51 protein-coding genes and 1 pseudogene (1 of these 52 only partly in view) are annotated in these 56268 nt (G+C 72.1%); 31 read left to right on the forward strand and 21 right to left on the reverse strand.

From position 1 onward, the window contains the following. Positions 1-24: 24 nt before the first annotated feature. Positions 25-936 (reverse strand): SDR family oxidoreductase, encoded by a 912-nt coding sequence (locus ABZW18_RS17375; protein ID WP_356188151.1) that lies wholly within the window; start codon positions 934-936, stop codon positions 25-27. Positions 937-953: 17 nt separating this feature from the next. Then, positions 954-1748 carry an SDR family oxidoreductase gene (locus tag ABZW18_RS17380; protein WP_356188153.1) on the reverse strand — a complete coding sequence of 265 codons (795 nt, stop codon included), beginning with the start codon at positions 1746-1748 and terminating at the stop codon, positions 954-956. 79 nt (positions 1749-1827) lie between these two features. Between ABZW18_RS17380 and ABZW18_RS17385 the strand changes: the two genes are divergently transcribed. From ABZW18_RS17385 to ABZW18_RS17400, 4 genes are read left to right on the forward strand one after another with little or no spacing between them, the layout of a single operon-like run. Then, positions 1828-2577 (forward strand): enoyl-CoA hydratase family protein, encoded by a 750-nt coding sequence (locus tag ABZW18_RS17385; protein ID WP_356188155.1) that lies wholly within the window; start codon positions 1828-1830, stop codon positions 2575-2577. 20 nt (positions 2578-2597) lie between these two features. After that, positions 2598-3485 (forward strand): CoA-transferase, encoded by an 888-nt coding sequence (locus ABZW18_RS17390; protein ID WP_356188269.1) that lies wholly within the window; start codon positions 2598-2600, stop codon positions 3483-3485. Further along, positions 3482-4249, forward strand: coding sequence for a CoA-transferase (locus tag ABZW18_RS17395; protein ID WP_356188157.1), 768 nt, complete (start codon positions 3482-3484; stop codon positions 4247-4249). Before ABZW18_RS17390 ends, ABZW18_RS17395 begins: the two co-directional genes overlap by 4 nt. A 26-nt stretch (positions 4250-4275) precedes the next feature. After that, positions 4276-5325 carry a nitronate monooxygenase gene (locus ABZW18_RS17400; RefSeq protein WP_356188271.1) on the forward strand — a complete coding sequence of 350 codons (1050 nt, stop codon included), beginning with the start codon at positions 4276-4278 and terminating at the stop codon, positions 5323-5325. Positions 5326-5441: 116 nt separating this feature from the next. Here ABZW18_RS17400 and ABZW18_RS17405 read toward each other — a convergent pair whose 3' ends face one another. Further along, positions 5442-6839, reverse strand: a complete 1398-nt coding sequence (locus ABZW18_RS17405) for a sporulation protein (protein ID WP_356188159.1) — start codon at positions 6837-6839, stop codon at positions 5442-5444. A gap of 397 nt (positions 6840-7236) precedes the next feature. On the opposite strand from ABZW18_RS17405, the gene ABZW18_RS17410 reads away from it, so the two are divergent. The 3 genes from ABZW18_RS17410 to ABZW18_RS17420 all read left to right on the forward strand — a co-directional run bounded on the left by ABZW18_RS17410 (position 7237) and on the right by ABZW18_RS17420 (position 10797). Continuing rightward, entirely contained in the window at positions 7237-8940 is a 1704-nt protein-coding gene (locus ABZW18_RS17410) for an asparagine synthase-related protein (protein ID WP_356188161.1), read from the forward strand. Between the two features lie 28 nt (positions 8941-8968). Further along, on the forward strand, positions 8969-9406 hold the full coding sequence (locus ABZW18_RS17415; RefSeq protein WP_356188163.1) for an NUDIX domain-containing protein: 438 nt from the start codon (positions 8969-8971) through the stop codon (positions 9404-9406). A 71-nt stretch (positions 9407-9477) separates the two neighbouring features. After that, positions 9478-10797, forward strand: coding sequence for a UDP-glucose/GDP-mannose dehydrogenase family protein (locus ABZW18_RS17420; protein ID WP_356188165.1), 1320 nt, complete (start codon positions 9478-9480; stop codon positions 10795-10797). A gap of 70 nt (positions 10798-10867) precedes the next feature. Here ABZW18_RS17420 and ABZW18_RS17425 read toward each other — a convergent pair whose 3' ends face one another. From ABZW18_RS17425 to ABZW18_RS17435, 3 genes are all read right to left on the reverse strand, one after another. Continuing rightward, complete coding sequence (locus tag ABZW18_RS17425; protein WP_356188167.1) at positions 10868-12025, reverse strand: acetyl-CoA C-acetyltransferase; 1158 nt, start codon at positions 12023-12025, stop codon at positions 10868-10870. A 35-nt stretch (positions 12026-12060) separates the two neighbouring features. Beyond that, positions 12061-12648 (reverse strand): TetR/AcrR family transcriptional regulator, encoded by a 588-nt coding sequence (locus tag ABZW18_RS17430; RefSeq protein ID WP_356188169.1) that lies wholly within the window; start codon positions 12646-12648, stop codon positions 12061-12063. A gap of 108 nt (positions 12649-12756) precedes the next feature. Further along, positions 12757-13542 (reverse strand): SDR family oxidoreductase, encoded by a 786-nt coding sequence (locus ABZW18_RS17435; protein ID WP_356188273.1) that lies wholly within the window; start codon positions 13540-13542, stop codon positions 12757-12759. Between the two features lie 46 nt (positions 13543-13588). On the opposite strand from ABZW18_RS17435, the gene ABZW18_RS17440 reads away from it, so the two are divergent. From ABZW18_RS17440 to egtD, 8 genes and pseudogenes are all read left to right on the forward strand, one after another. Continuing rightward, the gene (locus ABZW18_RS17440; protein WP_356188171.1) at positions 13589-14770 is read left to right on the forward strand and encodes an acyl-CoA dehydrogenase family protein; all 1182 of its coding nucleotides are present in this window, start codon (positions 13589-13591) and stop codon (positions 14768-14770) included. Beyond that, positions 14767-15765, forward strand: a complete 999-nt coding sequence (locus tag ABZW18_RS17445) for an acyl-CoA dehydrogenase family protein (RefSeq protein WP_356188172.1) — start codon at positions 14767-14769, stop codon at positions 15763-15765. The genes ABZW18_RS17440 and ABZW18_RS17445 overlap by 4 nt, the downstream gene beginning before the upstream one ends. Positions 15766-16011: 246 nt before the next feature. Continuing rightward, positions 16012-16332, forward strand: a pseudogene (locus ABZW18_RS17450) (VOC family protein); the annotation flags it as partial. A gap of 112 nt (positions 16333-16444) precedes the next feature. Then, the gene (locus ABZW18_RS17455) at positions 16445-17893 is read left to right on the forward strand and encodes an amidase (RefSeq protein WP_356188174.1); all 1449 of its coding nucleotides are present in this window, start codon (positions 16445-16447) and stop codon (positions 17891-17893) included. A 506-nt stretch (positions 17894-18399) separates the two neighbouring features. Next, positions 18400-19683 carry an ergothioneine biosynthesis glutamate--cysteine ligase EgtA gene (gene egtA / locus ABZW18_RS17460; protein WP_356188176.1) on the forward strand — a complete coding sequence of 428 codons (1284 nt, stop codon included), beginning with the start codon at positions 18400-18402 and terminating at the stop codon, positions 19681-19683. Beyond that, positions 19680-21038: an ergothioneine biosynthesis protein EgtB gene (egtB, locus tag ABZW18_RS17465; protein WP_356188178.1), complete on the forward strand. Its 1359-nt coding sequence runs from the start codon at positions 19680-19682 to the stop codon at positions 21036-21038. Before egtA ends, egtB begins: the two co-directional genes overlap by 4 nt. Continuing rightward, positions 21038-21796: an ergothioneine biosynthesis protein EgtC gene (gene egtC, locus ABZW18_RS17470; protein ID WP_356188180.1), complete on the forward strand. Its 759-nt coding sequence runs from the start codon at positions 21038-21040 to the stop codon at positions 21794-21796. Before egtB ends, egtC begins: the two co-directional genes overlap by 1 nt. Beyond that, complete coding sequence (gene egtD, locus ABZW18_RS17475; RefSeq protein ID WP_356188182.1) at positions 21793-22761, forward strand: L-histidine N(alpha)-methyltransferase; 969 nt, start codon at positions 21793-21795, stop codon at positions 22759-22761. Before egtC ends, egtD begins: the two co-directional genes overlap by 4 nt. A gap of 1 nt (position 22762) precedes the next feature. On the opposite strand, the gene ABZW18_RS17480 is transcribed toward egtD, so the two are convergent. The 3 genes from ABZW18_RS17480 to ABZW18_RS17490 all read right to left on the reverse strand — a co-directional run bounded on the left by ABZW18_RS17480 (position 22763) and on the right by ABZW18_RS17490 (position 24929). After that, positions 22763-23116, reverse strand: coding sequence for a DUF427 domain-containing protein (locus tag ABZW18_RS17480; protein WP_356188184.1), 354 nt, complete (start codon positions 23114-23116; stop codon positions 22763-22765). Positions 23117-23127: 11 nt separating this feature from the next. Next, the gene (locus ABZW18_RS17485) at positions 23128-24051 is read right to left on the reverse strand and encodes a lysophospholipid acyltransferase family protein (RefSeq protein WP_356188275.1); all 924 of its coding nucleotides are present in this window, start codon (positions 24049-24051) and stop codon (positions 23128-23130) included. Positions 24052-24152: 101 nt separating this feature from the next. Beyond that, positions 24153-24929, reverse strand: coding sequence for a GNAT family N-acyltransferase (locus ABZW18_RS17490; protein ID WP_356188186.1), 777 nt, complete (start codon positions 24927-24929; stop codon positions 24153-24155). A gap of 159 nt (positions 24930-25088) precedes the next feature. Between ABZW18_RS17490 and ABZW18_RS17495 the strand changes: the two genes are divergently transcribed. Both ABZW18_RS17495 and ABZW18_RS17500 read left to right on the forward strand, forming a co-directional pair. Continuing rightward, positions 25089-25316, forward strand: coding sequence for a dodecin (locus ABZW18_RS17495; RefSeq protein WP_356188188.1), 228 nt, complete (start codon positions 25089-25091; stop codon positions 25314-25316). Positions 25317-25464: 148 nt separating this feature from the next. After that, on the forward strand, positions 25465-26493 hold the full coding sequence (locus tag ABZW18_RS17500; RefSeq protein WP_356188190.1) for a rod shape-determining protein: 1029 nt from the start codon (positions 25465-25467) through the stop codon (positions 26491-26493). 418 nt (positions 26494-26911) lie between these two features. On the opposite strand, the gene ABZW18_RS17505 is transcribed toward ABZW18_RS17500, so the two are convergent. Together ABZW18_RS17505 and ABZW18_RS17510 are read right to left on the reverse strand one after the other, a co-directional pair. Next, the gene (locus ABZW18_RS17505) at positions 26912-29086 is read right to left on the reverse strand and encodes an EAL domain-containing protein (protein WP_356188192.1); all 2175 of its coding nucleotides are present in this window, start codon (positions 29084-29086) and stop codon (positions 26912-26914) included. Beyond that, a complete protein-coding gene (locus ABZW18_RS17510) occupies positions 29083-29895 on the reverse strand; it encodes an SAM-dependent methyltransferase (protein ID WP_356188194.1) in 813 nt (270 codons plus the stop codon). Before ABZW18_RS17510 ends, ABZW18_RS17505 begins: the two co-directional genes overlap by 4 nt. A 375-nt stretch (positions 29896-30270) precedes the next feature. Between ABZW18_RS17510 and ABZW18_RS17515 the strand changes: the two genes are divergently transcribed. Next, on the forward strand, positions 30271-30723 hold the full coding sequence (locus ABZW18_RS17515; RefSeq protein ID WP_356188196.1) for a type II toxin-antitoxin system PemK/MazF family toxin: 453 nt from the start codon (positions 30271-30273) through the stop codon (positions 30721-30723). Positions 30724-30967: 244 nt separating this feature from the next. Here the strand turns inward: ABZW18_RS17515 and ABZW18_RS17520 are convergent, their stop codons facing one another. Further along, positions 30968-31672: a hypothetical protein gene (locus ABZW18_RS17520; protein ID WP_356188198.1), complete on the reverse strand. Its 705-nt coding sequence runs from the start codon at positions 31670-31672 to the stop codon at positions 30968-30970. Between the two features lie 14 nt (positions 31673-31686). Here ABZW18_RS17520 and ABZW18_RS17525 point away from each other — a divergent pair, with 14 nt between their 5' ends. From ABZW18_RS17525 to ABZW18_RS17540, 4 genes are all read left to right on the forward strand, one after another. Beyond that, positions 31687-32454 carry a hypothetical protein gene (locus tag ABZW18_RS17525; protein WP_356188200.1) on the forward strand — a complete coding sequence of 256 codons (768 nt, stop codon included), beginning with the start codon at positions 31687-31689 and terminating at the stop codon, positions 32452-32454. A 139-nt stretch (positions 32455-32593) separates the two neighbouring features. Continuing rightward, positions 32594-33307: a hypothetical protein gene (locus ABZW18_RS17530; protein WP_356188202.1), complete on the forward strand. Its 714-nt coding sequence runs from the start codon at positions 32594-32596 to the stop codon at positions 33305-33307. A gap of 45 nt (positions 33308-33352) precedes the next feature. After that, positions 33353-33991, forward strand: a complete 639-nt coding sequence (locus ABZW18_RS17535) for a class F sortase (protein WP_356188204.1) — start codon at positions 33353-33355, stop codon at positions 33989-33991. Between the two features lie 10 nt (positions 33992-34001). Next, positions 34002-34463, forward strand: coding sequence for a universal stress protein (locus tag ABZW18_RS17540; RefSeq protein ID WP_356188206.1), 462 nt, complete (start codon positions 34002-34004; stop codon positions 34461-34463). Between the two features lie 58 nt (positions 34464-34521). Here ABZW18_RS17540 and ABZW18_RS17545 read toward each other — a convergent pair whose 3' ends face one another. Next, positions 34522-35109, reverse strand: coding sequence for a hypothetical protein (locus ABZW18_RS17545; RefSeq protein ID WP_356188207.1), 588 nt, complete (start codon positions 35107-35109; stop codon positions 34522-34524). 36 nt (positions 35110-35145) lie between these two features. Between ABZW18_RS17545 and ABZW18_RS17550 the strand changes: the two genes are divergently transcribed. Both ABZW18_RS17550 and ABZW18_RS17555 read left to right on the forward strand, forming a co-directional pair. Further along, the gene (locus ABZW18_RS17550; RefSeq protein ID WP_356188209.1) at positions 35146-35904 is read left to right on the forward strand and encodes a response regulator transcription factor; all 759 of its coding nucleotides are present in this window, start codon (positions 35146-35148) and stop codon (positions 35902-35904) included. Then, on the forward strand, positions 35901-37307 hold the full coding sequence (locus tag ABZW18_RS17555) for a HAMP domain-containing sensor histidine kinase (RefSeq protein WP_356188211.1): 1407 nt from the start codon (positions 35901-35903) through the stop codon (positions 37305-37307). The genes ABZW18_RS17550 and ABZW18_RS17555 overlap by 4 nt, the downstream gene beginning before the upstream one ends. Before the next feature lie 107 nt (positions 37308-37414). On the opposite strand, the gene ABZW18_RS17560 is transcribed toward ABZW18_RS17555, so the two are convergent. From ABZW18_RS17560 to ABZW18_RS17570, 3 genes are all read right to left on the reverse strand, one after another. Next, positions 37415-38218, reverse strand: coding sequence for a CAP domain-containing protein (locus ABZW18_RS17560; RefSeq protein WP_356188213.1), 804 nt, complete (start codon positions 38216-38218; stop codon positions 37415-37417). A gap of 363 nt (positions 38219-38581) precedes the next feature. Beyond that, positions 38582-39448: a DNA-formamidopyrimidine glycosylase family protein gene (locus ABZW18_RS17565; protein WP_356188215.1), complete on the reverse strand. Its 867-nt coding sequence runs from the start codon at positions 39446-39448 to the stop codon at positions 38582-38584. Between the two features lie 55 nt (positions 39449-39503). Further along, the gene (locus ABZW18_RS17570; protein WP_356188217.1) at positions 39504-40814 is read right to left on the reverse strand and encodes an NAD(P)/FAD-dependent oxidoreductase; all 1311 of its coding nucleotides are present in this window, start codon (positions 40812-40814) and stop codon (positions 39504-39506) included. A gap of 294 nt (positions 40815-41108) precedes the next feature. Here ABZW18_RS17570 and ABZW18_RS17575 point away from each other — a divergent pair, with 294 nt between their 5' ends. Further along, positions 41109-43496, forward strand: coding sequence for a GH92 family glycosyl hydrolase (locus ABZW18_RS17575; protein ID WP_356188219.1), 2388 nt, complete (start codon positions 41109-41111; stop codon positions 43494-43496). A gap of 32 nt (positions 43497-43528) precedes the next feature. On the opposite strand, the gene ABZW18_RS17580 is transcribed toward ABZW18_RS17575, so the two are convergent. The 3 genes from ABZW18_RS17580 to ABZW18_RS17590 form a co-directional block, all read right to left on the reverse strand. Next, the gene (locus tag ABZW18_RS17580) at positions 43529-44707 is read right to left on the reverse strand and encodes a CapA family protein (RefSeq protein ID WP_356188221.1); all 1179 of its coding nucleotides are present in this window, start codon (positions 44705-44707) and stop codon (positions 43529-43531) included. After that, positions 44704-46947, reverse strand: a complete 2244-nt coding sequence (locus tag ABZW18_RS17585; protein ID WP_356188223.1) for a PI-PLC domain-containing protein — start codon at positions 46945-46947, stop codon at positions 44704-44706. The genes ABZW18_RS17580 and ABZW18_RS17585 overlap by 4 nt, the downstream gene beginning before the upstream one ends. A 159-nt stretch (positions 46948-47106) precedes the next feature. Beyond that, positions 47107-48942 carry a transketolase gene (locus tag ABZW18_RS17590; protein ID WP_356188225.1) on the reverse strand — a complete coding sequence of 612 codons (1836 nt, stop codon included), beginning with the start codon at positions 48940-48942 and terminating at the stop codon, positions 47107-47109. A 379-nt stretch (positions 48943-49321) separates the two neighbouring features. Between ABZW18_RS17590 and ABZW18_RS17595 the strand changes: the two genes are divergently transcribed. From ABZW18_RS17595 to ABZW18_RS17615, 5 genes are read left to right on the forward strand one after another with little or no spacing between them, the layout of a single operon-like run. Next, entirely contained in the window at positions 49322-50923 is a 1602-nt protein-coding gene (locus ABZW18_RS17595; protein WP_356188227.1) for an ATP-binding protein, read from the forward strand. A gap of 42 nt (positions 50924-50965) precedes the next feature. Then, positions 50966-51418 (forward strand): roadblock/LC7 domain-containing protein, encoded by a 453-nt coding sequence (locus tag ABZW18_RS17600; protein WP_356188229.1) that lies wholly within the window; start codon positions 50966-50968, stop codon positions 51416-51418. Positions 51419-51420: 2 nt separating this feature from the next. Then, positions 51421-51798 (forward strand): DUF742 domain-containing protein, encoded by a 378-nt coding sequence (locus ABZW18_RS17605; RefSeq protein WP_356188231.1) that lies wholly within the window; start codon positions 51421-51423, stop codon positions 51796-51798. Further along, positions 51776-52375, forward strand: a complete 600-nt coding sequence (locus ABZW18_RS17610; RefSeq protein WP_356188233.1) for an ATP/GTP-binding protein — start codon at positions 51776-51778, stop codon at positions 52373-52375. The genes ABZW18_RS17605 and ABZW18_RS17610 overlap by 23 nt, the downstream gene beginning before the upstream one ends. A gap of 44 nt (positions 52376-52419) precedes the next feature. Next, positions 52420-53007, forward strand: a complete 588-nt coding sequence (locus ABZW18_RS17615) for a GAF domain-containing protein (protein ID WP_356188235.1) — start codon at positions 52420-52422, stop codon at positions 53005-53007. Between the two features lie 158 nt (positions 53008-53165). Here the strand turns inward: ABZW18_RS17615 and ABZW18_RS17620 are convergent, their stop codons facing one another. Next, a complete protein-coding gene (locus ABZW18_RS17620; protein ID WP_356188237.1) occupies positions 53166-54371 on the reverse strand; it encodes an acyl-CoA dehydrogenase family protein in 1206 nt (401 codons plus the stop codon). Positions 54372-55296: 925 nt separating this feature from the next. Here ABZW18_RS17620 and ABZW18_RS17625 point away from each other — a divergent pair. Beyond that, positions 55297-55788, forward strand: a complete 492-nt coding sequence (locus tag ABZW18_RS17625; protein ID WP_356188239.1) for a DUF6328 family protein — start codon at positions 55297-55299, stop codon at positions 55786-55788. 23 nt (positions 55789-55811) lie between these two features. Here the strand turns inward: ABZW18_RS17625 and ABZW18_RS17630 are convergent, their stop codons facing one another. Then, positions 55812-56268 carry the end of an ABC transporter ATP-binding protein gene (locus ABZW18_RS17630; RefSeq protein ID WP_356188241.1) on the reverse strand. Its footprint extends 1535 nt past the window's final position, so the window shows 457 of its 1992 coding nt (coding positions 1536-1992); its start codon lies beyond the right edge, outside the window — the gene reads right to left on this strand; the stop codon is at positions 55812-55814.

The raw sequence follows: 56268 nt of genomic DNA on the forward strand, positions 1-56268 counted from the left end.
CTGACCCGCGCCCCCGGCCGTGGGTCAGCGCGCCCCGTACACCGCCCCTGGTGGCTCCGAGCCGGCGAGCAGCCCGAGCGCGGCGGCGCCCGCTTCGGACGGGGTCCGGCGGGTGCCCGCGTCGGCGGTGGGGCCGGGGCGCCAGCCCTCCATCACGGTGATACGTCCCGCCTCGGCCTCGAAGACGCGGCCGGTCACACCGGCGCAGGCGGTGGACCCGAGCCAGACGACCAGCGGCGACACGTTCTCCGGTGCCATGCCGTCGAAGGCCCCCTCGCCCGGCGCGGCCATGGAGCCGGCGAAGATCCGCTCGGTCATACGGGTCCGGGCGGCCGGGGCGATGGCGTTGACCTGAACGCCGTAGCGGCCCAGCTCTGCCGCCGCGACGAGCGTGAGGCCGACGATCCCGGCCTTGGCGGCGGCGTAGTTGCCCTGGCCGACGCTGCCGAGCAGGCCCGCGCCCGAACTGGTGTTGATCACCCGCGCTCGCGGCGTACGTCCCGCCCTGTCCTCTGCCCGCCAGTGCGCCGCGGCGTGCTTGAGCGGTAGGAAGTGGCCCTTGAGGTGGACGCGTATGACGGCGTCCCAGTCGTCCTCCTCGAGGTTGACGAGCATCCGGTCGCGGAGGAAGCCCGCGTTGTTGACGAGGGTGTCGAGGCGGCCGAAGGCATCGAGGGCGGTGGCGACGACGGAGGCCGCTCCGCTGGTGGTTGCGATGTCGCCGCCGTCGGCCACGGCCTGGCCGCCGAGCGCGCGGATCTCCTCCACGACCTGCTGGGCGGGCCCGGCCGCGCTGCCGGCGCCGTCGGGCCCGACGCCCAGGTCGTTCACCACGACCCTGGCTCCCTCGGCGGCGAAGGCCAGGGCGTGCGCGCGCCCCAGCCCCCGTCCCGCTCCCGTGACGACGACGACCCGCTCGCTGCACATTCCGGACATATCAAGCTCCTTGAGGGTCATGTGGTGGCGGTGCCGCTCTTGTTGGCGGTCGCGGCGTCGAGGAAGGCGGGACGCTCGCCTCCCCCGTGGACGAGAAGGCCGGCTCCGGTGATGTACGCCGCCCGGCCCGAGGCGAGGAAGACCGCCGCGTCGCCGACCTCGGCGGGCTCGGCGAGCCGCCCGAGCGGCACGGTCCTGCCGACGGCCGCGACCCCGGCCTCGTCCCCGTAGTGCAGCGCGGAGAGTTCGGTGCGGACCATCCCGAGGACGAGGGTGTTGACCCGTACGGCCGGCGCCCACTCCACAGCCATGGAGCGGGCGAGATTCTCCAGCCCCGCCTTGGCGGCGCCGTAGGCGGCCGTACCCGGCGAGGGGCGGGACCCGCTCACGCTGCCGATCATGATGATCGAGCCACCGCTCCGCTGCTTCCGCATCGTCTCGTACGCGGCGAGCGAGGCGGTCAGCGGCGCGACGAGGTTGAGTCCCAGCACCCGGGCGTGGCAGGCGGCGCCGCCCTCGCCGAGCACCCGGTAAGGCGTCCCTCCGGCGTTGTTGACCAGGACGTCGAGGCGGCCGCGCCCCGCGGCGACCTGCCCGAAGAAACCGCTCACCGCGTCCGCGTCGCGCAGATCGACCGAGACGAACTCGGCCCGGCGGCCGTCCGCTTCCACCGGCCGCTCCGGCGGCCTGCGCGCACAGACGACCACGTCCGCCCCGGCCTGCAGCAACGCGCGGGCGATCCCCGCACCGACGCCGCGCGTGCCGCCCGTGACCACGGCGACCCGCCCGTCCAGATCCAGCGTGATGCTCAACTCGCACCTCCCGCAGCGCCCGGACCGCTGCTACCGTCCCACCTAACAAATGTTTGGTGGAAAGGTAGCTGATCCGCTCATGGGTGTCTCCACCTCGGACCCTGCGCAGGGCATCTCCGTCGTCACCGTCGACTACCCGCCGGTCAACGCCCTCCCCGTACAGGGCTGGTACGACCTGGCCGACGCCGTACGCGCCGCGGGCCGCGATCCCCGGGTGCGCTGCGTGGTGCTGACGGCCGCCGGCCGCGGCTTCAACGCGGGCGTCGACATCAAGGAGATCCGGCGTGGCGAGAACCATGAGGCGCTGATCGGCGCCAACCGCGGCTGTTTCGAGGCCTTCGCCGCCGTCTACGAGTGCGAGGTCCCGGTGGTCGCGGCCGTGCAGGGCTTCTGCCTGGGCGGCGGCATCGGGCTGGTGGGGAACGCCGATGCGATCGTGGCGAGCGACGAGGCGACCTTCGGGCTGCCGGAGCTGGACCGCGGCGCACTCGGCGCGGCCACTCATCTCGCCCGGCTGGTCCCGCAGCACCTGATGCGCGCGTTGTACTACACCTCCCGCACCGCCACCGCCGGGGAGCTGTACCGGCACGGTTCGGTGTGGCGGGTCGTCCCCCGCGACCAACTGGCCGAGGCCGCGCTGGAACTGGCGCGCGAGATCGCGGCCAAGGACGGTTATCTGCTGCGGCTGGCCAAGGCCGCCATCAACGGCATCGACCCGGTCGATGTGCGCCGCAGCTACCGCTTCGAGCAGGGCTTCACCTTCGAAGCCGGCCTCAGCCCGGTCGCCGACCGCCTCCGGAACGCCTTCGGCAGCAGGGAGTCGCTGTGAGCGAGGAGAGCAAGGAGTGCATGGAGGGCAAGGACAGCGAAGACATCAGGGAGAAGCGGATGACCGCCGAGGAGGTCGCCGGACGTCTGGAGAGCGGAATGACGATCGGCATCGGAGGCTGGGGTTCACGGCGCAAACCGATGGCGCTGGTGCGGGCGCTGCTGCGCTCACCGGTCACCGACCTGACCGTTGTCTCCTACGGCGGCCCGGACATCGGGCTGCTGGCCGCCGCCGGGAAGATCCGCAAGGTGGTCACGGCGTTCGCCACGCTCGACTCGATCCCCCTCGAGCCGCACTTCCGGGCGGCGCGGCAGCGCGGCTCCCTCGAACTGATGGAGCTGGACGAGGCGATGTTCATGTGGGGACTGACCGCGGCGGCCCACCGGCTGCCGTTTCTGCCGGTACGGGCCGGGCTGGGGTCGGACGTGATGCGGGTCAACCCCGGTCTGCGTACCGTCATCTCGCCGTACGAGGACGGCGAGGAGCTCGTGGCCGTGCCCGCGCTTCAGCTGGACGCCGCGCTGGTCCACCTCAACCGGGCCGACCCCCGCGGCAACGGCCAGTACCTGGGCCTGGACCCGTACTTCGACGACCTCTTCTGCGAGGCGGCCGCCGCTGCCTACCTCTCCTGCGAGCGCGTCGTCGACAGCGCAAAGCTGCTGGAGGCGGGCGGCCCGCAGACACTGCTGGTCAACCGGGCGTGTGTGACCGGCGTGATCGAGGCCCCGAACGGCGCGCACTTCACCTCGTGCGCCCCCGACTATGACCGCGACGAGCCGTTCCAGCAGGCGTACGCGACCGCGGCCGCCGACCCCGCGGCCTGGCAGGCCTTCACCGACCGCTTCCTGTCGGGAAACGAACCCGACTACCAGTCCGCCGTGGCGGCGTGGCACGAGGAGCAGCGATGACCGCCGGCACGAACTCCGCGACACGCGCCGAGTACTGCGTCGTCGCCTGCGCCGAGGCCTGGCGCGGCGACGGGGAGATCCTCGCGAGCCCGATGGGTACGGTCCCCACGATCGGCGCCCGGCTGGCGCGGCTCACGTTCGCCCCCGAGCTGCTGCTCACGGACGGCGAGGCGCTGCTCCTCGGAGATGTCCCGGCGCTGGGCGGCCGAACGGAGGTGGTGGAGGGCTGGCTGCCCTACCGCCGGCATCTGGCGATGGTCACCGGCGGGCGGCGGCACGTGATGATGGGCGCCGGCCAGCTCGACCGGTACGGCAACCAGAACATCTCCTGCATCGGTGACTGGGCCACGCCCACCCGGCAGCTGCTGGGTGTCCGCGGCGCCCCGGTCAACACCCTCAACAACCCGACGAGTTACTGGGTGCCCCGGCATACGCGGCGGGTCCTCGTCGAGCGGGTCGACATGGTCTGCGGCGTGGGCTACGACCGCGCGGCCGCGGCCGGGCCGTCGGCAACCCGCTTCCACCGCATCCCGCGCGTTGTCACGGATCTGGCCGTACTGGACTTCGAGACCCCCGACCACCGTATGCGCCTCGCGTCCCTGCACCCCGGCGTCTCTGTCGAACAGGTGCTCGACGCAACGGACTTCCCCCTCGCCCTCCCGGACCCGGTCCCCCGCACCCGGGAGCCGACCGCCGACGAGCTGCGGCTGATCCGCGAGGTCATCGACCCGCGGCGGCTGCGCGACCGGGAGGTCCGGTCATGACCGACCCCACTGGGGAATGCCTCGACATCACGACGCCCCTGACCGAACTGACCGGCGTCAGACACCCGATCGTCCAGACCGGCATGGGCTGGGTCGCCGGCCCGCGCCTGGTCTCCGCCTCCGCGCAGGCGGGCGCGCTGGGCATCCTCGCCTCCGCCACCATGGCTCCCGACCGGCTGCGAGCCGCCGTACGGGAGGTCAAGTCCCGTACGGACGCGCCGTTCGGCGTCAATCTGCGGGCGGACGCCGGCGACGCCCGGACACGGGTGCGCGTCATCATCGACGAGGGCGTACGCGTCGCCTCGTTCGCCCTCGCCCCCTCCCGGGAGCTGATCGCCGAGCTCAAGGACGCGGGTGTCGTCGTCATCCCGTCCGTCGGCGCCCGGCGGCACGCCGAAAAGGTGGCTGCCTGGGGGGCGGACGCGGTGCTGGTGCAGGGCGGCGAGGGCGGCGGCCACACCGGCGAGGTCGCCACCACGGTGCTGCTCCCGCAGGTCGTCGACGCGGTGGACATCCCGGTGATCGCGGCGGGCGGTTTCTTCGACGGCCGCGGGCTGGTGGCCGCGCTCGCGTACGGGGCCGCCGGGGTGGCGATGGGCACCCGCTTCCTGCTGACCTCGGACAGCACGGTCCCGGCCGCCGTACAGGCCCGCTATCTGGAGGCCTCCGTCCGGGACATCACGGTGACAACGAAGGTCGACGGCCTTCCGCACCGGATGCTGCGCAGCGAGCTCGTCGACTCGCTGGAGAACTCCGGCCGCGCCGCCGCCCTGCTGCGCGCCGTCCGGCACGCCGCGTCATACCGGAAGCTCTCCGGCCTGAGTTGGGCCCGGTTGGTCCGGGACGGGCTGGCCATGAAGCACGGCAGGGACCTCGGCTGGGGCCAGGTCCTGCTGGCCGCCAACACCCCCATGCTGCTCAAGGCGTCGATGGTGGACGGCCGCACCGATCTCGGGGTGATGGCCGCGGGCCAGGTCGCCGGGCTCATCGACGATCTGCCGTCGTGCGCGGAGCTGGTCGACCGGGTGATGGACGAGGCGCGGCATACGTTGCGCTCGCTGTCGGCGGTCACGTGAGCCTCGTCGACGCTGCGATGTGTTCCCAATGAATCTTCGTGTCGGCAGCAGTACGTGTTGTGAGCGGAGCGGAGAGGTGCGTGCGAATCGGGCAGGTCGAGGTGGATGGGCGAGGGTCAGGCGGCGACGCCGAGTTCGGAGCGGGTGCGGTGGACGAACGTGCGGACGGCCGGCTCGCGTCGCCACGGGGCGAGGGCGGTGTTGAATTCGCGGACATAGTCCAGGGCCCGGCTGGACTGGACACGGGCCAGGATGTCCACGGCGCGGTTGCCGAGTTCGAGGCCGTGGTCGAGATCGCGGGCCTGCAAGTGGGCGGTCCCCACGATCGCGAGCCGCATGCCGACGGAGCGGGTGAACACCCCTGGAGCCATGGCGGCGGCCTGCCGGTTCCAGGCGAGGGCGGCCTTGGGGTTCTTCAGATCGCGGAAGACCTCGGCGGCGTCAGCCGAGAGGCGGGCATGGCCATAGAAGTCGATCCAGGCGGGCTCGTCGCCGTTATCCGCCTTCGCCTGGCCCAGGAGGTCCTCGGAGGCTGCCAGGGACCGTGACGCGGCCCTGGGGTCGTTCTCACGGGCATGGGCCCTGGCCTCGATGAGCTTGGTAAAGGCCAGAACCCGCGGCACGGTGTCGTGCTTGGCGCGTTCGAAGGCGCCCTGGGCCATGTCCACGGCCTCGCTCGCGAAGCCTCGCATCAGGGCTTGCATGGCCATGGTGGTCAAGACATAGCAGCCCAGCTGGACGTCGCCGCCCGCCCGGGCCAGACGAAGGGCCTGGATGAAGTGGCGCTGGGCGGCATCGTGCTGGCCGACGTCGAAGGCGGTCCACCCGGCAAGCCTGGAAAGCTCGGCGGTCACGGAGAACAGTTCGCGGCCCACCTCGTCGGAGAAGGTGCCCTGCAGCAGAGGGGCGGCCCGGCATTCGAGGCAATCGGTGACGGAGTTGGCCTTCCAGTTCCCGCCGCCATACTTCGAGTCCCAGCGGCGGGCATCGTCGGCGGCGTCACGCAGTTCGTCCAGGTCCGGGCGGCCGACCTGCTGACCGCCCTGGTGGTCGGCAGTTTCGTCGGCGGGGGTGACCAGCCAGCGGGTAACGGGGGTGGTGAACGCGGATGCGGCGAAACCGGATCCAGCCTGGGTGAGGAAGTCGCGGCGGTTCACGGAGCTCCAGAACGAGGTGGCGACGCGGACGGCGTCGGCGGGATCTCGCGGGAAATCCAACCCCATGTTCGTGTCTGTTGTCTCTGCCTCGCCCATACCGATCTCGGTGGGATGGACGGGCCGTCCCAGTCGTTCCCCGATGGCCTGGGCCAGCAGGCGGGGCACGACCCCCTTAGGCACCATCCCGCGCCGGCACCAGTTCGCCACCGAGGTATGCGAGTAGTCGGTCTCTATTCCGGCTTGGTGGGCGAGTTGGTTGACGCGCAGAGCCAGCGATTTGTGGCTCGCACCGGAGGCTTCGATGAGCCGGGCCAGGTCCGCGTTGGGCGGACGGGGCCGGCGGACGGTCGATGCCACGACGTCCCCCTTGACCGGGTACTGGAGCGTTGCGCGCACGAGGCGTACATGGCTGGGCACAGAAGTGGTACGCGAACGAACTGAGCACTTTCAGTCGTACGCGAATCCCTGCTGGGCACGGAGAGCCGTACGCCTCACGCGCGTTGGGTCACCGAGGGTATTGCCTTCGGGGCCCGCGGTGAACCGCGCCCGCGAGTTGTGAGCCCCCCTGCGAGCCCTGCCCGCGACGTGTCCCGACCGCTGTGATGAAGGCGCAGGTCGCTGCCGGGACTGGGTGAACTCCTTCCGGCAGCGGCCGCTGCCAAGGCACCACTCACACTCGGGGGTGAACCAGATGTGCGGAATCGCAGGGCTGGCCGGACCGGATGCCAGCTGGCACCAGAGGACCGTCGAAGCGATGGGCCGCTCTCAGCACTACCGCGGTCCGGACGGCACGATGCACGCCGCCGCTTCGGACGGGCGGGCGGTGCTGGCGATGAACACGCTGCTGATCGTCGACCCGCTCGCCCACCCCGGCCCTTACCTCGACCGCGAGAGCGGGGTGCTGCTGGCCTTCAACGGTGAGATCTACAACTTTCGCCAGCAGTCGCAGGCTTGGGGTATCCCGCTCGTGGAGCGGGAGTCGGACGCGCACTTCGTGCTGCGGGCCTGGGCGAAGCTCGGGCCGTCTTGCCTGGACGGACTGGACGGCATGTTCGCCCTCGCCGTCTATGACCCGCGCGTCGGCAGGCTGTTCCTGGCCCGGGACCGGCTCGGTGAGAAGCCGCTCTACTGGCGCCTGGACGGCGGCCGGCTCGCGTTCGCCTCCGAGGTCACCACCCTGACGGGCTACGGCAGTGCCCCGCTGGTCCTCCGCCCCGAGATGCTGGCGATCGAGACGCCGGTCGGCGTCGACACTCCCTTCCAGGGCATCCAGCTGCTGGCCCCGGCCATCCTGCTGTCCTTCGACGTCTCTACCGGATCTCTCGAGCAGCACACCTGGTGGAGGCTGGAGGACCGGCAGCCCTTCGACGGCGACTACACGGCCGCACTCGCGGACTACTCGACCGTGCTCGCCGAGAAGGTGCCGCTGAGGGCTCCGGCCTGCGACTTCGCGCTGCTGTTGTCCGGCGGGCTGGACTCCTCGGTGCTGGCCTACTTGATGCGGCCGCCGGTCTGCGTCACCGTCCGCTACCGGGGCCAGGACCGTCTGGACGAGTCGAAGGTCGCGGCCGTCATCGCGCGGGATATCGGGGCCGAGCTGGTCGTGGTCGAGCCGGACCACCTCGACTTCACCACGCTCCTGCCGCACATGATGTCCGCCCTGGACTACCCGATGGGCAATGCGTCGACGTTCTCCGAGCACATGGCCTACCGGAAGGTCTCCGATCTGGGTCTCAAGGTCGCCATCGGCGGGCTGGGGCCGGATGAGTTCCTGATGGGCTATGTCCGTCATGCCTTGGTCCTGTTCGGCCCGGATGCCGTTCTGGGGGCGGGCCTGGAGGCATACCGGCCGCTGGCCGCGAAGCTGCTGCACGCCGCAGGCCAGTACCTCGATCCGGCCGAGGCGGTCAACCGGCTCGCCTTGCGCGGCCCCGATCCCGAGGGCCGGATCCGGGGCCTGGTCTCGGACGCGATGAGCCGGTCCGGCGGTGACCTGGCCCGCGCTCTCACCCTCGCTGACCTGGCGACGGCGTGGCGGCCGCTGGTGATGACTAGCGACAAACTCGCCTCCGCCTACGCGTTGGAACGCCGATCCCCCTACCTGGCCCGGGAGCTGGTGGAGCTGTCCTACCGCCTCCCCGTCGAGCACAAGATCGCCGACCCGGCGGCCGGGAAGCGGATCCTGCGGGACGCCGCCAAGGCCCTGGGCCTGCCGAGGGAGGTCTGGGGCAGCCGCGACAAGCTCGGCTTCGCCAGCCCGGTCCCCGCATGGCTGAACGGGCCGCTCGCGGCCTGGGCCGATGCCCAGATCCACACCGCGCTCGCCGAGGCCCCGGCCTCGTTTCGGCCGCTGCTGGAAGGCGGGCTGAAGTCCGGCGGCCGGTTCGACCGCACCCGAATGCAGGCTTTGCTGGCAGCGGCCTGGTTCTCGGACCAGATGGTGAGGGCTGCGGCATGATCCCCAAGTCCCTTACTACGGTGTCTCCATGCACTTCGACACCCCCAGCCCCGAGGAGCCGGTCCCCGCCCGCGGGGCGGTCGCGATCATCGCCAACCGGCGCGGAGACCTCCTCATGCATCTGCGCGATGACCGGCCGCACATTGCCTGGCCCGCCCACTGGAGCCTGTTGGGCGGCGGCACCGACGACGGCGAGACCTCCGCCGAGGCGATCGTCCGCGAACTCGATGAAGAAGCTGGGCTCGCTGTCGAGGACCCGATCGAGCTCTTCGAGATCCGTGACGAACACGGCTCCGGGCAGCTGATCACGTTCTTCGCAGGCACCTGGGACGGCGACGAGGCGACGTTGCCGCTGACCGAGGGCGTCAAGCTCCAGTTCTTCGCCCCCGAACACCTGGACATCCTCATGATCCCGCCGTTCATCCGGGACGGGATCCACCGCTATCTGGCCGCCGGGCCTGCCTGACCTCCCCGCCCTTCCGGGCGGAGGTGGGTTGGGGCCGCCGCTGGCGGCACCAACCGAAGGGACATCCGCTCGTGAAGCTCACCGTGATTGGCTGCGGTTACCTCGGCGCCACCCACGCGGCCTGCATGGCCGAACTCGGTCACCAGGTCCTCGGCATGGATGCCGACATGGACAAGGTCGCCACGCTGAACTCGGGCAAGGCCCCGTTCTTCGAACGCGACTTGGACCAGCTGCTGGCCAAGCACACCCAGAGCGGCCGGCTGAAGTTCACCGCCTCCTACGCCCAAGCCGCCCAGTTCGCCGACCTGCACTTCATCGGGGTGGGCACCCCGCAGCAGCCAGGCCAGGACACCTACGACCTCACCCACCTGTTCGGTGCGATCCGCCAGCTCGCCCCCCGTCTGAGCGGTCCGGCCGTAGTCGCCGTCAAGTCCACCGTCCCGGTCGGCACCGCACCCAGCGTCGCCGAGTTCCTGCACGAGTTCGCCCCGGCCGGCGACGCGGTCGAGGTCGCCTGGAACCCGGAGTTCCTGCGCGAGTCGTTCGCCGTCGAGGACACCCTCCGTCCCGACCGGCTCGTCCTCGGCTTCCGGAACGAGCGCTCCTGGGCCGAAGCCGTGCTGCGGCAGTGCTTCGAGAAGATCATTGAAGCGGGGACGCCGACGATCGTCACCGACTGGGCCACCGCCGAACTCGCGAAGGGCTCCGCGAACGTCTTTCTCGCCACGAAGATTTCGTTCATCAACGCGATGGCCGAGGTCTGTGAAGCCTCCGGTGCCGACGTCCAACAGCTCGCCGAGGTCCTCGGCCACGACATTCGCATCGGGCGTCGCGGCATGCGGCCCGGCCTCGGCTTCGGCGGCGGCTGCCTGCCCAAGGACATCCGAGGCTTCATCGCCCGCGCCGGCGAGCTCGGCGCCGACCGGGCCGTCGCGATCCTCCGCGCGGCTGACGCGGTCAACGCCCGGCGTCGCGACCGCATGGTCGACCTGGCCCGCGAACAGTGCGACGGCGACTTCATGGGCAAGCGGATCACCGTCTGGGGCGCTGCCTTCAAGCCCGAGACCGACGACATCCGCGACTCGCCCGCCCTCGCCGTCGCCCACAAACTCCACGAGCTCGGTGCGACCGTCACCGTCACTGATCCCAAGGCCCTCGACAACGCCCGCAAGCTCTACCCCGAACTCGACTACACCGACGACCCGATCGCCGCCGCCGAGGACGCGGACCTGCTGCTGCACCTAACCGAGTGGCCCCAATTCAGCCATGTCGATCCCCACCGGCTCGTCACCCGCGTCGCGAGCCCGAACGTCATCGACGGCCGCGGCACGCTCAGTGCCGACCGCTGGCGCAACGCCGGCTGGACGGTTCGGGCCCTGGGCCGCCGCTGAATCTCTCGCCTGCGCGAGCACCCGGCCAACCTTGGTGGCCGGGTGCTCGGCTGTTCCAGGGACGGAACGGTCAGAGGCGCTCGATGATGGTGACGTTCGCCTGGCCGCCGCCCTCGCACATCGTCTGGAGGCCGTAGCGGCCACCGGTGCGCTCCAGTTCGTGCAGCAGCGTGGTCATCAGCTTCACACCGGTCGCACCCAACGGGTGGCCGAGGGCGATCGCCCCGCCGTTGACGTTGACCTTGTCCGGGTCGGCGCCGGTCTCCTGGATCCAGGCGAGCACCACGGGCGCGAAGGCCTCGTTGATCTCCACCAGATCGATGTCGTCCAGCCGCATCCCGGATTTCTTCAGGGCGAAAGCCGTCGCCGGGATCGGCGCGGAGAGCATCCGGATGGGGTCCTCGCCGCGTACGGACAGATGGTGGATCCGGGCGCGCGGGGTGAGGCCGTGCTCCCGTACCGCCCGTTCACTGGCGATCAGCGCCGCGGAGGCGCCGTCGGAGACCTGGGAGGAGACCGCGGCCGTCAGCCGTCCGCCCTCGACCAGTGGCTTCAGGCCCGCCATCTTCTCCAGCGAGGTGTCCCGCCGCGGTCCCTCGTCCGCCGTCACACCGGCGTACGGCACCAGCTCGCGGTCGAACCGGCCCTCGTCGGCGGCCCGTACCGCACGCCGGTGCGAGCGCAGTGCGAACTCCTCCATGTCCTGCCGCGAGATGCCCCATTTCTCGGCGATCAGCTCGGCGCCGTAGAACTGGCTGACGGGCCGGTCGCCGTAGCGGGCCCGCCAGCCCTCGGAGCCGGCGAACGGGCCCCCGGTCAGGCCCAGTGGCTCGACGGCCCGGCCGCTCGCGAAGGCGATCGGCACCTGCGACATGTTCTGCACACCGCCCGCGACCACCAGGTCCTGGGTGCCGGACAGGACGCCCTGGGCGGCGAAGTGCAGCGCCTGCTGCGAGGAGCCGCACTGCCGGTCGACCGTGACGCCGGGCACCTCCTCGGGGAGGCCGGCCGCCAGCCAGCACGTCCGCGCGATGTCTCCCGACTGCGGCCCGACCGTGTCGAGGCAGCCGAAGACGACGTCCTCGACGGCCGCGGGGTCGGCGCCTGTACGCTCCATCAGCGCCTTCAGCACGTGCGCGCCCAGGTCGGCCGGGTGGACCGCGGACAGCCCGCCTCCGCGCCTGCCGACCGGCGTCCGTACGGCTTCGACGATGTAGGCCTCGGCCATGGCTGCTGCTCCTTCATCGGACGGCTGTATCCATGTCAGTCCCGCAGGGCGATCCCGTCCAGCACCATCGACAGATACTGGCGGGCGATCTCCTCGGGACTGTGCTGCCCGCCCGGCCGGTACCAGGACGCGGCGACCCATACGGTGTCGCGTACGAAGCGGTAGGTGAGCCGGACGTCGAGATCGGCGCGGAAGACCTTGGCCCTGACCCCGCGCTCCAGCGTGCCCAGCCACGCCTTCTCGAACTTCTGCTGCGAGTCGGCGAGGTAGCCGAAGCGCGGCTGGGCGGACAGGGCTCTGGACTCCTTCTGGTAGATCGCGACCGCCGGGCGGTGCCGGTCGATCTCCCGGAAGGACTCGGTGACCAGTGCCTCGATGGTCTCCCTGGGGCCGAGCCCGGCCGCGAGCACGGCGTCGTACCCGGCCCAGAGCTCGTCCAGGAAGCCGGAGAGGATCTCGTCGAGCATCGACTCCTTGGAGTCGAAGTGGTAGTACAGGCTGCCCGCGAGGATCCCCGCCTCGTCGGCGATCCTGCGGACGGTGGTGGCGTTGTAGCCCTGGGCGGCGAACACCTCGGCGGCGGTGGCGAGCAGTTCGTCGCGCCGCTCTGGAGAGGCGGTCATCGCGGGCTTCTTCCGGCTGTTGTTTTGCACATCCCCATTGTCGTCACTGCTGTCTCACGCATGTCGTCGTCACTGCTGTCCCACGCCTGCTGTCCCACGCCTGCTGTCTCACGCGTGCTGGCTGCTCACCGACACCGTCTCACCCGTCATGTACGAGGAGTAGCCGCTCGCCAGGAAGACGATCACGTTGGCGACCTCCCAGGGCTCCGCGTAGCGGCCGAACGCCTCGCGCGCGGTGAGGTCCTCGAGCAGTTCCGGGGTGGTGGCCTTCACCAGATGCGGGTGCACCGCCAGGCTCGGGGCCACGGCGTTGACCCGCACTCCGTACGCGGCGGCCTCCACCGCCGCACACCGGGTCAGCGACATCACCCCGGCCTTGGCGGCGGCGTAGTGCGCCTGTCCGGCCTGGGCGCGCCAGCCGAGGACCGAGGAGTTGTTGACGATCACACCGCCCCGTCCTGCGGCCCTCATGCCGCGCAGCGCGGCGCGCAGGCAGCGGAAGGTGCCGTTCAAGGTCACATCCAGCACCGTGCTCCACTGCTCGTCGGTCATGTCCACGAGCTCCGCCGTACCGCCGAGGCCGGCGTTGTTCACCACGATGTCCAGGCGGCCGTGCAGGGTCTCCGCGCGCGTGAAGAAGGCCTGGACCTGGGCCTCTTCCGTGACGTCGCAGGGCAGTGCGGCGACCCTGTCCGCGCCGTACTCGGCGGCCAGAGCCTTCTCGGTCTCCTCCAGCCGGCGCGTATGGGCATCGCCGACCAGAACGCTCGCGCCCTCCTCGAGGAACCTGCGGGCCGTGGCTCCGCCGATCCCCGTGCCCGCGGCGGCGGTGATCACGGCGGTCCGCCCGGAGAGCAGACCGTGCCCGGGGACGTACCGGGCCTTGTTGTCCATCACAGCAGCACGTTAACCTACCAAACACTTGTTAGGGAAGGTGCCCATGGACCTGGACCACACCCCCGAAGAGGACGCATTCCGGGCGGAGGCACGGGCCTGGCTGGCCGGCCGGGTGCCCCGCACGCCGCTTCCCTCGCTGGAGACCGAGGAGGGCTTCGCCGCCCATCGCGCTTGGGAGCACACCCTGTTCGCGGACCGCTGGTCGGTGGTGTCCTGGCCCGAGGAGTACGGCGGCCGGGGCGCGTCGGTCCTTCAGTGGCTGATCTTCGAGGAGGAGTACTACGCGGCCGGGGCCCCCGGACGGGTCGGCCAGAACGGCATCAGCCTCCTCGCCCCCACCCTCTTCGAACACGGCACCGAAGAACAGCGCGCCCGTATCCTGCCGTCCATGGCGGGCGGTGAGGTGATCTGGGCCCAGGCCTGGTCCGAGCCGGAGGCCGGCTCGGACCTCGCCGCCCTGCGCTCCACGGCGGTGCGGGCCGACGGCGGCTGGCTGCTGAACGGCCAGAAGACCTGGTCGTCGCGGGCGGCCTTCGCCGACCGCGCGTTCGGCCTGTTCCGCAGCGACCCCGGGGCGGACCGGCCGCACCGCGGGCTGACGTATCTGATGTTCCCGCTGGACGCGCCGGGGGTGACCGTACGTCCCATCGGCCGCCTGGACGGCAAGCCCGCCTTCGCCGAACTCTTCCTCGACGACGTCTTCGTACCCGACGCGGACGTCATCGGCGAGCCCGGCCAGGGCTGGCGGGTCGCGATGAGCACGGCGGGGAACGAGCGCGGGCTGACGCTGCGCAGCCCCGGCCGCTTCACCGCTGCCGCCGCCCGGCTCGTCGAGCTGTGGCGCGAGCGGGGCGACCCCGCCGGCACCGCGCTGCGCGACCGTGTCGCCGATGCGGTCATCGGCGCCCGCGCCTACCACCTGTTCACCTGCGCGGGCGCCTCACGGCTGGCCGAGGGAGCCTCGATCGGCGCCGAGTCGAGCCTCAACAAGGTCTTCTGGTCCGAGCTCGACATCGCGCTCCACGAAACGGCCCTGGACCTGCTCGGGCCGTACGGGGAGCTGTCCGGCGACACGGCGGGCGAGGCCGGTGAACCGCCCGCGCACGGCAATTGGGCCGAGGGCTATGTCTTCTCCCTCGCCGGGCCGATCTACGCCGGCACCAACGAGATCCAGCGGGACATCATCGCCGAGCGGCTGCTCGGCCTGCCGAAGGGACGACGGTGAGGTTCCTCCTCGACGACGAGCAGACCGCGTTCGACCGCTCCCTGGACCGGATGCTGGCCGCGGCCGGAACGCCTGCCGCGGTGCGGGCCTGGTCGGCGGGCGATCAGGCGGCCGGCCGGGCGCTGTGGGCACGGCTCGCCGGGGCCGGGGTGTTCGCGCTCGCCGTCCCCGAGGCGTATGACGGCCCGGGCCCGCTGCCGGTGGAACTGGCCGTCGCCTTTGTGCAGTTGGGCAGGTACGCGGTGCCGGGTCCGGTGGTGGAGACCGCCGCGGTCGCCGTACTCCTGGACCGCCTGGCCGGGGGCGGTGAGGGAGCCCCGGCCAAGGAGTGGCTTCCGCGCATCGCCTCGGGTCAGGTGGTCACGACGTACTGCGCTGCCGCCGGCGGGCCGTACGCGCTGGACGCCGACGCCGCCGACGCCGTGTTCGCCGTCCAGGGCGAGGAGTTGCGGCTGCCGACTGGTCCCGGCAGCGTCCAGCGGTCCCTCGATCCGGCCCGTCGGCTCGTCCGTCCCCGCGGCGGGGGCGAGTTGCTGGCGAGCGGGCCGGCCGTACGGGAAGCCGCCGCGCACGCTGCCGACTGGGCCGCTTTCGCCACGGCCGGCCAGGCACTCGGCACCGGTCTCGCGCTCGTCGAGAAGACCGTCGCGTACGCGAAACAGCGCACTCAGTTCGGCGTCCCCATCGGCTCCTTCCAGGCGGTCAAGCACCAGCTGGCGGACGCGCTCCTCGGGCTGGAGTTCGCCCGGCCGCTGCTGTACGGGGCGGCGGTGGCGCTGGCCGCGCGGGCACCGGGGGCGGGGGCGGACGTCGCGGCCGCGAAGGTCGCCGCGTGCGAGGCCGCGTACGCCGCCGCGAGGACCGCGCTCCAACTGCACGGCGCGATCGGCTACACCGCGGAGCACGACCTGTCGCTGTGGATCCGCAAGGCGCGGGCGTTGCGCTCGGCATGGGGCAGCCCGTCGCACTGCCGCGGCCGCGTCCTGGCGGGCTGAACGGACAGCGCAGAGCGGGCAGCAGGGAGCGGCGTACGGCTCGATGGATACCGCTGCCCGCCGCCCGGGGCGGCCTGGCCGTGCCCGCCGATCGGTTCCGGCGGACCACCGTGTCGGCGTGCCCGGCCCGCGCGCCCCGGCCGGCCATGGCTACCGTCCGGACCCTCTCAGCACGCCGCGTGTCCGACGAAGGGACGCCATGGCCGGCCCGTCCTCCCCCGACTCCGTCCGGGGGACCCCATCGAGATCCGCGCGGGAGACGTCGAGCGTGTGCGCTCGTTCTACGCCTCGGTCCTCGGCCGGCCGATCGACCGCTGGGGCGACCAGCCGTACTGGATGGTCGGACAGGCGAGGCAACTCCCCGAATCGACGGCGGCCTGCTGCCGCGCCAGGGACCGCCGCCTTCGGAAAACGGGCCCGGTGACCGCGTTCGCGCTGACCCTGCAGGTGGACGCGCTCGATGACACGATCGAAGCGGTGGAGCGGCACGGTGGCCGGAGCGCCGTGCCCAGGAGGGCCGTACCGACCATCGGCCGGCTGGTCCGTTGCAAGGACCCGGACGCCAATCTCTGGGGCTTCGGCATGCTCCAGGAAGACCCGCGCTCTGACACGACCACGACAGCCCGTCGGCCGCTATGTTCGTTCGAACGATATAGCGTTGGAGACGAGGTGTCGCCCGGTGTCCCGTTCACTGTCCCCAGGTCTGGTGGAGCAAGCTCGTGCGCTCGCGGAGGGCACGGTGTCCTCCCGCGAGTTGGTCGAACAGTGCCTCGCCCGGATCGAGGCGGCACAGCCCACGCTGAATGCCTTCCGCAGGATCCGCGCCGAGGCCGCCGTCGCGGAAGCCGACGCGGCCGACCGGAGGCTGGCGGCCGGTGAACGCGCTCCGCTGCTGGGCGTGCCGGTCGCGGTGAAGGACGACATGGATGTGGCGGGCGAGCCGACGGCCTTCGGCTGCCCCGGCGAATTCCCGGTGAAGACGGAGGACGGGGAGGCCGTACGGCGTATCCGGAAGGCCGGAGCGGTTGTCGTCGGGAAGACGAACACGCCGGAGCTGGGCCAGTGGCCGTTCACCGAGGGACCTGCGTTCGGCGAGACCCGCAACCCGTGGCACCCCGGCCACACGCCCGGCGGGTCCTCGGGCGGGGCCGCGGCCGCGGTCGCCGCCGGGCTGGTGCCCGCGGCGCTGGGCTCGGACGGCGCGGGCTCGGTCCGGATACCGGCCGCCTGGACCCATCTGATCGGCATCAAGCCGCAGCGCGGCAGGATCTCCACCTGGCCGGACGAGGAGGCGTTCAACGGGATCACCGGCATCGGGCCGCTGGCCCGTACGGTCGCGGATGCCGCGCTGCTGCTGGATGCGGCGAGCGGCAGCCATCCGGGAGACCTGCACCGGCCGCGTGCGGTGGAGATGCTGCCCGCGGCCGGGCGCGAGCCGGGCAGGCTGCGGATCGCGCTGTCGCTGCGGCCCGCGTTCACGGGCACGCCGAAGCGGCTCGATCCTGCGGTACGCGGCGCCGTCCTCGGCACGGCCGAACGGCTGGCGGCGCTCGGGCACGAGGTGGTCGAGGCGGACCCCAGGTACGGGCCGGTGGGACTGACCTTCGTGCCGCGTGCGACGGCCGGGGTCCGGGACTGGTGCGCCCGCGTCCCCGACCAGGCCCTGCTGGACCCGCGGACACGGAGCGCGGCCCGGCTCGGCCGGCTGCTCGGCGGTGGGCCGCTGCGGCTGGCCCGCACCACCGAGGCCCGGCTCCACGCGCGCGTGGGCGAGATCTTCCACCGCTTCGATGTCGTCCTCACCCCGACCACGGCCACGCCGCCGCCGCGGATCGGGGCGCTGGCGAGGCTGTCGGGCTGGCGCGCCGACCGCGCGATGATCGCCGCGTGTCCGTACGCCTGGCCGTGGAACGTCCTCGGCTGGCCGGGGATCAGTGTCCCCGCCGGATTCGCCGGGGACGACGGCCGCCTGCCGCTGGGCGTTCAGCTGCTGGGACCCGCGGAGAGCGAGCCGCTGCTGATCTCCCTCGCGGCGCAACTGGAGGCGGACCAGCGGTGGTACGAGCAGTGGCCGGACCTCGAGAGGCTGGACAACCGGGAGGACCGGGACACCGCGTCAGCGGCCTGACGGGTTCCCTGTACGGCGTGTTGGGCGCGCCCTGCCTGCGCCGGCCCACGATCGCCCCCGGCGGTACAGCGGCGGCAGCCCCGGGATGCGGCAGGCTGCCGCTTCCCGGCACCCTCGGCAGGCCCCGGAGAAACGAGGTTCCGTGCGAGCGCTCCGCGGAGGCAGTGCTCCGTGCGCCCGGCCCGCGCGGGCTCGCCGTACGCCCGCCCGGCCCGTATCGCGGCGCGATCAGGTGCGCTTCCCCGAGGTGGCGCGGGTGTCCGGGCCCGTTTGCGGGAAGCCGCGGCTCGGGGGACCCTTCCAGAGGGCACGGAACCGACCGCCCGCATGATCGCTGGGCAGGGCGATGCCCCGCTGCCCGGGCGGTGTCCGGCGACCGAACCCGGTAACCGGATGCAGGCGCACTCTTGAGGGCGCGCCCCGCAGTGGCTTAGGTGGAACGGAGCAACTCGGCCGCGATCCGGCCGGGATGCGGAGAGGTCCCTTCGACGGGAGGATTTCCGGCCGTGCTTCACCAACAGCGAACCAGCCGTGCGCGGGCACTCACCGAGGCCGCGTCCCTGGCACACGTCCAGGGCATCTGTTTCAAGACCGGGCCGCCGAGCCGGCTCGGTGTCGAACTGGAATGGCTCGTCCGTGATCTTCATGATCCGTCCCACCCCGTCGAACCCGACCGGCACTCCGCCGCCGTCGCCGCGTTGCGCAGCCTTCCGCTCCGCTCGCCGCTGACCTTCGAACCCGGCGGCCAACTCGAACTCAGCCCTCCCCCGGCCGGCTCCCTCACCGAGTGCGTGGAGCAGGCCGGCGCCGACCTCGCCGTGGTCCGCGCCTCACTACGGGCGCACGGCCTGAGCCTCGTCGGCCACGGGCACGACCCACACCACCCACCGCGCCGTCTCCTCACCGAGCCGCGCTACGACGCCATGGAGGCGTACTTCGACCGCGGCGGCCCGGCGGGCCGGTCGATGATGTGCTGCTCCGCATCCGTCCAGGTCTGCCTGGACGCCGGGTACGAGGAGCCGGGCCCGCTGGGCTTCGGCCGGCGCTGGCGGCTGGCCCATCTGCTCGGTGCCGTGCTGGTCGCGGCGTTCGCGAACTCGCCGCTGCGCGAGGGGCGTCCGACCGGTTGGCGTTCCACCCGGCAGGCTGTCTGGGCCGAGCTCGACCCGGCCCGGTCCCTGGCCCCGGTCCCCGGCCGGGACCCGCGGGCCGACTGGGCGGGCTACGTCCTGGGCGCGCCCCTGATGTGCGTCCGCCGCGACGAGGGCCCCTGGACCGTGCCCCGCGGAGTCACCTTCCGGGACTGGATCCGCGGCGGAGCCACCGGCGGTCTCCGCCCGCCCACCCTGGAGGACCTCGACTACCACATCACCACCCTGTTCCCGCCCGTCCGTCCACGCGGCCACCTGGAGCTGCGCATGATCGACGCACAGCCGGGCGAGGACGGCTGGATGGTGCCGCTGGCCGTCACCTCCGCCCTGTTCGACGACGGGGAGGCCTCCGAGGCCGTCTACCGCGCGGTCAAACCGCTCGCCGAGACCGCGGGCTTCGAGCCCGCGCCCAGCAACCCGCTGTGGCGGGCCGCCGCCCGCCACGCCCTGACCGACCCCGAACTGCACGCCACCGCCGTCACCTGCTTCGCGGCGGCCCAGGAAGCGCTGCCCAGGCTGGGCGCCTCCCCCGCCGTACAGACCGCCGTGGCCGACTTCACGGACCGCTACGTCGCCCGCGGACGATGTCCCGCCGACGACGTGCTCGACCCCATCTCCGGGAAGGAATGCCGATCATGACCGCCACCGACCCCGCCGCGGGACCCGCCTCCGGCGACGGCGCCGAGGCGCTCCGGCAGCGCGCCGTCGACGCCCTCATCGCGGCCCGGGAGCGCACCAGCACCCTGACCAGCTGCGTCGAGGAACCCGATCTCACCGCCCAGCACTCGCCCCTGATGTCACCGTTGGTCTGGGACCTCGCGCACATCGGCAACCAGGAGGAGCTGTGGCTGCTCCGGGCCGTGGGCGGCCATGAGGCGCTGCGCCCCGACATAGACAAGGTGTACGACGCCTTCGAGCACCCGCGCGCTGAGCGCCCCTCCCTCCCTCTCCTGCCGCCCGCCGAGGCGCGCGGCTATGTCGCGGACGTACGTACGCGGGTGCTGGACGTCCTGGAGCGCACCCCCCTGCGGGGTGGTCCGCTGGTCGACGCCGGCTTCGCGTTCGGAATGATCGCGCAGCACGAGCAGCAGCACGACGAGACGATGCTCATCACGCACCAGCTGCGGCGCGGCCCGGCCGCCCTCACCGCGCCCCCGCCGCCCGGACCGCCGGCGAACGAGGCCGCCCTGCCAGCCGAAGTCCTGGTGCCGGGCGGCCCGTTCACGATGGGCAGCTCCACCGAGCCATGGGCGCTGGACAATGAGCGCCCCGGCCACTTCTGTGATGTGCCGGACTTCTTCATCGACACCGTCCCGGTCGCCAACGGCGCGTACGCCCGCTTCATCGAGGACGGCGGGTACGACGACCCGCGCTGGTGGACTCCGCAGGGGTGGGCGTACATCCGCGAACACGCCCTGGTCGCACCGCTGTTCTGGCAGCGCGAGGGCGGCCAGTGGCTGCGGCGCCGGTTCGGTGCCGTGGAGCCGGTACCGGCTCAGGAGCCGGTGCTGCACGTCAGCTGGTACGAGGCCGACGCGTACGCCCGCTGGGCCGGGCGCCGGCTGCCCACCGAGGCGGAGTGGGAGAAGGCGGCCCGCCACGACCCGGCCACCGGCCGCTCCCGGCGCTACCCCTGGGGCGACGCCGACCCCTCTGCCGAGCACGCCAACCTGGGCCAGCGCCATCTGCAGCCCGCGCCGGTGGGCGCCTACCCGGAGGGCGCGTCGCCGCTGGGCGTACGGCAGTTGATGGGCGATGTGTGGGAGTGGACGGCGAGCGACTTCCTGGCCTACCCGGGCTTCGCGCCGTTCCCCTACCGCGAGTACTCGCAGGTGTTCTTCGGCAGCGCGCACAAGGTGCTGCGCGGCGGCAGCTTCGCCGTCGACCCGGTCGCCTGCCGCGGCACCTTCCGCAACTGGGATCTCCCCATCCGCCGGCAGATCTTCTCGGGCTTCCGCACGGCCCGCGACGCGGCGCGGGAGGGGCGCCGCTGATGTGCCGTCATATCGCCTACGTCGGGCCGGAGACACCCATCGGCGCGATCACCGTGGAACCGCCGCACGCGCTGTTCCGGCAGTCCTGGGCGCCGCGGAGGCAGACGTACGGGGTCGTGAACGCGGACGGTTTCGGAGCCGGGTGGTACGCCGAGGGCGACCCCGTGCCCGCGCGTTACCGGCGCGCCGGGCCGATCTGGGCCGATCCGTCCTTCGCCGACCTCGCCCGGGTCGTCCGTACCACCGCCCTGCTCGCCGCCGTACGCGACGCCACCGAGGCGGGGGCGGACGGGGAGGCGGCGGCCGCGCCGTTCGCCGCCGGGCCCTGGCTGTTCAGCCACAACGGCGCGCTCAGGGACTGGCCCGGTTCGGCGGCGCCGCTCGCGGCGACGCTCACCGCCGAGGAGTTGCTGAGCCTGGAGGCCCGCTGCGACTCCGCGCTGGTCTGGGCGCTCGTGCTGCACGCGCTGCGCGCCGGGGACGAACCGGGCCAGGCGCTGGGCGACTGCACGACCGCCCTCGCCGCGGCGGCGCCGGGCTCCCGGCTCAACCTGCTGCTCACCGACGGGGCATCGGTGGCCGCCACCGCCTGGGGCGACACGCTCTGGTACCTCGCCGATCCCGGCCGGCGGGCCGTGGCCGTCGCCTCCGAGCCGTACGACGACGACTCCCGCTGGACCGAGGTCCCCGACCGCACTCTGCTCACCGCCACCCGTAGCGACGTTCTGCTCACCCCGCTCAAGGAGCCCAGCCGTTGAGTACCTTCCAGGTCACCCGCACCCTGCCCGCCGACGCCACCACCGCCGCCCTGCGGTCCGACGTATCGCACGGACTGGGCTCCGAACCCAAGCAGCTGCCGCCCAAGTGGTTCTACGACGCCCGCGGCAGCGACCTGTTCGAGGAGATCACCCGGCTGCCGGAGTACTACCCGACCCGCGCCGAGCGGGAGATCCTGATCGCGCGGGCGGCCGACATCGCCACCGCGACCGGCGCCCGGACTCTGGTCGAACTCGGTTCCGGTTCCTCCGAGAAGACCCGGTACCTCCTCGACACGCTCACCGGGCTCGAGGTCTATGTGCCGGTGGACGTCAGCGAGTCCGCGCTCGTCCAGGCGGGCGAGGTGCTGCTCGCCGACCATCCGGATCTGGCAGTGCACGCCCTGGTCGCCGATTTCCAGCACGGACTGGTGCTCCCGGAGACCCCCGGTCCGCGGCTGGTCGCCTTCCTCGGCGGCACCATGGGCAATCTGCTGCCCGCCGAGCGCGCGGCCTTCCTCGGCTCCGTACGGGCGCTGCTCTCTCCCGGTGACGCGCTGCTGCTCGGCACGGATCTCGTCAAGGACGAGGCCACTCTGGTGGCAGCGTACGACGACTCGGCCGGGGTCACGGCGGCCTTCAACAAGAACGTCCTGGCCGTGCTCGACCGGGAGTTGGGGGCGGACTTCGACCCCGAGGACTTCGACCACGTGGCGCTCTGGGACGCGGAGCACGAGTGGATCGAGATGCGGCTGCGTGCCCGCACGGCGCTGACCGCCAAGATCCCGGCGCTCGACATGGCGGTCTCGTTCGCCGCGGGCGAGGAGATGCGTACCGAGGTCTCCGCCAAGTTCCGGCAGGAGTCCGTACGGGCCGAACTGGCGGCCGCGGGGCTCGGCCTGCGCCACTGGTGGACCGACAGCGCAGGCCGGTTCGCGCTCTCGCTGGCCTTCCCCGACTCCGGGTGAGTCAGTCGATGACGATGTCGGCTGCGGTGTCGTAGAAGGACAGGTGGTCCTTGATCAGGGCGACCTCCGGCAGCGGGTCCGGGTAGGACCACACCACATCGGTCCTGACCCGCCCGCTGCCGTCGCGGTAGGACCAGTACGAGGCGTCGCCCTTGTACGGGCAGTGGGTGCGTGTCGTTGTCGGCTCCAGGAGTTCCAGGGCCACGTCCTCCGGAGGGAGGTAGTAGCGGACCGGCAGGCCCGTCTCGTGGACGAGCACGGGGCGGCTGGATTCGGCGACGACCCGGCCGTCGATCTCGACCCTGACGTGCTGCGAGCCGGGGGCCGCTTCGACAGTGTGCTGGTCGGTGGGCACGGGCTGCTCCTTCACTCGGCGGATGCTCCGGCCGCCTTCGGCCGCCGGGCCCTGGCAGGAACAACAGCGGGCGCGGGCGGGCGATTCCTGCCCGGGTGGATTCCGCTCGGCCGGGGCCAGCCGTCCTCCGCGCCCGCGCCGTGGCCGGCGACCGCCGCCTGCGCCGCCCGGGCCAGCGCGCGCCGGTCGGCGTACGTCCCGGCCGGTATGCGCGGCAGCAGTGCCACCTCGGCGACCAGCCCGCGGGCCGCGGCGACCCTGCGCAGCGACGCGAACAGCGTGTCCTCGCCGACGAATGCCGCCACGGCCGTGGGCTCCGCGGCGCGCAGCCGGTAGCGCACGGCAACCGGCTGCACCGGCGCCGAGGCGTCGATCGCGGCCTGGAAGACGGCGTGCCGGAAGCGGCCGTGCTGCCTCCCGCACCAGGTGCTGCCCTCGGGGAAGGCGACCACGGTGGAGCCCGCTCGCAGCGCACCGGCCATCTCGGCGACGGTCCCGGGCAGGGCCCGCAGCCGGTCGCGGTCGAGGAAGAGCGTGCGGCCGAGAGCGGCCAGCGGGCCGAGGACGGGATAGGAGGCGACCTCCCTCTTGGCCAGCATCCGGCCGGGCCGTACGGCGGCGACGAGCGGTATGTCCAGCCAGGAGACGTGGTTGACCACGACGAGGGCGCCGGCCGCCAACCGCCCGGCCTCGGCGCCGGTGATGCGTACCCGTACGCCGAAGGCCGCGACGACGGCAAGCGACCACCGGGCCGTCAGCCGGTCGCGGCGGGCCGGGGAGCACAACCGGACCAGAGGCGCCAGCGCGACTCCGCAGAGCAGTACGGCCGTGCCCGCGAGGTACCGGAGCGCCCGGCGCGGTGCCGGGACGGACGGCGCCGGGTCGGCCAGGCAGAGCCGGGGTGTGCAGGGAGCGCTGGGCAGCCAGACACTCACCGTGCTCATGGCACCGGACATGGCACCGGACATGGGACTGATCGCGGGACCGGACATGGGACTGGTCACGGGACTGGTCACGGGGCTGGTCGCGGGGCTGGTCATGGCGCCGGGGCGAGGGAGAGGAAGTGGCGGAGGTAGCGCGGGTCGGTGCGCTTCAGGGAGAGCAGCACATAGAGATCCGCAACGCCGAAGTCCGGGTCGTGGGCGGGCTCCCCGCACACCCAGGCACCGAGGCGCACATAGCCGCGCAGCAGCGGCGGCAGCGGGGTGCGGCCGGAGGGGGCGGCAGCGGTCGGGTACCAGGGCAGGTGCGGGGTGACGCGGTACTCCTCGGGGGAGAGGTGCTTGGCGGAGACGGTGTCCCACACCCCGGCGGCGAGTGCCCCGCCGTCGGCCAGCGGTATCGAGCAGCAGCCGGCCAGCCAGTTGTGGCCTGCCTGGGTCAGATAGCGCGCGATCCCCGCCCACATCAGGGAGATGACGGCGCCGTCACGGTGGTCGGGGTGGACACAGGAGCGGCCGACCTCGACGAGGTCGTCACGGATGCCGGCCTGGCTGCTGATGTCGAACTCGGTCTCGGCGTACAGCCGCCCGGCGACGGCCGCACGGTCCGGCGGCAGCAGCCGGTACGTGCCGACGACGGCGCCGCTCCCCTCCTCCCGGACGAGCAGGTGGTCGCAGTAGGCGTCGAAGGGGTCGATGTCCAGGCCCGGCTCGGAGGTGGCGAGCAGCGCACCCATCTCTCCGGTGAACACCTCGTGACGCAGGCGCTGCGCAGCGCGTACGTCCTGCTCGTCACGGGCGAGCGAGACCGAGTAGCGGGGCCGGGTCGCGGCGGGGCGGGGAGCGGGGGCGAGCGGTGGCGAAGTCGTCATGTCTCCTTCTTGGCCGCCCAGGCTGGCGTCGACGTTGCCGTTGCGGGGAGGGCGGGTGTGCGGTGTCTGAATGCTGGGCACTCCGCCGCCTCGCGCGCGGCCGCCGGGTGGGGCACGGTGGACGGAGAAGGGATCACCCCGTCAGCAGGGAGGACCGCCATGTCCGATCACACCTACCGGGTGACCGAGATCGTCGGGTCGTCACAAGAAGGTGTGGACGCCGCGATCCGCAACGGGATCAAGCGCGCTTCACAGACCTTGCGCTATCTGGACTGGTTCGAGGTGGTGCAGGTCCGGGGCAACATCGAGAACGGGGAGATCCAGCACTACCAGGTCGGGTTGAAGGTCGGCTTCCGGCTGGAGGACACCGAGAGTGCCGGCTCCTGAGATTCCTCCTGGGGTGTTCGTCCGATCGTGGCATGTGTCGCCCGGACGGCTGAGCAATACGGGCATACAAGGATTAAAATGGGCAAGCTGACTTAAGGGCGGTGGCGTACCCCCGCCCTTCGCTACGTCCCTCAAGGGGAGGACTCACGTGCCCGTAAGCCTTGAGCAGTTGCGCCGTTGCTCGGTCGCCGTGGATCTCGGTGCCGCCAGGACCAGGGTGTATCTCAAGGACACCGGGCTGGTCGTCGACGAGCCCAGCGTGGCTGCCGTGAACACCCGCACGGGAGCGCTGCTCGCGGTGGGTGAGCTGGCCGAGCGGATGACGGGCCGTACCCCCGACCACATCCGTGTGGTCCGCCCGGTCTCGGGCGGCACCGTCGTCGACATCGACATGGCGCAGCGGATGCTCCGCCACCTCATCGGCAACAAGCTCCGCAAGGCGTGGCGGCGCAAGCCGACGCTGCGGATCGCCGCCTGCACCCCGCACGACAGCGAGCCGCTGACGCAGCGCGCGGCCGTGGAGACGCTCACGGCGCTGGGCGCCCGGCGGGTGGAGCTGGCCGACACGCTCATCTGCGCGGCCGTGGGGTGCGGGCTGCCGGTGGAGCACCCCGAGGCGACGATGATCGTGGTGTGCGGCGCCGGGACCACCCAGGTCGCTGTGCTGTCGCTGGGCGCGATCGTCGCCGCGGAGACCGTCCCGGTCGGGGGCAACTCCATCGACCACGCGGTCATCGAGCATCTGCGCAGCGAGCACGAGTTGATGCTGCCCAGCCCGGCCGTCCGCCCGCTGCACCTCGTACTCGGCACGGCGGACGGGTCGACGGACCGGACCGAGGTGCACGGCAGGGATGTCGCCACCGGGCTGGCCCGGTCGGTGATCGTGGACACCGCGGGCGTACGGCGGGCCATCGGCACCCCGCTGACGGGCGTGCTCGACGGCATCCGTTCGGTGCTGCGGCGGTGCCCGCCGGATCTGGTGGCCGACCTGTCCGACCGCGGCATCATGCTGGCCGGGGGCTGCGCGCTGCTACCGGGGCTCGACTCGATGCTGAGCCGGGCGACGGGCATGCCGGCGCACACCGCCGACCGCCCGGACACCTGTGCCGTACGGGGGCTGGGCGCGATGCTCGAAGGCAAGGTGCGGCCACTGCACCTGGACCCGCTGGGAAGCTGAGCGCAGCTGGGAAGCTGACCGCACCTCACGTCCATGGCCGGTTCCTACGTCCATCCGCCGGTCTTACGTTGGCCGGCCACGAACCGGCACCGGCACCGCGGGTGACCCAGCCGGCCGCCCCACGCGCGCGTGAGCACGGCCGCTGCCTCTCCGCAACCTCAGGCGCCGCCCTCAGAGTTCCGCCGGCCGTCCAGGAACCCGGCCACCGGTTCGCGGAACTCGGCCGGAGCGTCGCCCACGGCCAGTGCCCGCACCCCGGCAGCACCCTGAGCTCGCCTGCCGGGTAGCAGCACCCGGCAGGCGGCAGGGTTCGACTCCACTCGGTCACTTCGGCTGCGGCCACCGCAGTGCCGGGCCGGTCGGCGAGGGAGGCCCAAGGCCCTCGCCGACGGGCCCGTACGCACCCCCGGGGAAGCCGCTATGAGGCGTCCACCAGGGACAGCGCGTGCAGCCGCTCGGGGGGCCCGGGGCGGGCGTAGTACCAGCCCTGGGCGGTGTCGCAACCCAGGATCCGCAGATGCTCGGCCTGGGTGCTGGTCTCCACGCCCTCCACCGTGACCGCGAGATCCAGGGCGTGGGCGAGCGAGACGACCCCCTCCACGATCTTGATGTCGATCGGATCGGCCGGATCCCGCTGCATGCCCTGGGTGAAGGAACGGTCGAGCTTGAGCGTGCTGAGCGGCATACGGCGCAGGTTGGCGAGGTTGGAGTAGCCGGTGCCGAAGTCGTCGAGCGCTATGTCGACTCCCAGGTCGGCGAGTTGCCGCAGGGGCGTCAGCAGCGTCTCGTCGGCGCCTATGAGCGCGCTCTCGGTCACCTCCAGGCACAGGGCGCTCGGTTCGAGCCCGGCTTCACGCAGCACTTCCACCGTGTCGCGGACGAGGCCGGGGTGGCGGAGCTGAAAGGGCGAGAGATTGACGTTGACCCGCAGCGGCCCATGGGTGCCCCCGTACTGCCAGTCGCGGGCCTGGCGTACGGCCTGCGTCAGCACCCAGCGACCGAGAGGCACAATCAGCCCGGTGTTCTCGGCCAGCGGGATGAACTGGTCGGGGCCGAGGATGCCGCGCATCGGATGGCACCAGCGCACCAGGGCCTCAGCGCCGTGCACCACGCCATCGCTCAGCCGTACGAGTGGCTGGTACTCGATGAAGAACTCGCCGCGCTCCAGGGCCATGGGGAGGCTGGTCGTCAGGCCGTGCCGGGTGATGGCCCGTACATCGGCCTCGGGGTCGGCGTGCTCGTACCGGTTGCCGCCGGCCGCCTTGGCCCGGTACATCGTGATGTCGGCACTGCGGAGCACCTCCTCCGGGCCCAGTTCCCCCGCGGGCCCGTCGACGATGCCGATGCTGACCCGTACCGACAGTTCACGGCCGTCCAGCCGGACCGGTGCGGCGAGAGCGCCCAGGACCCGGTGCGCGAGGGCGGTGACGTCGTCCTGTGTCTCCGGATCCATGATCAGGGCCACGAACTCGTCTCCGCCGATCCGCGCCATCAGCTGGTCCGGTGAGGTCAGGCAGGTCTGCAGCCGGTCGGCCACGGCCACCAGCAGCTGGTCGCCGATAGCGTGGCCGAGGCTGTCGTTGACCGCCTTGAAGCCGTCGAGGTCGAGGTAGCAGAGGCCGAAGCGGGCGCCTCCCCCGCGGTCCGCGAGCGCCACCGCGAGACGCTCGAAGAAGAGCGTCCGGTTCGGCAGCCCGGTGAGCGCGTCATGAGTGGCTTCGTACCGCAACTGTTCGTGCAGCAGCCGCCGTTCGGTGATGTCCTCCATCAGCGCCAGCATGTACTGCGGCTCCCCGGCGGTGTCCCGCAGCAGCGAGACCGTGAGGTTGGTCCACAGCACGGTCCCGTCGTTGCGGTAGTACGGCTTGTCCGCCTGGTAGTGGTCCCGCTCCCCGCGGGCCAGCTCGGCCTGGAGGCTCCAGACGTCCGGCGCGTCCTCGGGGTGCGCCCAGTCGCTCACCCGCCTGCTGCGCACATGGTGCTTCATGCCGCCGAACATCTTGGTCAACGCCCCGTTGACATCCAGCACGTGGCCGTCCATGTCCGCGATCCCGATACCGACGGAGGCGCCTTCGAAGACCGCCCGGAACCGTGCCTCGCTCGCGTGCAGCGCAGTCTCCGCGTCGGCCTGCGCGCGCAGCGCGGCACGGGACATCGCTTCCTGCTCGGCAAGGGTGCGCTCCCGCAGGGCCTGCGCGAACCCGGCGGCTATGGAGTGCTGCAACCGGGCGCAGCGGGCATCGCTCTCCCCCGCGGGCAGCGGTTCACCGGGCGGGCAGTACAGCACCAGATACGAGTCGACCACGCCCAGCGAGGAGGGCAGGGCGCCGGGATCCGTGCAGTGGGCCGCCACGAGCGCGGCTCCCACGCCGACCGCGGGGCCGGGGTCGAAGGGCCGCGCCTGAAGCGCGTCGACGAGCTTGCGGGCGTGGGGTATCAGGTACTCCTCGAACTCCGCCCGCGTCATCGACGTCGCCGTGGCCGGGTAGATCGCCCGGCTCCAGATGCGAGCGAAGCGGCGCAATCGGTCCTCCGGTCCGTCCTGCGGACCGACTCTCTCGGGGTTGCCGGTGCCACCCGGCCCTCTGGTCACGCTTTGCGCCCCACACCTGCGAAGCCGGTGAAGACCACCGGGTCCTCCTGCTCGGGCGGCGTGTCCGGGCGCCAGTTCGGCATGGGGACCAGACCGGGGTCGACGACGTCGAAGCCGTCGAAGAACCGCTCGATCTGTGCACGGCTGCGCATGACCAGCGGCGAACTGGCCTTCCGGTACACGCCCTCGACCTTGTCGCCCTGCTCGCTCGACGTGGGCCCGCCGTCCGTGGACGCATGGGTCAGCACCAGCACGCTGCCGGGGGCGAGCGCGTCGCGCAGCTCGGCGACCGCACCGCGGGGGTCGTTCTCCTCGGGCATGAAGTGCAGCACGGCGACGAGCAGCAGGGCGACGGGCCGGTCCAGGTCGAGGAGTTGCGCCACCTCCGGACTGTCGAGAATCTGGCGGGGCTTGCGCAAGTCGGCGGCGGCGACAGCGGCTTGGTCGCAGTCCTCGAGAACGGCCCGGCTGTGTGCCACGGCCACCGGGTCGTTGTCGACGTAGACGACCCGGGCGCCGGCGTCGGCGGCCTGGGCCACCTCGTGGACACTGCCGAAGGTGGGTATGCCGGAGCCTATGTCCAGGAATTGAGTGACGCCGGAGTCGACGGCGTATCGGACAGCGCGCCGCATGAAAGCCCGGTTGGCTTGCATGATCTTCGGCAGGCCCGGCATGATCTCGATCGCCCGACGCGCGGCTTCCCGGTCGACCTCGAAGTTGTGCGAGCCTCCCAGGTAGTAGTCGTAGATCCGGGACACGCTCGGCACGGACAGGTCGATGCCCTGGGGTGCCCAGGAGGGACGCTCCATCAATGGTCTCCAGCTCGTCAGCCATGGTTGGTCCGGCCATGTGCATGCCGGTGTCTGGAGCTGAGGCTACTGATCGCCCGTGGACAGCGGAACCTGAAAACGGAAATATGCGGTCCGTTCCCGTCACGGACCACAGTCATGTGCGCCAGGCGTGAGGAGCGCGTCGCGCCCGGCGTGAAGGGGGCGGAAGGCGGGTCTGCCGCCCGCTGGTGCCCCGCGATGGAGTGAGTTTTGCGCTCTTGTGGTGTCCCCCTGTCAATTCGGTTGCTACAGAAGGTTATTGAGATGGTTACAGGCATCGGGCGGATTCCGGTGTTTTCCTCCGGCGCACCCGCGCCATCGGTAGGATCCGCGCGGTCCGGTTAGCGTGGCCGTATGAGCCATGCGATAGACGACGGAGCGCACTACCCCGGGCGCCGGGGGCCCACCGCGACCACGGAGGTGGACCCGCGCGGGGCAGGACGGGTACGGACCGCGTACGCACCCGACCGGGACGGCGATCCGGACCCCGGTGAAATCGTCTGGACCTGGGTGCCGTTCGAGGAGAACGACGGCCGCGGCAAGGACCGCCCGGTGCTTGTGGTGGCCCGCGAGAGGGCCGGCACCCTGCTGGCCGTGCCGCTGTCGAGCAAGCGGCACGATCACGACCGCGAGTGGGTCGCGATCGGCGTGGGGCCCTGGGACGGCGCGGGGCGTGAGTCATGGGTGGACCTGGACCGGGTGCTGCGGGTCCACGAGGCCGGGATGCGGCGGGAGGCGTGCGCGCTCGACCGCCCGCGCTTCGACCGGGTGGTGGCGCGGCTGAAGGACCGCTACCGCTGGGGCTGATCCGCGGCCGGTTGTCCGGCGGTCGGCACCTCTGCTCCCGTGGACGGCATTTCGTGGACGGCCGGGGTTGGGGATCCGTTTGCCGGACCCGGCACCGGCCGCTTTCGCCAAGTCCGGTAGGTGGATGGTCACTTGGCGCGCAGCGACCCACGTCGCGACCCTCGTCCCGGCCCTCATCCGGCTGTGTGCCACGCCAAACCCGGCGCGCCGGAGATCCATCCTTCGGGGGGAACCACACCGCGTGTCAGGGCTGGAAGGCCGCGGCTGCGCGCACGATCTCCGGCGTGAAGGCATGGCACCGGGTGGGGGTACTCGCCGCGAGCTCAACGTTCGGGGTGACAGCGGCAGCAGTGGTCGTGGGGGTGGTCGGAGGGCCGGCTGCCGCGCGGGAGGGACCGCAGGTCTCGGTGACCGCGTCCGCCGGGGGTGCGGTCGCCGAGATCGAATCCTGCCCACCCGGGGCCGAACCCGAGCTGGTGGCCTCCGCGGGCCCCGGCGGGGCGGTGGCGCGGATCACGTGTCCCCAAGCGCCTCCGCCACCGCCACCACCGCCGCCGGCCGATCCGCCCGTCCCGAAGCCCCCTCCGCCGCCCTCCGTCCCCGCGCCCTCGCCACCGGCCCCGGCTCCTCCGGACCCTCCGCCTCCGCCGCGCCCCGCGGCGGTGCCACCCGCCCGGCCCACACCGCCGGAACCGCCCGCCGCGCCGCCGAGTTCGCGTCCCCCCATCCCGTCCCCGCGGCCCTCCCCCTCCCCCTCCCCCTCCGCCTCGCACTCGCCCGTCGCGCTGATGCCGCGGGCGTACCGGAAACCGGGCCGTGACAAGCCCGATGGCGGGCCATCGGTGGTGACTTTCACCCTGTTGATGACCGCTCCCGCCGTGCTCGCCGCCGCCGCACTGCGGCCCCGCTCGCGCCGTTCCTGACCCGGCCCGGCCGACTCGCCCGACACTCGGAGGATTCCCCATGCCCGGATGGCTGGTGCTGATCATCGCCATGAGCGCCGCGTGCGCCGTGGTCGTCGCGATCGCGCTGCTCCGTCCTCAGCGCCTCGGCGAGGACGACGACTCCTCGCAGACACCCGACGTGCTCGAGTACATGACGATGATGATCGGCGTGGTGTACGCGATCGTGCTCGGACTCGCCATCGCCGGCGTCTGGGAGGCCCGTGGCGCGGCGGAGGACGGCGTACGGACCGAGGCGCAGGCGCTGCACGAGGTCAGCGAGCGCGCCGCGGTCTATCCAACGGCGGTGCGCGACAAGGTCCGCCAGGACATCGACGCCTACGTCGGGCACGTGGTCAACGAGGAGTGGCCGCACATGGCCGAGACCGGCACGCTCACCGATCACGGGACCGCCCTGCTCGCCCGCGTACGGCACGATGTCTCCGGCCATGTGCCGCGCACCGATGTCGAGAGCCAGATGTATCAGCCCATGGTCGACCAGGTCGCCGCGGCGGACGACGCCCGTCACGCGCGGGCGCAGAACGCCGCCGCGACGATGCCGGGCGTGGTGTGGTTCGGGCTCCTCACGGGAGCTCTGGTGACCGTCGGGACGATCTTCACGCTGCAGATCCGCCGCTCGGGGCGGGAGCTGATGATGGCCGGTGTGTTCAGCTCGCTCATCGCCTTTCTGCTCTTCCTCATCTGGCAGTTCGACTCCCCGCTCGGCCGGGAGGCCGAGTCGGTGGCCCCCTTCCTGGATCTCTTCCCCGGTGCCGTAGCGAGCGGCTGACCCCGGCGGGCGGAGTCGGTCACCCGCTCGGCCCCGGTCAGCGGGCAGCGACGGCCCACCGCCTGTGTGCTCTTGATGAGGCGCGGCTCCTGGTGACTTCACGGAACCGATTCCGTGGACCGCGCCATGGGAGATCGCCATGCGTTCACAACACCGCCTCCTCGCTGGTGGGCTGCTGTCCGCGGCCCTCGGCGTGGGCGTGGCGGGCGCCGCGCACGCGTCCGGCACGGATCCGGTCGTGGTTCAGCCGGAACCGGTCGGGGCGGGCGGCCGCATGGCGGTGTTCGACGGTGGCAACTGCAGGGAGAGCAGCAGCGGCGTGGCCACCTTCAGCAGCGACCGGACGGGCTCCCGCATCCCCGCGCTCAAGCTGCACCGGCTGGAGAACCGGATCGGTGCCTGGGGCACGGTGCCCCTCGACACCAAGGCGGGCTCGTACAAGGTCTCCGTGGTGTGCCACGACGACAAGGGGCGGGTGGACGGGCCGTTCACCGGCACGCTGCAGGTCGTCTCGGAAAGCACCGGCCAGGTCGGCGGTCGGCCGGACCGCGCCCAGGAGGCGGACCGGACGGGCCACGCCTCGGAGGCGGGCGGACCGGACCACCCCGGCGGAGCGGGCGCTCCGAACCACCACAGCGATGCGGGCCGACCGGAACGCCCCAAGGATGGAGGCCGGCCGGACCACCATGGCGATGCGCGCCGGCAAAACCACCCCAGGGGCGCGACATACGCGGGCGCCGGCGGCAGCGCCGGAGTGGATACCCGTGAGGCGGCGCTGGGCGCCGCGCTGATGGCCACAGCCGTCTCCGGCGCGATTCTGCTGCGCCGCCGGGCGCGGGGCGGCCAGGACTGATGACGACAGCGGGACAGTCGGGCGACGGCTGGAGGGAGACGGCGCATGAGCGGTTCCGAGCGGGCCGGTACGTCTCCCTCGGCCGCCGCCGCGGTGATCATGCTGCTGCTGGCGGGGGCCTGGCTGCTGGGCGACGCCGGTAAGGACCTGCCGCCGCAGCCCTCCGCCGCCGAGGCCTCCGTCGGACAGGCACCGGTCGGACCGGACCGCCCCCCGGGCACGCCGATGAAACCTTCGGAGCCCGTACGGGTCCGGATCCCGGCCATCGGTGTGAGCGCGCCGGTGACGCGGCTCGGCCTGGACTCCTCCGGCCGGCTGGACACCCCGCCCGCGTACGACGGCAATCTCGCGGGCTGGTACGCCGACGGCCCCACGCCGGGTGAGCGCGGCAACGCCGTCATGGCGGGCCATGTCGACACCGCCGACGGCCGGGCCGTCTTCTACAGCCTGGGGACTCTGCGCAGGAACCACACCATCGAGGTGCTGCGGGCGGACGGCACCCGCGCGCTGTTCCAGATCCACTCGGTCGAGGTGCACGCCAAGGACGACTTCCCGGACAAGCGGGTCTACGGCCCGACCAGCCGCCCCGAACTGCGCCTGATCACCTGTGGCGGCGCCTTCACCCGGGAGTCCGGCTACCAGGCCAATGTGGTGGTCTACGCGCACCTGGTACGGCCCGACTAGCCTCACTCGTGTGGTGGACAAGCGGCCTGCGCAGTTCGAGCGCGGAACGGACGGTCCGAAGGTGATCGTCGCCGGAGTGGACGGCTCCGATTCATCGTGGCGCGCGGCCGCGTACGCCGCGGGCCTCGCCCGGCGGCAGAACTCCCTGCTCGCGATGGTGTACATCCAACCGGTGCTGCCCGCGGGCGCGTCGCTGGGCGCCTCGGTTGTGGATACGACCACCGAGGTGGCCGAGGAACTGATCGCCGAGATCAGAGCGGCGACGGAACGGCTGCGCGGCATCTACGACGTGCGCTGGGAGTTCCACACCTTCCGCGGCGACCCGTACAACGGCCTCGCTCAGGCCGCGGACGAGCTCACGGCGGACGCGGTGGTGGTCGGCGCCTCCGAGTCGGCGGGGCACCGCATCATCGGTTCGGTGGCGGTCCGGCTGGTGAAGGCGGGCCGCTGGCCCGTCACCGTCGTGCCCTGAAGGACTGGAGACCGGGCCCCGGCGGACTGCCGGCCGCGGGTCCCGCCCTTGGCCCGAGCTACCAGGAGGTCTCGCGGACCGTCGCCCGGTCCTCGGGCTCGGTGGTGGCCGTGATCACGGATTCCCGGCGGTCGCCGGAGAAGGTCACGCTCAGCGTGCTGGGCTCGCTCTGGGACGTACGGACGGTGAAGCCACGGGTCGGTACCGCGGAGACCAGGCACACCCCGGTGCTGCCGAACCGCACGGACGCCTGCCCGCCGGCCGACTGGATGGTGTGCACGCCGGAACCGCCGTCGCCGCAGTCCGAGAACTCCGTTCCGTTGCCCGTGGCCCCGCCCTCGGCGGGGCTCCCGGTCTTCGACGGCGTCGGGGTGGCCGGCTTGGTCGTCCTGCTGGCGGCGGACGGGCTCACCGAGGGCTTGGTGGGGCTCGGTGCCCTGCTCGTCGCGGAAGGGCTCGGCTCGGACCGCCGGCCGGCCTTGCGCGCCTGCTCGGAGGGCGAGGAGAAAACGGTGGGCGCGGAGCGGGCCACCGGCGGGGTCGGCTTGGTCGAACCCACCACAAAATGCACGGTGAGAATCACCGCCGTGACGCTGACGGCGGTGCAGGACAGCCATATGAGCAGGTAGCGCAGGTACCGGGACACGACACCATACTGACGGACCGGCTACCGTTCTGGCTCATGGCATCCGTGCTTCTCGTCGAGGACGACCCCGTGATACGCAGCGCACTCATCGAAGTGCTCTCCGCACACGGACATGTGGTGCACAGCGCCTCGCACGGGTTCGAGGCACTGCGCGAGGTGACCCAGCGGCCACCGGACGTCGTGGTCCTGGATCTCGGGCTGCCGGATCTGGACGGCACCGACGTGCTGCGCATGCTGCGAGGCATCTCACAGGTGCCGGTCGTGGTCGCCACCGCGCGCGACGACGACGCGGAGGTGATCAAACTGCTCAACGCGGGCGCCGACGACTACATGGTGAAGCCGTTCTCCGGGGGGCAGCTCGCCGCCCGCCTCGGAGCGCTGCTGCGGCGTACGGCCCCGCCCGGAGCAGTGCCGTACGCGGCGGGCGCGGACCGGATGGGCGGGATGCAGCCGGGCGTTCCGCAGTCCGGCGGGCACGCCCCGACAGCGCCCCGGGTCCTCCAGGTCGGAGAGCTGCTCGTCGATCCCCTCGCCAGGGCGGCACACCTGGCCGGACGGGAACTGCGGCTGACCCGGCGGGAGTTCGACCTGCTGGCCTATCTGGCGGCCCACGCCGACCAGGTGGTCTCCCGGCGGCGCATCCTGGCGGACGTATGGCGCCAGCCGTATGTGGAGGACCAGACCATAGACGTCCACCTCTCCTCGCTCCGCCGCAAACTGGGCGAACAGGCCTCTCAGCCGCGCTACCTCCACACGGTGCGGGGCATCGGCATCAAGCTGGTGGCGCCGCGATGAGACGCGCGCTCGCGGGGGTCGCGCTCGCGGTCACCTCCATGGTGGCGCTGTCCTTCCTGATCCCGCTCGCGCTGCTCGTCCAGTCCGAGGCGCGGGGCCGCGCGACGACGGAGGCCGAGCAGCGGGCCGCCGCGCTGGCGCCCGTACTGGCCCTGACCACCCGGCCCTCCGATGTCCAGCAGGCCGTCTCGGGCCTGGACTCCGACCGGCTGGGGGTCCACCTGCCGGGCGGGCACGTCATCGGCGCCGAGCACGCGCCCCCCGGCTCCCTCGACCGGGCCGAGCGCGACCGGGAGACGCTCGCCCTCGCCACGTCGACCGGCTGGGTCTACCTCCAGCCCGTGATCCTCGCCGAGAACCGGGTCGCTGTGGTCGAGTCGTTCGTGCCGCGCTCCGACCTCGACCGCGGGGTCGCGCTGTCCTGGGTCGTGATGTCACTGCTCGCGGCCGGCCTGGTCGCCGGGTCGGTGGTGGTGGCGGACCGGCTCGGGGCCCGGGTCGTACGGTCGTCGCAGAGCCTGTCGCGGGCCTCGAACGCGCTGGGGTCGGGAGATCTGGAGGTACGGGTCGAGCCTGCCGGACCGCCGGAGCTCCAGGAGGCAGGCAGCGCCTTCAACTCGATGGCCGACCGGGTGGTTCGGCTGCTGGCGATGGAGCGCGAGCTGGTCGCCGACCTCTCGCACCGACTGCGGACACCGCTGACCGCGCTGCATCTGGAGGCGGAGCGGATGGGCTCGGCGCCGGGAGCGGAGCGGATCACGGCGGCGATCACCCATCTGGAGACCGAACTCGACTCGATCATCTCGGCGGCCCGCTCACCGCTCGCCGTCGGGCCGCTGGGAGGCGTCACCGAGGACCCCGACAAGCACGGTGGCAGCACCGAGGCAACACCGGAAAAGCTCTGCGAGGTCTCCGAGGTGGTACGGGGCCGGGTGGAGTTCTGGTCCGTGCTCGCCGCGCAGCAGGGGCGGGGCTGCCGGCTCGTCGCCACGGCCGAGCCGACGCAGGTCCGGCTGCCCCAGGACGATCTCGCCGCCGTCGTGGACGCACTGATCGGCAACGTCTTCCAGCACACGGCCGAGGGCACGGCCTTCACCGTGCGGGTGGAGCGCACCGCCCAGGCCGTGGTACTGGCGGTGGACGACGCGGGACCGGGCATCGCGGACCCCGACCGGGCGCTCGCCCGGGGCGTGAGCGTCGGCGGGTCCACGGGCCTGGGCCTGGACATCGCCCACCGCGCGGCCCGCGCGACCCGGGGCCAGGTACGGATCACCCGAGGCCCGATGGGCGGCGCACAGGTCAGGGTGACGCTGGGCCTGGCCGCCGAGACGAAACGTTCCACGGGCCGGTCGTCCCGCCGTGCCAGGCGGTTCGCTCAGCGGTCGTCGGCTCCGCGGCCCTGAGCCGCGTCCGGATCGGGTGCGATCAGATCCGGTCGGGGCTGGGACCGCTCAGATCGGGGCTGGGACCGCTCAGATCGGGCCAGAGGCTTCAGCGGCGGGCCAGAGCTTCAGCGGCGGGTGGCGAAGTCCTGCGTCCACCAGGGACCGCCGTCGCCTTGGTGGATACCTATGCCCAGTTCCTTGAAGTCGCAGTTGAGTATGTTCGCCTTGTGACCCGAGCTGTTCATCCAGGCGTCCATCACCGCTTCGGCGTCCTGCTGCCCCTGGGCTATGTTCTCGCCGACCGTGGACCAGCTGTAGCCCTCCCGCTCCACGCGGTCGCTCACGGACGAGCCGTCCGGACCGGTGTGCGAGAGCTCACCGTTCCGGGCCATGACATCGGTGTACTTCTGCGCGGCGTCGGTGAGCTTCGAGTTGCTGGTGACCGGGCTGCAACCCGCTGACGACCGCTCCTTGTTGACCAGCTGGAGGATACGGGCGGCTTCGCCGGTGGCAGCGCTCGACGCCTCCTTGGTGACGGGGGCGCTCCGGGGAGCCGACCTCGTCGTACGCGAGGGCTCGGGCTTCTGGGCGGCCCGGGTCTCCTTCTTCTCCGTATGCCGGGGGCTGGGCTTGGCGGAGGTCTTGGTGTGCCGTGGGGACGGCCTCTTGGTCTTCTTCGGGGAGGCTGTCGCGGACGCCGCGTCCTCGGCCATGGGGGACGCCGAGGAAGCGGCGCGGTCCGCCGCCGTACGTACATCGGCCACCGGCGCACCGTCGTCACCCTGGTTCACCATGGCCATGCCGGTGCCGACACCCGCGACCACCGTGAGCGCCCCGGCCGCGATGGCCAGTCGCCGGACCGGCAGTCCGGCTGCTCGGTCCGGACGGCGCCGGTGGGACGTCGGGCGTCTGCCCTGGCGGGAGCTCATGGTGGTGTTCCTCCGGGATGACGGTGGGGGGACACCGGTCTGTGACCGGCCGACGGTTGCCGAGCCTAGGCGTCCGGTCGGTTCCGATCATCGTTCGAACCAGATCTTCAAGAAGCCATAAGACTTCACTCAGATACCGTTTGGGATCATTGCCCGGACCTTTTCCGGAGCAGTGCCTTCCGTACCGCACGCGCTGCGCCATCATGAGCCGCCGTCAGCTGCCGACGGAGAGGACACCACATGGCCGGGCTCCGGATGGGACAGGGCGTTCCGTGCCGGGAACCATCGGGCCGATCGGCATCGCGGATGTGATCGCGGTGCGCGCGATCATCGGCATCCTGCAGCTCCGACCGTGGCGTCCGGCTATTTGAGCAGCCGGGACATCCGGCGGTCCGCGAGGGGCTTCCCTCCCGTCTGGCAGGTGGGGCAGTACTGCAGCGCGGAATCGGAGAAGGAGACCTCACGGACGGTGTCCCCGCAGACGGGACACGGCTGACCCGTCCGGCCGTGCACCCGCAGGCCGCTCTTCTTCTCCGCCTTCAGCTTTCCCGCCGCCAACCCGCGCGACCGCTCGACCGCTTCGCGCAGAGTGGTCCCCACCGCCTCGTACAGCCGTGCCATGTCGTCCTCGGTGAGGCTCGCGGCGAGTTTGAACGGGGACATCCGCGCCGCATGCAGGATCTCGTCCGAATAGGCGTTCCCGATCCCCGCGATCACGCTCTGGTCCCGGAGCACCCCTTTGATCTGCCGGCGTTCGCCGTGCAGCAGCCCGGCGAACACCTCGGGGGTGAAGCCGTCGGCGAGCGGGTCCGGCCCCAGCCGCGCGATGCCGGGCACCTCCGCCGGATCGCGTACGACGTACACCGCAAGCCGCTTCTGGGTGCCCGCTTCCGTGAGGTCGAATCCGGCTCCCGCGGGCTCCGCGAGCCGCAGCCGCAGGGCCAGCGGGCCTCTGCCCGGCCGGGGCGGGGGCGCAGGGAGGTGCTCCTTCCACTGCAGCCAGCCCGCCCGGGCGAGGTGGATGACCAGATGCAGTCCGTCGGCCGAGAGGTCGAGGAACTTGCCGTGGCGGCCCGCGGCGGTGAAGGTCCGCCCTTCGAGCGCGGTCAGCGGCGGATCGTACGTCTTGAGAACGCTCACCGCCACGGGGAACACCCGGGCGACCGGCCGGCCGGCCAGGTGCTCGGCCAGGAATCCGGTGAGAGCTTCGACCTCCGGCAGTTCCGGCATGACCCCAGTCTGCCCCGGCGAGGCCGCGGACGGGCAGCGCTGCGCCCCGAACCGCTCAGCCGCGCCGCAGGACCGGTGTCTCCGGCGCGGTGTTCTCCAGAGGTACGGCGTCGGAGCGCACCAGTCCGAGCTGAACGGCCTGGCGCGGGAGCACCGCGTCGAGCAGCCAGTCGGTGCCGGCCCGCACCCGGTTTCCGGGCATGGACAGCAGGTGGTAGCCGCGGGTCACCGCCTTGGCGGCAGGACCGGACAGCGGGATCCCCAGCGGGTTCGCCGCCGCCTGGAAACCGCCGAGGTCGACGACGAAGCCCAGGTCCCGGTGTTTGTAGGGGCGGGCTGCGCCCTGCCCGAAGCCGGCGGCGACATTGTGTGCGACCGTCACACCCTGGCGGTCCGCGTGCTGGGCGGTCATGGGCGTGATCTGCCCGGGCCTGTTCGGATCGGGCACCGCGGCGGCGTCGCCGCAGGCGAACACGTCCGGGTGCCCCGGGACGGTGAGGTACGGGTCGACGACCAGCCGGCCCTTCTCCGTGGGCAGACCGAGGTCACCGACGAGCGGATCGGGCCGTACCCCGACGCACCAGACGAGGGTGCGGGAGGGTACGAAACGGCCGTCGGTGAGGTGCACGCCCTCCTTGGCCGCCTCCTCCACCGAGGTGCCGGTGCTCACCTCGACACCGCGCCGGCCGAGTACCCGGGAGGCGGTGTCGGACATGTGCTGCGCGAGTTCGGGCAGGACGCGCGGGGCGACGTCGAGCAGCAGCCAGCGGGGCGGCTCCCGGTCGCGGAGCGCCGGGTTCTGCCGGGCGAGCTCATCGGTGAACAGTTTTCCGTGGGCGGCGACTTCGGTGCCGGTGTAGCCGGCGCCGACGACGACGAAGGTGCAGCGTTCCGCGCGCTCCCGCGGATCCTCGGTGGCACCGGCCAGCTCGATCTGGCGGGTGATGTGGTCGCGCAGATAGAGCGCCTCCGGCATGCCGCGGAAACCGTGGGCGTGCTCGGTGACACCGGGGACGGGCAGCAGCTTGTTGACGCTGCCCGCCGCCAGGACCAGCCGGTCGTAGTGGAGGTCGCGGTGGTTGCCCTCGGGGTCGGTCAGTCCGATACGGCGCCCCGCGAGATCGATCTCGTCCGCCGTGCCGAGGACGAGGCGGACGCGGGGCAAGGTACCGGTGAGCGATACCGAGATCCTGCGGGGCTCGAGGATCCCGGTCGCCACCTCCGGCAACAGCGGTACGTACAGGAAGTAGTCGTTCGGGCTGACCAGCACGATCTCGGCTGCGCCACGGGAGAGACGGGACAAGGTACGGGCGGTCCGGTACCCGGCGAATCCGGCTCCGACGATCACGATGCGCGGTCGGCTCATCTTCGCTTTCCCAACGGTAGGCCTGGAGAGGACAGTCCGCGGCACCGGGTTCCCCGCAGGCCCGGGTCGAACCCGGCGGTCGGCCGATCGACGGCCCGGACGACCCCGAGCGACCCTCGAAGGCCCCCGGATGGCCCAGGAACGCCTGCGGTGCGTTCACGGGCGGCGGGCCCGGCCCGCGTACGGCGTCGGAGGGTGGCACGCGCGCGTGCGCGGGGCGGTCCTTGACTTGCCCCTCACCGACGGTCAGCCTGCGGCCCTGACAACGATGTCCCAACGGTGTGGAGGCCGTTCATGGCATGGATCGAACGCAGGGAGCGCGACGCGCGGTGGCACGCGCGCGTACGCGGCCCGGTCGGGGCCGCCGTCGCGGCCGGCCTGATCGCCGGAACCCTCTGCGCCCCCGCACCGGCTGCCACCGCCGACGGCAGCGGCCGGCGCGGCAGGCTCACCGATCTCGTCAACCCGTTCATCGGCACCCGCAATGAGGGCAATACGTTCCCCGGTGCCGCCGTCCCGTTCGGGATGGTCCAGCTCTCGCCCGACACCGGCCACAAGACGGGCTACGACTGGGACGATTCGCGCATCCGCGGCTTCTCCGCCGTCCATCTGGCCGGTGTCGGCTGCGCCGCCGGGGGCGATCTGCCCGTCATGCCCACCACGGGCGACATCACCAGCACCGACAACGCTGTCTACGCCTCCGCCTTCAGCCACGACCAGGAATCCGCCTCCCCCGGCTACTACAAGGTCCGGCTCGCCGGCTACGGCGGGATCACCGCCGAGCTCAGCGCGACCGAGCGCACCGGACGGCAGCGGTACACCTTCCCGTCGACCGGCAAGGCCAACGTCCTGCTCAACGCGGGCCAAGCCCTGCACAAGGTCACCGACAGCCGGGTGCGGGTCCTGGACGACCGCACCGTCGCCACCACCGTCACCGGCAACAGTTTCTGCCAGAAGACCCGGCCGTACACGGTCCACACCCTCACCCGGTTCGACCGCCCCTTCGCCTCCCACGGAACCTGGAGCGGAAAGACGGTCACCGCCGGAGGCGACTCCTCCGAGGGCTCCGGGCGCCGCGGCGCGTACGTCCGCTTCGACACCACCGGCGGCGACCGTGATGTGGAGGCCGTCACCGCGATCAGTTACGTCGACCCGGTCGGCGCGACCCGGAACCTCCACAGCGAGGGCCGGGACTCCTTCGACGAGACCGTGATCGCGGCCCGCCAGTCGTGGGAGAAGCGGCTCGCCCGGGTCCGGGTGAGCGGCGGAGACCCGGAACGCCGACGTCCGTTCTACTCGGCGCTCTACCGGGCGCTCCAGCACCCCAACACCGGCCAGGACGTCGACGACCGCTACACCGGCTGGGACGGCACGGTGCACCGGGCGGAGGGGTTCACGTACTACCAGTACTGGTCGCTGTGGGACTCCTATCGCACCCAGGCCCAGCTGCTGTCGCTGCTCGCGCCGCAGGAGTCGCGGGACATGGCGCTGTCGCTGCTGAAGGTGGACGAGCAGGGCGGCTGGCTGCCCAAGTGGGGCTACGGCACCGTCGAGACGAACATCATGACCGGTGATCCGGCGACGCCGTTCCTCACCAACGCCTACCAGCAGGGCCTGCTGACGGGCCATGAGGAAGAGGTCTACCGGACGCTGCGGAAGAACGCGGACGGACGCCCGCCCGCCGACAGCCAGTACACCGGCCGGGAGGCCAACAGCGAGTATCTGGACCGGGGCTTCGTCCCGCACCTGCCCGGGAGAGCCAAGCAGAAGCCGGGCGACTCGGACTTCCACCACGGCGCCTCCGCGACGCTCGAATACGCGCTGGCCGACGCGGCACTGGCCGGAATGGCACGGGATCTGGGGCACCGGAAGGACGCCCGCCGGTACGCCACGCGGGGGCAGAACTACCGCAGGCTCTTCGACGCCTCCACCGGCTTCTTCCGGCCGCGCGACGCGAAGGGCGCCTTCACGGGACCGACCGATCCGGCGAAGGGCAAGAGCTTCCACGAGGGCACGCCCTGGCAGTACTTGTGGCTGGTGCCGCAGGATCTGCCCGGCCTGGTCTCGCTCATCGGTGGGCACAAGGCGGCGGAACGGCGCCTGGACACCTTCTTCTCGTACGAGCGGCTGCGCTCGGATCCGGTCCGCACGGCGCGCGAGGTGTGGGTGTCCGGTCCGTACGACTACTACGACACGGACACCTACAACCCGCAGAACGAGCCCGGTCTCGGCGCCCCGTACGCCTATCTGTCCACGGGCAGCCCACGGAAGACGACCGATGTCGTGCGTGCCGCGCTGAGCCTGTTCACCGACACGCCGGACGGCGTCACCGGCAACGACGACCTCGGCACGATGTCGTCGTGGATGCTGCTGTCCTCGATCGGCGTGTTCCCGGTGACCCCGGGCACGGACACCTGGGCGCTGACGACGCCGGTCTTCGACCGGGTGGACCTCTCGCTGGACCGCCGCTGGTATCCGCGCGGACGCTTCAGCATCTCGGCGCCGGGCGCCGGGGACACCGGCCGCTATGTGCGGTCCGCGCGGCTCGGCGACGCCGGTCTGACGAGGACCTGGATCACCACGGACGACATCCGGGCAGGCCGGAACCTGTTCTTCGAGGTCGGTGCCGAACCGTCGGCGTGGGGCACCCGGCCGCAAGACGCCCCGCCGCCCGCTCCCTGAGCGGGCACAGGTGCTGAGGGGCGGTCACCGGCTCATCGGTCGGCCATGGTGAGGCCGTCGGCGGCCGCCCCCCGGCGCAGTACGGCGTCGCGTATGCCGTCCCGTACCTCGCGGTAGTCCTGCCGGCCGGGGTCCCGCTTCAGCGCGTCGCCCAGGTTCACCACCCGCCACGGCGGCCCGCGGTCCGTCATCTGCGGGATGAACTCCGCCTTCGTCACCGTCCAGCGCTGCCCGGCCCGCTGCGGCGGTGCGAAGGTGAAGCGGGCGATGGACCCGTGGTTGCCGCGCCGGTCCTGCATGACGCCGGCGACCTGGTCGCCGAGCCCGTGGACCACCCAGGTGCCGTTGACCTTCTGGTACGCCTGCGGCACATGGTTGTGGGTGCCGATGACGAGGTCGATGTCGGGGCGCCCGGCGGTGCTGGAACGGGTGAGCCGGTCGGCGAGATCCACCTGCTGCCGGTCCGGATCCTCCTGCCATTCGGTGCCCCAGTGCACGCTCAGCACCACGACGTCGGCGCCCGCCCGGCGGGCCGCCCGGGCATCCGCGACGATCCGCTCCGGGTCGATACGGTTCACCGCCCACGGCATGCCGTCGGGGAGCGGTATCCCGTTGGTGCCGTAGGTGTAGGAGAGCTGGGCGACGGTGGCACTGCCGGCCCGCAGCAGAGCGGGCTTCCCGGCCTCGGCCGCGGACCGTGCCGAGCCCGCGTGTCGCAGGCCCGCCCTGTCCATCGCGTCCAGGGTGCGGCGTACGCCCGCGGCCCCGGCGTCCAGGGTGTGATTGGAGGCTGTGGAGCAGGAGTCGTACCCGGTGGCTTTCAGCGCCGCCGCGACCTGCGGCGGGGAGACGAAGGTCGGATAGCCGGTGAAGGGCCCGTCGGGCTCGCCGTACGGGGTCTCCATATGACAGATAGCCACATCGGCGGCGGCGACGACGGGCCGGACCCCGGCGAGGAGCTTGACGAAGTCATGGCCGCTGCCGCCGGCGTCCTGCCGCGCCTGATTCATGATCGTCGGGTAGGGGATGACGTCCCCGGACGCGACGAGGGTGAAGCCGCGCTGCGGTCCCCGCGGGGCGGAGGGTGACGGCGAAGGCCGGTCGAGGCCGGAGAGTGAGGCAGTGGACGGCGGTCCCGCGCAGCCGGCGGCCGCCCCGAACACTGCGGCGAGCAGCACCGCTGCCCGTGTGCGTATACGGGTCCTCCTCATGGGCCCTGCTCCTTCCTCTTCCCGGACGCGCGGGCGGCGTTGAGGACGTCCACGGCGCCCCGGGCGTCCCCGATCGTGGTGTAGTCGACGGCGATGAAGGTGACGGGCCGTCCCCGCTTCCGCTCGCAGGCGCGGGCCCGCTTCAGGACCCGGTCACGGCTGTTGACCTCACCGGCGTCCAGCCGGCTGCCGCCGCCCGCCGTGACGAAGTGGTTCATCAGGAACAGCCGCTTGCCGCCGCCGCCGCGGTGGGGCGCGCAGGTCATCTCCCGCGGGCTGCCGAAGGCGTACGGCGTCTCCATCCCGTACCGGTAGAAGTTCCGGTACCAGGCGGCGGGGCCGTCGGCCTGCTCGGCGAAGACCACCAGCCGGCGGTCGGCGGCGACCATCTCTCCGAGGGTCGGCCAGGGACGGGCGGGGTCGTTGTCCGGGGTGTACAGCAGATGTTCCAGGTCCGCTTCGCGGAAGGCCCGCGCGGTGTCCGCACCGCTGATACCGTCCTGCACGATCAGCGTGACGATCTCCGTCGGGTGGGCCTCCAGCCAGTCCCCCACCTTCCGGAGCGCGGGGACCAGCGCCACCGCTCCGCCCCGGCACACCGAGTGGCACAGCCACAGTCCGCTGCGCGGCGGGTTGATCCGGCCGATGACGCGAGTGAGGTCCACTCCCGTGTCCGGCACGCGGCCGGACGCCCTGAGCCGTTCCGCCACCTCCTCGGGGCGCTCCCAGGTGTGCGTGTCGATGAGCAGCGCCCGGACGCCGGCGTCGAGTTGGCCGGTGATGGCCGGGTCCTGGAGCGGTCCGATGAAGCGGTCCGCGGTGGTGGCCATGGCGTTGTGCGCGGCGAGTTGCGCGACCTCGTCGTAGCGCCGGTCGCACAGCGCGGAGGAGCCCTGGCAGCGGCGGGGTGCCGGGCCGCCCACCGCTGTGGGTGCCAGCGCCGCCCCCGCCGTGGCGATCACGGCGACGCCCGCGGTCACGGCCCAGCCCGGGGCGGGCAGCGGGCTCACGACCCCGGCGCGGCGCTGCCCGGACACCCGCCACAGGATGCCCGCGCCCACCAGGAGCAGCCCCGCCACGAGCGGGACGGCCGCGGCGAGCAGGCCGGCCACGGCCAGCCGGTCGGCGGCCGTGGTCTGTACGTCCTCGGCCAGCCGCGCCAGGGAGGGCGGCCAGGATGCGGACGCGGCGGGCATCGCGTCCCCGGCGATCAGCCGGCCGATGCCCGCCCCCGCCGCGGCGAGCGCCCCTCCGGTGGCCAGGGCCGCTCCGACTACGGTCAGCCTGCGGGCGACGGTGCCGGGGGCGGCGGCCCAGAGCGCCAGCAGCGCGAGCGCGCCGAGAAGCGCCGCCAGCGTCTGGACCGGTCCCAGGCCCAGTTGCACGATGGAGCGGGCCTTGCGGACCAGGGCCAGACCATCGGCGCTGGGGTGTTCGAGGTCTGCGACGACCTTCACATCCTTGCCGTGGGCGACGACGTGGACGTCTCCCGGTGCGCCGGAGCGGGACGGCGGAGGACCCGCCAAGGGCCGCGCGGGTGGGGTGCCGGCCGTCCCGAGCGCGGTGGCGATGCCGGGCCGGAGCGCGTCGCGTGCACCGGGGGGAACGGCCGACAGCAGGGCGTCCGTGGCGGCCGGCACGTCCTTCGGATCGAGTACCCGGGTGGGGAGTGTCAGGGGCGGTTTCCGGGGGGCGATGCCGCCGACCGCTCCCTGGAGCTCCGCCGCGAAGGCGTCGACGTCGGCCGCGGGCTGCTCCTCGACCGCGGTGAACAGGTCGCCGCAGTAGAGCTGGATCAGGTCCGAGAGGTTGGCCAGCACCGGTTTCAGATCGGCCGTCATCCGCAGCGCGGGCCGGTCTCCGCGCAGATAGCCGACGGCGTTGGAGATCTGCTGGTCGGCCAGCGCGCGTACGGCGGTGGGCGGCAGCACCGTCTTGAGGTTGGAGGTGACGACTCCCTGGGGCACGGGGAGCCGGGCGAGCAGCTCGCGGGCGACGTCGGAGGACTCCGGGTCGACCAGCACCTCGTCGTAGAGCCGGTCGTACGCCTTCTGGTCGTCCAGGACCGCCTGGTAGTAGTCGCGGTTGAGGGCGGTGGTGCGGGCCGTGCCGGTCGCGACGAGGACGACGGTGCAGAACACGACGACGAGAAACGCCGCCCACCACGCGGCCCGGCGACGCCGCGGCGGGCGGCAGAGCGCCGTGCTGCCGGTCGACGCCGGTACGCCCGTACGGCTCATGGTCCCCTCTTCGCTCGCTCCTCCTCCGACCTTGGGAGGTGCCGCACGGGGCGGCCAGCCACGGGGCCCCAAGCGGGTGAGGGAACGGGGACGAAGAACCCGCGCCGGAAACGGCGGATGGTGCGTACGGCCGAGCAGCCCGGCTGCCGTACGGCGCCGTCAGTCCGCCATCTCCACGAGCCGCCGCGCCGCTGCGACGATGGCGTCCGCGTCGATGTCGGCGGCGTGCAGTTGCTCCTCCGGTGCGGCGGAGGCGGGCATGGTGCGTACGGCGAGCCTGGTCATCCTGGGCGCGGGTCGGCCGCCGGCGAAGGCCTCGGCCACCGCGTCGCCCAGACCGCCCTCGGGGTGGTGGTCCTCGACGGTGACCAGGCAGCCGGTGACCTCGGCGGCCGTGCGCAGCGCGGCGGTGTCCACCGGCTTCAGCGAGTAGAGGTCGATCACGCGCGCCGCGATGCCCTCCGCGGCGAGCGCGCCGGCGGCAGCCAGCGCCTCGTGAACGGTCACCCCGGCGGCGACCAGCGTGACCCGGTCGGTGTCGGAGGTGCGCAGCAGCTTGCTGCCGCCGACGGGGAACACCTCGTCCGGCCCGTAGATCACTGGGGTGTCGCCGCGGGTGGTGCGCAGATAGCCCACTCCGGGGCGGTCGGCCAGCTCGGCGACCAGGGCGGCGGTCTGATTGGCGTCGCACGGGTAGAGCACGATGCTGTCGTGCAGCGCGCGGAAGAGCGCGAGGTCCTCGAGTCCCATCTGGGAGGGCCCGTCCTCGCCGATGGCGACACCGGCGTGGGAGCCGACGACCACGAGGTGCGCACGGCTCACCGCCGCCATCCGCAGGAAGTCGTGCGCGCGGGTCAGAAAGGCCGCGAAGGTGGCGGCGTACGGGATCCAGCCGCGGGCCTGCATGCCGACCGCGGCGGCGACCAGCTGCTGCTCGGCGATGTAGCACTCGACGTACCGGTCGGGGTGGTCCTTGGCGAAGAACTCGGTCCGGGTGGAGTCGCCCACCTCGCCGTCGAGCGCGACCACGTCCGCGCGCGCCGTTCCGATCGCGGCCAGGGCCTGGCCGTACGCCGTCCGCGTGGCCGCTTTGCTCCCGACGTCGAAGCGCGGCAGGTCCGGGGCGGTGATGGGGCGCTGCGGCTCGCGGACCTCGGGCGGGGCGTGTACCTCGACCCGGAGGTCCCGTACGCCGCCGAGCTCCGTGATGGCCTCCGCCGCGTCCGGCAGCGGCTTGCCGTGGAACCCCTCCCGGTCCTGCACGGCGGTGACCCCCCGGCCCTTCATGGTGCGGGCGATGACCGCCGTGGGCCGCAGCGCCGTGGCCCGGGCCTCGGCGTAGGCCTCGTCGATCGCCGCGATGTCATGGCCGTCGATCTCGACGGTGTGCCAGCCGAAGGCCTGGATGCGCCGCGCGTACGCGTCGAGGTCCCACGCGTGGCGGGTGGGGCCGCGCTGGCCGAGCCGGTTGACGTCGATCACCGCGGTGAGGTTGTCCAGCCGCTCGTGACCGGCGTGCTCGAACGCCTCCCACATCGACCCCTCGGCCATCTCGCTGTCCCCGCACAGCACCCAGACGCGGTAGGGCAGCCGGTCGAGCCGCTTGCCGGCCAGCGCGAGCCCGACCCCGACGGGCAGTCCCTGCCCGAGTGAGCCGGTGGCCACGTCGACCCACGGCAGCCGGGGGGTGGGGTGCCCCTCCAGCCGGCTGCCGAGCTTGCGGAAGCTCAGCAGCTCGTCGTCGGGGACCGCTCCGGCGGCCTTGAACAGTGCGTAGAGCAGCGGGGAGGCATGGCCCTTGGAGAAGACCAGATGGTCGTTGCCGGGGTGTTCCGGCCGGTCGAAGGAGTACTGCAGATGGCTGGCCAGAAGTACGGCCATGAGGTCCGCTGCCGACATCGAGGACGTCGGGTGGCCGGATCCGGCGGCATCGGCGGCCCGTACGGCATCGACCCGCAGCTGTTGCCCCAGCTCGCTCAGCTGTTCGTGATCCATGTCCGTCCTCCCCGCTCAGGGACTACGGGCGAGTACCCGGCTACCGCGAAGGCACACGGAAATCCGGAAGACGCCCCTTCGGCCAAATGCGAATCAATTTTCGATGAGTTTCAGACCCCTGTGCGATTAGATCCCCCTAATGAGGGTGGCGTAGGGTAGCGAAGCCACCAACTGCCCGTTTGTGTACGCGCGTTGACGGTTAGCCTGCGGTGCGCCGCCGTGTCCGTCATGGCTGATCGAGAGGACTCCGATGCCTGAACCCCCAACCTACGCCGCGCGCCCGGAACCCGGCCGGACCACGGCCGCGGCACCCACGGGGAAGCGGCACGGCAGGTTACCGGCCCATGAAGCGGCGGCCGACTCCGCCACACGGGCCCGTATGGTGCGCCTCGCCGTGCTCCCCGCCGCTCTTGTCGCCGTGCTCTCGTCCGCGGCCCTGATCTTTGTCCTGCGCGCCCAGGAGGGCACGGCGGACGGCGCGACCTGGGGCGTGCTCGCCGCCGCAGCCGTCCTCGGCTGCGGCGTTCTACTGGGCGGGGCGGTCGTCGGTGACTCCGAGGCCCGCAGCGCGTCGCGGCGCTACGCCGCCCTCCGCAGGGCCGGTGCCCGCGGCCAGTCCGAACTGCACGAGCTGCTGCGGCGGCTGGGCCAGGGCGAGCGGCTCCAGCCGCGGCCCGTCGCCCCGCTCCCCCAGCCGGACGGGGACGCGCTGGACCTGCTGGCCCACGAGTTCGGCCTGGCGCAGCGGCAGGCCGAAGCGGCTGTCGTACAGGCGGCGCACCTCGTGCGGGGCAAGTCCGAGGGCAGCGAGGAGAAGGTCGAGGTCTTCGTCAACCTCGCCCGACGGCTGCAGTCCCTGGTGCACCGGGAGATCGAGCTCCTCGACGAGCTGGAGAACCAGGTCGAGGACCCGGACCTGCTCAAGGGCCTGTTCCATGTCGACCACCTGGCCACCCGTATCCGCCGCCACGCGGAGAACCTCGCGGTGCTCGGCGGCGCCATCTCCCGCCGCCAGTGGAGCCGTCCGGTGACCATGACGGAGGTGCTGCGCTCCTCCATCGCCGAGGTGGAGCAGTACTCCCGGGTCAAGCTCGTGCCGCCGATCGACGGCACCCTGCGCGGCCACGCGGTCGCGGACATCATCCACCTGCTGGCCGAACTCGTGGAGAACGCCACGGTGTTCTCTGCTCCGCAGACCCAAGTCCTGCTGCGCGCCCAGCGGGTGGCCGCCGGACTCGCCATCGAGGTCGAGGACCGGGGCCTGGGGATGCCGCGCCAGGAGCAGGCGCGGATGAACGCGCTCCTCTCCGACCCCGACCACATCGACGTCAGCGAGCTGCTGCGGGACGGCCGGATCGGGCTGTTCGTGGTCTCCGCGCTGGCCCGTCGGCACGGCATCGTCGTACAGCTGCAGAGCAACATCTACGGCGGCATCCAGGCCGTACTGGTGCTGCCGCAGGGCGTGCTCGGCGCCGAGCAGGGAGACGCCGCTCATCCCGAGAACGCCGGTTCCCGGCGCGCCGCCGAGCCCCTTCCCCCTGCGCAGACCGTCCGGTCCGCACAGCCGGCACAGCCCGCCGTGGCTCCGCCGCAACCCCACACCGCGGCGCAGCCGCAGCCGGCTCAGCCCCAGTCGCATCCGCAGTCGCAGCCACAGCCACAGCCACAGCCACAGCCCTTGGCCATGCCCGCGCCGATACCTCAGCAGCACTCCCGCGCCGCGGAACCTCCCGCGCCGCAGGAACGCGCACCCGCGCCCGCCCACCCTGCCGACGCCCGGGGGGAGCGGCCTCAGCTGCCGCGCCGGCGCCGTCAGGAACATCTCGCCCCGGAGCTCCGGGACACACCGACCACTCGCATTGCGCGGGACGAGCAGGAGCCAGAGCACGACCCGGATCTGATGGCCTCGTTCCGGCGGGGCTTCAGTCTGGCCGAGACTCCTGACGCTCCCGATGAGAGTCCCGCCGACAGCTCTCGCTGACCCGCAGGCTCCGAACCTCACCCCAAGGAGAAGATCGCCACCATGGTGAGCGACATGCGCACCGGCCAGACCACGGACCTGTCCTGGCTGCTGACCGGCCTCGTCCAGCGTGTACCCCACACCCGCAATGCGCTGCTGCTGTCCTCCGACGGACTGGTGAAGGCCGTGCACGGCCTCGACACCGACAGCGCCGACCACATGGCCGCCCTGGCCTCCGGTCTCTATTCCCTCGCCCGCAGTGCCGGAATCCGCTTCGGCGACGGTGGCGAGGTACGGCAGGTGGTGGTGGAGCTGGACACCGCCCTGCTGTTCGTGTCCACCGCGGGATCCGGCGCCTGTCTGGCCGTCATGGCCGAGCGCGAGGCCGACGCGGCCGTGCTCGGATACGAGATGGCCATGCTGGTCAAGAGCGTCCGCCCGTATCTGGCCACTCCCGCCCGGCAGCCGGTCGGCGTACCCCGCCCAGGCGGCGCTCCGCACGACGCGGGGCGCTGAGGATGGCGGATGCGCGGGACGGGATGTGGCTGGACGACGCGGCCGGCCGATTAGTCAGGCCGTACACGGTCAGCAATGGGCGCACCCGTCCCTCTGCGCACTTCGATCTCCTCACCATGGTGATGGCTACCGGCTCCCAGCCGATCAACTATCTCGGCCCCGACCACGCCCAGGTGCTGGGGCTGTGCGGCGGGCCGATGTCGGTGGCCGAAGTGTCTGCCCATGTACGGCTGCCCGCCGTCGTCACCAAAGTTCTGCTGTCCGACCTCGTGGACTGCGGAGCGCTCACCACCCGGGCGCCGCGCCCCATCGAGGCGGCGTCTCCCACCGATCGAGACCTCCTGGAGGCGGTGCTGCATGGTCTTCGCAAGCGGCTCTGACCCCTTCCCCACCGCCCTCAAGATCCTCATAGCGGGCGGATTCGGGGTGGGTAAGACCACCTTCGTCGGAGCGGTCAGCGAGATCGAGCCGCTGAGCACCGAGGAGCTGCTCACCCAGGTCAGCGCCGGTACGGACAGCCTGGAGGGGATCGAGGACAAGACGACCACCACCGTCGCGATGGACTTCGGCCGGATCACCCTGGACCCGGAACATGTGATGTACCTGTTCGGCACGCCCGGCCAGGAACGGTTCTGGTTCATGTGGGACGAGTTGTCGAACGGCGCGCTGGGCGCCGTCGTACTCGCCGACACCCGCCGGCTCGACCAGTGTTTCGCCGCCGTGGATTTCTTCGAGCGGCGCGGCATCGGCTTCATCGTGGCGGTCAACGAGTTCGACGGGTCGTACGCCTACAACCCGGATGAGATCCGCGCGGCCATAGACCTCAAACCCGATGTGCCCGTGGTGATGTGCGACGCCCGGCATAGCAACTCCGGTACCCAGGTGCTGGTGGCACTCGTACAGCATCTGCTCAGCTCGTCCCCCGGTGCGCCGGTGGGGCAGCCCGACCTGCGCTGACGTCCGAGCCAGCGCAGCCGAATCCGCAGTCGAACGGAGCTCCCATGTCCGCCCCCATCCCCTACTCGCAGTACGACCCGACGAGCCATCTGCTCCTCACCCCCGAGGACGGCGAGGCGCCGGCCCGGGTGGTCAGGCTGCGCGAGCTCGGGCTCGGGGACACACCTGTCCCGGAGTTCGACGACTTCGCGCGGGAGCTGGCCCGTGTCACCGGGGCTCCGTACGCGATGGTCAACTTCATCGACGAGAACCGGCAGTACTTCGCGGGGCTCTACACCCCGGGTGAGGACCAGGCGGGCGTGGAGCTGGGCCCCGCGCCGCGGCAGGAGCAGCCGGGCCGGGTGATGGCGCGGGACCACGGTTACTGCCCGCATGTCATCGTGCGGCGCAAGGCGCTGGTGCTGGAGGACGTCTGCGACTATCCGCGCTTCGCCGGTAATCCGGTGGTCGACGAGATCGGCATCCGCTCATATCTCGGTGCGCCGCTGATCGACCGTACGGGGATGGCCCTCGGGACGGTCTGTGTCGTGGACCAGGAGCCGCGGCCGTGGGGGCGGCAGGGTCTGGAGACCATCAAGTCGATGGCGGCCGAGCTCGTCGCGCAGATCAACCGGCGGGATCCGGGCATCTGAGCCGCGCGGTTGGGCCGTTCGGCGGGTTCCTCAGCGAGAACGGGTGAGGGCCCCTCTGCGGCGCTCTCTGCGAGGCCTGCTGAGGCGGGAGCCGCGGGCACGATGCCGTGCCCGCGGCTCCCTTCTTTCTGCACGCCCTCGTTCGTCGCAGTCGTCGTTCACACCGCCTGTCCGGCTCCCTCCAGCTGGACCAGTTCCGAAAGCCGCTCGGACCACTGTCCCTTGGCCGTCCCCATCGCCATCTCGCCGAGCCGCAGCAGCTGGATGTCGGAGGTGCCGGCGGGGGCGAAGATGTGGAAGGCGTCGCGCAGATAGCGCTCGATGGGGCGGTCGGTGTAGAGGCCGCAGGCCGCGTGGATCTCCATGGCGTTGCGTGCCGAGTCCAGCGCGTACTCCACGTTGAGGAGCTTGGCGTTCATCAGCTCCGCATCGCACGGCAGTCCGTTGTCCAGCAGATGCACCGCGTGGTAAGCGGCCAGACGCCCGGTCATCAGCCGGGACTGCATCTGACCGAGCTTGATCTTCACCGAGCCCAGTTCGCCCAGCGGTTTGCCGTACCGCTCGCGCTCGACGCAGAACCGGGTGGTCTCGTCCAGCAGGGCCTGGTGGATGCCGAGGGAGACCGCGGCGAGGTTGGCCCGCCCGTACAGCACGCTGGAGGAGTACGCGACAGCCAGGCCCTGGCCCTCCTCTCCGAGCAGGCTCGCGGCGGGGACCCGGCAGTTGTCGAAGACCAGCTCTCCGAAGCTGAAGCCGTGCAGTCCCATGGCCGGCTGCTGCTCCGCGAGGGAGAAGCCCGGGGTGCCGGCCTCGACGAGGAAGGTCGACAGCCCCTTGGAGCCGGGGCCGGTACGGACGACCACACCGTGCAGATCGCCGACGTGGCTGTTTCCGACGAAGACCTTGCGACCGTTGAGGATGTAGTCGTCGCCGTCCCGGACGGCGGTGCTCTCCATTCCCAGGACGTGGCCGCCCGACTGGGGTTCGGTCACCGCGATCGTCGGCAGGCAGTCACCGGTGGCGATCTGTGGCAGCCAGGTCTTCTTCTGCACCTCGTTGCCGAAGTGGATGATCTTGGCGACGCCGAGCTGGGAGGCCTGGACCATGGCCCCCATCGCTCCGCTCACCCGCGCGAGTTCCTCGATGATGATGGTCTTGGCCAGGTGTCCGGCCGCCATGCCGCCGTACGCCTCGTCAATCGTCGCCCCGATCCAGCCCTGCCGGGCGATGAGCCGGGACAGCTCATAGGAGACGGTGCGGGACTCCTCCATCTCTGTGATGCGGGGCCGAACTTCACGCTCGGCAAATGCGTGAACGCGATGGCGCAGATCCTGATGGTGGCGGTTGGCGAAATAGCGTTCCACGACGAGCCCTCCTCCGCGCTTCCCCCAAGTCCTGCGGACTCGGGGGTCGTTCGCCGGCAGCAGCGGTCCCGTTCACCAGATTGGCCGACCGCCATATCGTCTACAACCCAAGAGCCGCAGCCAAGATCGTTTTTCGGCTTTGGCTGAAACCCCCTGTGTTGTGTTCTGCGCCCAACTGTGCGATGTGAACGGTGAGTTGCTCACGTTCCGACCTGGATACGGCCGGTGTTGCGCGAGTCCGAGCGGATCTGTCGCGACCCCGCCACTGGCCTGCCCACCAGGCAATTGCCCGGCGGGCAGGCGACCGCGGGAGGCCCGCCGCGGGACGCGGTTGACCCCGCCGACTGAACGGCGGATCCCGGCACTCCGAATACTCTGCGTTTCAGCCGTGCCCGAACAGAGCTCGGGAGCACTTGGGGGCGCATTCAGGCGTCCGCGCGCCCCCGGCGCTGTCTCAAGGGGCTGGGGGACCCGGAGGGGCATGTGCCGACAGCGGACCGAAGACGAGTGCCGGGGCGCGCCGGGCCGGGGGGAGCCACGGCCGGGCGGGGCGGGAGCCTGGAGGGCGAACGGCACGACCGACCCGGGGAGCCGGGCGCCCGAGCCCAGAACGTCCGCTTACAGGGAAGTGATGTCCATCATCCGGACGTGCGGGGCAGTCAGCCTCTCCTCTGGGACGCCGGCCCGCGCCCGTCCCGACGGCGCGGTACGACCCGAGAGCGCGGCACGGGCCGTAGAGCGCGGCACGGGGCCTGGAGAGGGGCACGGGCGCGACGGCGCCGCCCCCCTGACCGGTGCCTGCCCGGCGGACCGTACGGACGCGCCGGAGGCCGTCGCGACGGCCATGCGGCACTCGGGTGCAGGTGCCGGGTGGCATTCCGCGCTTCGGGGGAACACGTCGGGGTGAACGAAGGAGGCCGACCCGATGTCCGACGACTACCGACCGCCACCCGGCCGCAACGAGACCCGGGAACAGCGGGCCGACCGGCTCTGGGCCGAACTGCTCCAAGAAGTGCGGGTCGTGCAGACCGGCGTACAGATCCTGCTGGCCTTTCTGCTCACCATCGCGTTCACACCGCGCTTCGCCGAGCTGGGCGATGTCGACCGAGGCATCTACGTGGTGACCGTGCTGCTCGGTGCGGCAGCGACCGGAGCCCTGATCGCCCCGGTCTCCTTCCACCGCATTGTCACCGGCCACCGCCTCAAGCCGGAAACCGTCGACTGGGCGTCCCGCTTCACCATGGCCGGGCTCGTCCTGCTGCTGGCCATGGTCGTCTCGGCACTGCTGCTGATCCTGCGCGTGGTCGTCTCCGCCCCGCTCGCCGTCTGGCTGGTCTGCGCGGCGCTCCTGTGGTTCGCGGGCTGCTGGTTCGTCCCCGCGATCTGGCTGCGGCGCCGGTCGCACGGTGACGGCTGAGCGGTGACGGCGGAACGACGCTGTCAGGACCCGGGGTCCGCCGGGACGCCGTGCCCGTTCTGGGCCGGGACGGTGTGTCCGTCCAGCCGGTACTGCTCGGACTGCAGCAGGAACATCTGCCGGAAGATCTTGGGTCCGGTGTGGTCGTCGGCCATGAGGGACGCGAAGCTCCCGCTCTCCACGAGCCGCCCGCCGTCGAGGACATGGATCACGTCGGCCGCCTGGACGCTGTGCAGCCGGTGGGTCACGAGAATGATCGTCTGCCCGTCGGAGGCGAGGTCGCGGATCTGCCGGAAGGCCTCGATCTCTGCGGCCGGGTCCATGCTGCTGGTCGGCTCGTCGCAGATGAGGATGTCGGCGGAGCGGTAGAACGCGCGGGCGAGGGCGAGGCGTTGCCACTGACCGCCGGAGAGGTCGACGCCCCCGTGGTAGCCGCGCTCGCAGAGCGTGTCCCAGCCGCGCGGGAGGTCGTCGATGACG

The organism is Streptomyces sp. NPDC004647 (assembly GCF_040609575.1).
Taxonomy (GTDB): domain Bacteria; phylum Actinomycetota; class Actinomycetes; order Streptomycetales; family Streptomycetaceae; genus Streptomyces.

Excerpts from the sequence above, each read along its gene's own strand:
- ABZW18_RS17550 (WP_356188209.1), top strand. The coding sequence starts at position 35,146 with ATGGCATCCGTGCTTCTCGTCGAGGACGACCCCGTGATACGCAGCGCA.
- ABZW18_RS17495 (WP_356188188.1), top strand. The coding sequence starts at position 25,089 with ATGTCCGATCACACCTACCGGGTGACCGAGATCGTCGGGTCGTCACAA.
- ABZW18_RS17605 (WP_356188231.1), top strand. The coding sequence starts at position 51,421 with ATGGCGGATGCGCGGGACGGGATGTGGCTGGACGACGCGGCCGGCCGA.
- ABZW18_RS17435 (WP_356188273.1), bottom strand. The coding sequence starts at position 13,542 with ATGGACAACAAGGCCCGGTACGTCCCCGGGCACGGTCTGCTCTCCGGG.
- ABZW18_RS17535 (WP_356188204.1), top strand. The coding sequence starts at position 33,353 with ATGAGCGGTTCCGAGCGGGCCGGTACGTCTCCCTCGGCCGCCGCCGCG.
- ABZW18_RS17530 (WP_356188202.1), top strand. The coding sequence starts at position 32,594 with ATGCGTTCACAACACCGCCTCCTCGCTGGTGGGCTGCTGTCCGCGGCC.
- ABZW18_RS17570 (WP_356188217.1), bottom strand. The coding sequence starts at position 40,814 with ATGAGCCGACCGCGCATCGTGATCGTCGGAGCCGGATTCGCCGGGTAC.
- ABZW18_RS17625 (WP_356188239.1), top strand. The coding sequence starts at position 55,297 with ATGTCCGACGACTACCGACCGCCACCCGGCCGCAACGAGACCCGGGAA.
- ABZW18_RS17585 (WP_356188223.1), bottom strand. The coding sequence starts at position 46,947 with ATGAGCCGTACGGGCGTACCGGCGTCGACCGGCAGCACGGCGCTCTGC.
- ABZW18_RS17425 (WP_356188167.1), bottom strand. The coding sequence starts at position 12,025 with ATGGCCGAGGCCTACATCGTCGAAGCCGTACGGACGCCGGTCGGCAGG.
- ABZW18_RS17415 (WP_356188163.1), top strand. The coding sequence starts at position 8,969 with ATGCACTTCGACACCCCCAGCCCCGAGGAGCCGGTCCCCGCCCGCGGG.
- ABZW18_RS17595 (WP_356188227.1), top strand. The coding sequence starts at position 49,322 with ATGGTGCGCCTCGCCGTGCTCCCCGCCGCTCTTGTCGCCGTGCTCTCG.
- ABZW18_RS17610 (WP_356188233.1), top strand. The coding sequence starts at position 51,776 with ATGGTCTTCGCAAGCGGCTCTGACCCCTTCCCCACCGCCCTCAAGATC.
- ABZW18_RS17390 (WP_356188269.1), top strand. The coding sequence starts at position 2,598 with ATGGAGGGCAAGGACAGCGAAGACATCAGGGAGAAGCGGATGACCGCC.
- ABZW18_RS17510 (WP_356188194.1), bottom strand. The coding sequence starts at position 29,895 with ATGGAGCGTCCCTCCTGGGCACCCCAGGGCATCGACCTGTCCGTGCCG.
- egtC (WP_356188180.1), top strand. The coding sequence starts at position 21,038 with ATGTGCCGTCATATCGCCTACGTCGGGCCGGAGACACCCATCGGCGCG.
- ABZW18_RS17560 (WP_356188213.1), bottom strand. The coding sequence starts at position 38,218 with ATGAGCTCCCGCCAGGGCAGACGCCCGACGTCCCACCGGCGCCGTCCG.
- egtB (WP_356188178.1), top strand. The coding sequence starts at position 19,680 with ATGACCGCCACCGACCCCGCCGCGGGACCCGCCTCCGGCGACGGCGCC.
- ABZW18_RS17555 (WP_356188211.1), top strand. The coding sequence starts at position 35,901 with ATGAGACGCGCGCTCGCGGGGGTCGCGCTCGCGGTCACCTCCATGGTG.
- ABZW18_RS17375 (WP_356188151.1), bottom strand. The coding sequence starts at position 936 with ATGTCCGGAATGTGCAGCGAGCGGGTCGTCGTCGTCACGGGAGCGGGA.
- ABZW18_RS17615 (WP_356188235.1), top strand. The coding sequence starts at position 52,420 with ATGTCCGCCCCCATCCCCTACTCGCAGTACGACCCGACGAGCCATCTG.
- ABZW18_RS17515 (WP_356188196.1), top strand. The coding sequence starts at position 30,271 with ATGAGCCATGCGATAGACGACGGAGCGCACTACCCCGGGCGCCGGGGG.
- ABZW18_RS17440 (WP_356188171.1), top strand. The coding sequence starts at position 13,589 with ATGGACCTGGACCACACCCCCGAAGAGGACGCATTCCGGGCGGAGGCA.
- ABZW18_RS17490 (WP_356188186.1), bottom strand. The coding sequence starts at position 24,929 with ATGACGACTTCGCCACCGCTCGCCCCCGCTCCCCGCCCCGCCGCGACC.
- ABZW18_RS17600 (WP_356188229.1), top strand. The coding sequence starts at position 50,966 with ATGGTGAGCGACATGCGCACCGGCCAGACCACGGACCTGTCCTGGCTG.
- ABZW18_RS17385 (WP_356188155.1), top strand. The coding sequence starts at position 1,828 with ATGGGTGTCTCCACCTCGGACCCTGCGCAGGGCATCTCCGTCGTCACC.
- ABZW18_RS17395 (WP_356188157.1), top strand. The coding sequence starts at position 3,482 with ATGACCGCCGGCACGAACTCCGCGACACGCGCCGAGTACTGCGTCGTC.
- ABZW18_RS17525 (WP_356188200.1), top strand. The coding sequence starts at position 31,687 with ATGCCCGGATGGCTGGTGCTGATCATCGCCATGAGCGCCGCGTGCGCC.
- ABZW18_RS17590 (WP_356188225.1), bottom strand. The coding sequence starts at position 48,942 with ATGGATCACGAACAGCTGAGCGAGCTGGGGCAACAGCTGCGGGTCGAT.
- ABZW18_RS17580 (WP_356188221.1), bottom strand. The coding sequence starts at position 44,707 with ATGAGGAGGACCCGTATACGCACACGGGCAGCGGTGCTGCTCGCCGCA.
- ABZW18_RS17565 (WP_356188215.1), bottom strand. The coding sequence starts at position 39,448 with ATGCCGGAACTGCCGGAGGTCGAAGCTCTCACCGGATTCCTGGCCGAG.
- ABZW18_RS17575 (WP_356188219.1), top strand. The coding sequence starts at position 41,109 with ATGGCATGGATCGAACGCAGGGAGCGCGACGCGCGGTGGCACGCGCGC.
- ABZW18_RS17430 (WP_356188169.1), bottom strand. The coding sequence starts at position 12,648 with ATGACCGCCTCTCCAGAGCGGCGCGACGAACTGCTCGCCACCGCCGCC.
- ABZW18_RS17410 (WP_356188161.1), top strand. The coding sequence starts at position 7,237 with ATGGGCCGCTCTCAGCACTACCGCGGTCCGGACGGCACGATGCACGCC.